Raw genomic sequence first — 57,671 nt, forward strand, 5'->3', positions numbered from 1 at the left:
GGGGGGGGGGGGGGGGGGGGTGGGTGGGGGGGCCCCCCACCGCTGCGTCGCCCTCCGCTCGTCAACGGCCGGCCGGGCCACCCGGCGGCGACGGCGTCTCACCGGTCGACGTAGCTGAGATCGCCTACGGTCCATGCGCTGACGTCCTTGATGGCGACTCGGTACATGCCGCCCGTCTCCGGGATGCCGAGGCTTCCCTGCAGGATCCGGGCGAGATGAAAGTGCAGATGCGTGGGCGCCTCGCCGCGACCGGGCCGGTTCCCTCGCGGGCCGCGGGTGAAGACGTCCGAGAACGGGCCGAGACGGTCCGAGCCCTTCAGGACCTCCGCCACCCGCTCCCTCCACACGGCCTCGGGTGCCAGCCGGCCGGTGATGACGGCGCCGCCGACGACCACGGTCAGCGACATCTGATTGCTTCGCTCGGACTCCACCGCGGCGGAGATGGCGACGAGCAGCTCATCAGGGTTCGACATGAGCAGAGCTTATGCGGCCCACCCGTACCCGGACCGCCCGCAGGGCTGAAGCGGTGTGCGCGGGCGGCAGGAGGCGGCTTCCGGCACTCGGCGAGGTCCGATCACGGCCACTCGGTGAGGGCCGATCACGGCAGGCTTCTTCCTCCACCGGAAGAGTGAAACCTACTTTTGCCAGAGTAGACTTTCGCACGTTCCGTGGGTACGCTCTTCCCGTAGACACGGTCGAAGGAGACCCGCCAGACACGAACTGGCGGGTGGCTGAATACGAAGTACGCAGGTCAGTGCGGCTGTCGAGCCTCGAAGCCACAGTGTTCCCAGAACGGTGACGGGACTGACAGCCGCACTGGGCGGCTCGCACGTCGAGGAGCTGCCACCAGCGGTACCTGTTCATGCAGTGCTTGGACCCGAGAGGAACGGAGGAGCAGACGCCATCAGGATCGCCCGGCCCGAGAAGCACGCGGCCGGGTAACCGCAAGACCCCGGAATGGATGGTGGTCCCCGGTCACGCAGTTGCGATCCCCCGCTCCGGCCTGCCGGGCCGGGTAGCGGAAACAGAAGGTCGGCACAGCAGTACGGCCGACAGATGGTGTTGAATTCCCTTCGGGGCCCTGGTGCCGTACGGCACCGGGGCCCCTCGACGCGTTGCACAGCGAGGTGACATGACATCGGACAACCCTCTGAATGATCGTCTGGACGACGACGACTACCCCGCGTACACGATGGGCAGGGCAGCCGAAATGCTCGGCACCACTCCGGCCTTCCTCCGGGCCATCGGTGAGGCTCGTCTGATCACTCCGCTCCGCTCGGAGGGAGGACATCGCCGGTACTCCCGCTACCAGCTGCGGGTCGCCGCGCGCGCCCGCGAACTCGTCGACAAGGGGACCCCGATCGAGGCCGCGTGCCGCATCGTCATCCTGGAGGACCAGCTTGAGGAAGCGCAGCGCATCAACGCCGAGTACCGCCGCGCCGCCAGCGAATCGGCGGGCGGTTCCGGCTCCGCCTGAACACGCAGGCGCGGGCCGTACCCGGAACCCCCGTCCCGCGGCCGAAGGAGAGCACGGCCCGGAAAGCCGCCGGTCCGCTGCTGCCACATAGACGCCGCCCTCGCCCAGCGAGGCGCCCTCGGGGTCAGCCCGACCGGGCATCTTGTCGAAGTGGGCGATCAGCTCATCCCGTTGTCCCGCTCGATCTGCCCCTGGTGCGTAAACAGATCCACAGCGGCCTGCAGTGGCTTGCGCATGGTGCGGCTCGCATCGTCGCGGTGGCCCGGGCCTGAAGCCATCGATTCTCGTCGCCCGCTCCCTGAAGAGGGCTCAAGTCAAAGACGTGGGTCTGGATCAACGCTGCCGTCGTCCAGCGTGCGCACAGCTACCCCGGACCGGGCCGAAAGGAGGTGCCCTTCCTGAAGCGGGCGGCGGCCTCGGCGAGGTCCACGATCGGGGCGGGGTAGTCCAGGCCCGCACGGGTGGTCGCGTCGAGGAGGGGGACGCCGTGGACCGCGGTGGCGTCGAGGTGGCTCAGCTCGGGGAGCCAGCGGCGTACGTACTCCCCGCGGGGGTCGTACCGGTGTGCCTGGACGAGTGGGTTGAGGAGCCGGTTCGGGCGGGTGTCCGTGCCGGTTCCGGCGGCCCATTGCCAGTTGAGCTGGTTGTTCGCCACATCGCCGTCGACAAGGAGGTCCAGGAAGTGGCGGGCCCCCACCCGCCAGTCCACGTACAGCGTCTTGGTGAGAAAGCTCGCCGCGAGCAGGCGGGCCCGGCCCGGCATCCAGCCCTCGTGGCGAAGCTGTCGCAGGGCGGCGTCGACGACGGGGTAGCCCGTGCGGCCGTCCTGCCAGGCTTCGAACTCCTTCGTGGCGCGGCGCCGGCGGTCGTGCCGGGGCCGGTAGTCGTGGTCGGCGGCGTCGGGGCGGGCCGCCAGGACCTGGTGGTGGAAGTCCCGCCAGGCGAGCTGGCGGACGAAGGCGTGTGCACCGGGGTCGTCCTGGGCGCGGGCCCGGTGCAGCAGTTCGGTGGGTGAGAGGCAGCCGAAGTGCAGGTAGGGGGAGAGCCGGGAGGTCGCGTCGGCGGCCAGGTCGTCGTGCCGGTCGGCGTATGCGGACAGCGGGCCCGCCAGCCATGACCGCAGCCTGCGGCGGGCCTCGGATTCCCCGCCGGCGGGCAGGCCGGGCGACGTGGAGCCGGGTGCGAGCGACTGTGCGCGAGGAAGGCCGGCCGAGCGCACGTCCGGCAGCCGTACGGCGTCCGGGGCCGGCAGGACGCCGCGCACCGGGAAGCGCTCCCATCGGCGGAAGTACGGGGTGAAGACGGCGAAGTGGCCCTTGCCCTCCGGTGTCAGTGCCCCCGGCGGTACGACCGTCAACGAGGCGTCGTGAACGCGTAGTTCGCGTCGGTCGCCGGCCAGCTCGGCACGCAGCCGGTCCTCACGCCGCGCCGCGTACCGGCTCACCCCGCCCGCGATGTGCACCACGGCCGCCCCGGTCTCCGCCGCCACCCGGCAGGTCTCCTCGACCACGTCGCCGACGCGCACCACCAGCCTGCCGCCCCGGCCCCGCAGGGCCGCGTCGAGGTCGGCCAGGCTGCCGGCGAGGAACGCCACGCGGTTGGGTCCGGCGAAGCCGGTGCGGCGGATGCCGCTGTCGACGACGAAGAGCGGGACGACACGTTCCGCGTCCCGCAGGGCGGCCTGGAGGACCGGGTTGTCGTGCACCCGCAGGTCGGCGGTGAACAGGGCGACCGAGACGCGCACAGCTCCTTGAGCCCCCTCAGTGCGTACGGGCCGGTTCAGCGCCGGCGGATTCCGCCACGGCGGCGACGGTGCGGGCCATGCGGCCGAAGACCGCGGCGTGGAAGGGGGCCAGGCCCCACCAGTAGGCGTATCCGGCCAGGCCGTGCGGATGGAACAGGGCCCGCTGCCGGTACACCGTGCGCCCCTGTGGATCCCTGTCGACGGCCATCTCCAGCCAGGCCAGGCCCGGCAACCGCGTCTTCGCGCGCAACCGGAGCAACCGGCCCGGCTCGATCTCCTCCACTCGCCACAAGTCCAGGCTGTCGCCGGCCCGCAGCCGGGTCGCGTCCCGGCGGCCCCGGCGCGGGCCGACACCGCCCACCAGGGTGACCAGCCCGCCACGCGGGGGCCGGGCCCGCGGCGAGGAGTACCAACCGTTCTCGCCGCCGATGGCCTCCACCGCCCGCCACAGCACCTGCGGCGACGCCGCGACCGTGCGCTCGCGGTGATCCGTGTAGAGACTCCCGCCCGCCCAGTCGGGGTCGGTGGGCAGCGGGTCGCTGGGGGCGCGGGGAGCCGAGGCGGAGGACCACCTGGTGGCGACGTCCGCGTCCTGTACGCGCCGCAGGGCCAGCCGGATCGCCTGGTCGAGGGTGACCGGTCCCTTCGCGGGGTCCGGCACGTGGCGGACGATGTCCCGCTCGGCGCAGACCACCTCGTGTTTCAGCGACTCGACCAGCGGGCGCGCGAGAGCGCCCGGCACCGGGGTGACCAGACCGACCCAGAGGCTGGACAGTCGGGGGGTGAGCAGCGGAACGGGCACGATGACGCGTTTCGGCAGACCGGCGACGACGGCGTAGCGCCGCATCATCTCCTCGTACGTGACGATGTCCGGTCCGCCGATGTCGAAGGCGCGGCTCACGTCGTACGGCAGCCTCGCGCATCCCACGAGGTAGCGCAGCACGTCGCGGACGGCGATCGGCTGGATACGGGTGCGTACCCAGCTGGGGGTGACCATCACGGGCAGCCGCTCGGTCAGATGTCGCAGCATCTCGAACGAGGCCGAACCCGAACCGATGATCACGGCTGCCCGCAGTACGGCGGTCGGCACGCCCGAGGCCAGGAGGATGCGGCCCACCTCGGCGCGGGACCGCAGATGGGGTGAGAGCGCGTGGTCGGGTACTCCCGAAGGGCTCAGACCGCCGAGGTAGACGATCCGGCGGATTCCGGCGGCGCGCGCCTGCTCACCGAAGATCCTGGCCGCGCGCCGGTCGGTCTCCTCGAAGTCCCGGCCGGTGCCCAGCGCGTGCACCAGGTAGTACGCGACGTCCATGCCCTCCATGGCCGCGCGCACGGAGCCCTCGTCCGTCACGTCCCCGCGCACGATCTGTGCCCGCCCGGCCCACGGATGGTCCCGCAGCCTGCCGGGTGAGCGGGCCAGGCAGCGCACGCGATGCCCGGCGGCCAGCAGCTCCGGCACCAGCCTGCCGCCCAGGTAACCGGTGGCGCCGGTGACCAGACAGCGCAGCGGCCTGTCGTCGTCGGTCATGCCGGTCGCGCACATGCCTGTCGAGTGCGCCTTGTCCGGCGACGGCCGGCGCACCGGGGCACGGGAAACGTCATGGCTGTCAGGTCCTCCCGGGGCGTGCGGTGCGATGTGCTCTGCCGCTGCTCCCCTGATGCCATGCTTGGGGCCGGGGACGAGCGCCGCAACCTCGCCGCTCCGCTCTCCGGCACAAGCCGGTCACCACCTCCCCGGTCATGGACAGGGCAACTGCTACGATCCGGCCACTTGCCTGGGGGGATGTCTGAACGTCGTATGTGCCGCGTGCCCATGGTGTGCGGTCCGGTCGGCGTACGCACGAGCTCTCCCGGCCTTCGCCCACCGTTCCCGGAGAGGTCCTGCATGGGGAGACGTGCGCTCGTACGTGGCGCCACCGCCGCCGTTGCCTTCGCTCTGGCCCTCGGCCTCGGCTCGCTGACGGTCGGCAGCGCGCACGGTGAGACGGCCACCGCCGAGGTGACCGTGCCGGCCACCCCGGCCCTGCTGCCGCAGACGAGTCTGCTGAGCGCGGGCCCCTCGGGGTTCCTCCGCTACGAGAGCGGGCGCGGCCAGTTGTGGACGACGTACGACGGCGTCGACACGGTCGTCGACGCGTCCGCGACGGCCGGGACCGAGGTCACCAGTACCGGCGCGGGCTCGGACGTCGTCGCCCGCCACGACGGCTCCGCGAGGACCGTGACCCTGCGGGACATGTCGTCCGGCAAGGTCAGCACGGTGGCGCTCCCGGACGGGCAGCGGTACTTCAGCACCCTCGGGTCGACGGTCGTCACGACCGCGGGAACCCCGGGCACCGACTCCGTGTGGCATCTGCTGGACGTCCGGGACGACGGGTCCGTCGCCGACCGCACGGTGGAGGGCGTCCCCTCCGGCGTCCGGCTGTGGTCGCCCTCGTCGCAGGGTGACGCGCACGGACAGGTCGTGCGGTACTCCAAGGGCGACGACGACTTCACCGGCTGGCTCGATGTCGAGCAGGGGCGCCTGACGACGCTGCCGTACGCCGTGCAGGCGTGGCACTACCTTGTCGCGCTCAGCCCCACCCACCTGGTGTGGTGGCACGACGGCACGGTGCACATCGCCTCCCGCAAGGACCTGACCGCCGCCCCGCGGACCATGCCGCTCGCCGACGTCGGGCAGGTGCTGGGCCTGGTCGGTGACAGCGTCATCGTGTCGCGGTACGACTCCTCCCTGGGCCGCTACGACACCAACCTCCCGGTCTGGCGGGTCGACGCCGTGCCCCTCGACGGCTCCGCGCCGCGGACGCTGCTGGCCAGGACGTCCCGGCAGGCCGTGCCGACCCCGGACGGCGGGCTCCTGGTGCCGGGCGGCGCCGGCACCGGCCAATGGGGTGTCTCGCTCGTCGAGCCGGCCGAGGGCGGCGGGGTCACCGTGCGCAGGGTCGCGGACGCCTATCCCCGGCCGACCGTTCACAGTGTCTCCCAACTGACCCTCACCCAGGGGCGGTTGACCACCGTGGAGCAGGACCCAGAGGGGGAGTGGACGTATCTCCACACCCGTGAGACCGGCGCGGCCGGCATCCCCGCGGTGGGGGCACGCACCACCCGGGGCCGCATCGCGCCGGAGAACTACGCACCGGGCCGCCCGCGCCTCCTGGACACCGGTGACGGCCGGACGGTCATCTCGGGTTACGGCACGAGCACCGCCCAGCAGCCCTACCTCCTCGGGCCCACCCAGTCGCTGCCCGGCACCCGGATCGACAGCTCCCGCGTCTACCAGTCCGCGACCGCGGCCAGTGGCCGTTTCGCCGCCCTGACCAGGCCGTGGGCCGGCGACGGAACGGCGGAGACCCGGGTCGTCGACCTCGACTCCGGGCGTACGGTGTTCACGACGACGGAGGGCGTGCGGGCACTGTGGGGCACCACCCTGTGGGTGGCGTCCGGCAACGACACCGTGGTCCCCGTCGACCTGCTGACCGGGCGGCGGGGCGAACCGGTGTGGTTCGGACGCGGCTGTCTGCTGAACGACTTCCAGGCGGTCGGCCGGTGGCTGCTGTGGAACTGCGTGCTCGGCTCCGAGGGCCTGGGCGTCTACGACACCGTCACCAAGCGGAACCTGACCCTCGTCTCCGGCTCCGACTGGGAACAGGCGCAGCTCGGCGACGGCTTCGTCGCGACGGCCGAGGCCGGGCAGCTGAAGGTGATCGACGTCCGCAGCGGAACGCCCGTGTCGCACACCGCCGGTACGTTCGAGGGGAACGCCTGGGACGTCGACCCGTACACCGGCGTGATCGCCCAGCTCCGCTCCGACAACACCGTCCGGCTGACCCCGAGCGGCGTCCCCGTCTCCGCGCTCGTCCAGCGGGACGCGACCGTCGCCGCCTCGGTGGACGTCAAGGGCGGCGCCGCGCAGTGGAGCCCGAAGTGGTGGCTGAACAAGTCCGCGGCCTCCTGGAAGCTGGTGATCGCCGGCAAGGCCGGTACGACCGTGCGCACGCTCTCCGGCGGGCTGGCACGCGGTGTGGTGGCCGCGGCGTGGAACGGCAAGGACGGCTCCGGCCGGCTGGTGCCCAACGGCGCCTACACCTGGACGCTGACCGTCACCCCCGCGGACGGGCGGGGCGCCGCGCTGACGAAGACGGGCACGGTCAAGGTCACCGGGGCCGCCGCGGCCCGCCGCGACTTCGTCGGCTCTGACGGCTTCGGCGAGCTGGTGACGCTGAACGGCTCGGGCGGGCTGACGTACCAGTACGGGACGGGGAAGGGGACGTTCACCGGGAAGCGCACGGGCTCCGGATGGCCGACGACGGTGAAGGCGGTGCCCTTCGGCGACCTGAGCGGTGACCGGTGCAACGACGTGCTCGTCCGGTTCAGCAGCGGCGCGCTGCGCGCCTACCGGCCCGCGTGCGGGGCGGCGCTGACGCCGTCCACCGCGTACACCTCGCTGGGTACGGGCTGGAACCAGTACGACGTGCTGACCTCGCCCGGGGACATCAGCGGTGACGGCCGGGCCGATCTGATCGCCCGCCAGTCCTCGACCGGTGACGTCTACCTCTACAAGGCGACGAGCACGGGCAGGTTCTCGGCCAGGGTGAAGATCGCGTCCAAGTGGACGGGTTACAAGAAGATCGTGGGCGCCGGTGACCTCAACGGCGACGGCTACGGCGACCTGCTCGCGCAGGACAAGTCGAACGAGCTGTGGCGCTACGACGGCACCGCGACCGGCACGTTCAAGAGCCGGGTGAAGGTCTTCAACGACTGGGGATCGTCGTACAACGTGATCGTGGGCGTGGGCGACATCACCGGTGACGGCCGGGCCGACATCGTCTCCCGTGACACCTCCGGTGTCCTGTGGCGCAACAACGGCAACGGCAAGGGCTCCTTCGGCGGCCGTACGAAGATCGGCACCGGCTGGCAGGGGTACAAGGCGCTGTTCTGAGCCGGCCTTCACCGCCGCCCGCGGGCCCGGACGACATGCCTCGTCCGGGCCCGTTCCATGCCGTGTGCCCGGACCTCGCGCGCGGCGGACCGCCGGAGACCGGGCGCACCCGCGCCGAACCCGTACGCGGGCACAGGGGTTGCCGTGGGCCGCCGGGGTGACGGACGATCTGGCGGATCGCCGGCGGGACCGGCACCATCACCTGGCGCCCGAGCCGCACCGGTTCCTGCGATCTCCAGGTGTACGCACTCGGCCACTACGGCTCCGGCAGCAGCATCGACTCCGCCGTCCAGCACTTCACGGTCTCCTGAACCTCCCCTCCGCACTCCGCCCCGCGGCAAGGGAACGGAGCGGGGGCGGTGCTTGCGGTGACGCCGTTTCCCAACGGGGCGTCGTTGTCGGCCGGTTGGGGTGGGCCGGGGTTCCGGGCCGGGGCATGGGGCACGGCGTGGGCGGTGGGGTGGCTGGGATAGCGTCCGTACTCACTCCGTACAGGTGAGAGGGATGCCGTGAAGGTTCTGACGGGCGGGCTGGGGGCCCGCCGGTGGATCGTGTGGGGGGCCATCGCGTTCGGGGCGCTGTTCTTGGGCATCGGGCTGGTCCTGACGGGGATGTCGGTGTCGTTCCTGGCGTCCGCGGAGCACGCCCGGGGCACGGTGGTGGGCCTGGACTGGCGGTACGAGCAGCGGAGCGACAGCGGCGGCGTGTCGCGCACCAGGCGGGTGCGCGAGGAGCCCGTGGCGTACCCGGTGGTCGAGTTCATGTCGGCGGACGGCATACGCAGGACGTTCCGGAGCGACACGGGTGCGAACCCGCCTGCGTACGAGGAGGGTGACGGGGTCGAGGTGCTGTACCGCGCGGATTCCCCCGAGGACGCGCGGATCAGCGGGTTCGCCTCACTGTGGCTGCTGCCCCTGGTCTTCGGCGGGATCGGACTGGTGATCGCGGGTATCGGAACGGGCGTCGCGGTGGCGACACGGGGCCGTTCCCGGACCGTGTACGCCCACCGTGTCCAGCGGCATTTCCCGAGCGCCGTGGACCGGGCCGGCACCGGCACCCCCTGACGGTTCGCTTCCCTCACCAGAGCGGCCCCTTGGGGGACTTGGGTAACTCGCTCGGGGCGGGGCCGTGCTTCTGGCCGTTGTTGGGCTGCGGAGCACGTTGTTTCCCTACGCTGGGTTTGCGGTACGAGTCGGTCCGCGGCCGAGGAGTTGAGGATGAGCGCGGAGATCGTTCAGTTCATGGGGCAGGCGGGCCCGTATCTGACGGCGGCCCTCGGTGCCTATGGCACGGGGGTGTTGACGCGGACCGAGGACGCCGCGGTCGAGGCGACGGCGAACGTGGGGCGGCGCATACTGCGAGCGGTGTGGCGGCGCCGGGACGAGCAGGGGCGCGCCGAGCTGGAGACGGCCGTACAGGACGCCGCCGAGGACGCCGAGGACGCCGACGCGGCTGCCGCGCTGCGCCAGCAGATCAAGCGAACGGTACGCGAGGACGCCGAACTGCTGCGCGAACTCGCCGCGTTGTTGCCCGCCGGCGGTCCGGTGACGGTGACGGCGTCCGGTGAGCGGTCCATCGCGGCCCAGACGATCGGTACCGCGGTCACCGGTGACAACACCACGCTCGGGCCGTGAGCGGTCCCCATCCGCCGCCGGGCGGACCGCGGGCGTCCGGCCCGCGATCGGTCGCGGCCGGCGGCGGCATCGAGGTGGCGATCAGCGGTGACGGCGCCCGCGTGGTGATGCTTCCGCCACAGGCGGTGCGCTGGGCCCAGGAGGTGAACGCGCCGCCCGGGGCGGCGAATCTGCCCGGATCGGCGTCCGGGGTGTTCATGGGCCGCGGCCGGGAACTGGCGCGGCTGCGGGAGCTGTTGACCCGGGAGGGCGAGGCCGCGGTGACCCCGTCCTCGTCCGGGACCCGGGCGATCCACGGGCTCGGCGGGATCGGGAAGAGCTCCCTCGCGCTGCGCTACGCCCACGAGTACCGGAGCGAGTACACGCTCGTGTGGTGGATCACCGCCGAGTCCGCCGAACAGATCACCACGGGTCTGGCCGCCCTGGCGCTGCGGCTGTGTCCGCAGTGGGCGGCGGCGGTGGGCGTGCCGGAACGGGCGGCGTGGGCGATCCTCTGGCTGCAATGGCATCCGGGCTGGCTGCTCGTCTTCGACAACGTGGAGGACCCGAAGGACCTGCGGCATTGCCTCGGGTCGCTGCCCGACGGCCATCATCTGGCGACCAGCCGCAAAGCGACGGGCTGGCACGACATCGCCCCGACCATGGCCCTGGGCCTGCTCGCCCCGGACGCCTCAGCGGACCTGCTGTGCGCCCTCGCCCTCGGGCCGGGGCGGTCACCGACCGCGGACCAGCGCCGCCAGGCCGTGGACCTGGCCGCGGAACTCGGCCATCTGCCCCTGGCGTTGGAGCAGGCGGGCGCCTATCTGCACCAGACCGGCATCGAACTGGGCGTGTACCGGCGGTTGTTGGGGCGGGTCGTCGACCGGGCGGCGGACGGCACGGATCCGGAACGTACGATCGCCCGCGTCTGGAACCACACGCTCAGCGCCGTCGAAGGCCGTGACCCGCTGGCCGTCCGGCTGCTCCGTACGACGGCGTGGCTGGCGCCCGACGACATCCCCCGGACGCTTCTCGCTCCGGTGGCCCCCGATCCGGTCGCGCTGGGCGACGCGCTGGGCGTCCTGCACGCCTACAACATGATCGCCTTCACCGCCGACCGCCAAGGTCTCACCGTGCACCGCCTGGTGCAGACCGTGCTCCGCCTGCGGGCCACCGCCGAATCCCGCACCGCCGTCGAATCCCGCACCGCCGTCGAGGGCCGGCAGGAGGCCGAGCAGGGTCTGTGCCACGCCATGCCCGACGCGGATGTCGTGGGGCCGGAGCGGGACGCGCGCCTGGAACGCCTCCTCCCCCACGTCTTCGCCCTGGCCGCGTCCGCACCGCCCGGCCGCCCGGTCTCACCCCGGTTGGCCGACCTGTACGAGGATGCGGCCCACCACCTTGACCGACAGGGCCGCAACGCCGACTCCGTCCCCCTGCGCACCGCCGTCGTCGCGCATCGCGAGCGGGTGCTGGGCGACACCCACCCCGACACGCTGACCGGACGCAACAACCTCGCCGGCGCCTACCAGGACGCGGGGGATCTCGGGCGGGCCATCCCGCTGTTCGAGACCACGCTCGCCCAGCGCGAGCGGGTACTGGGCGACGATGACCCCGCAACCCTGCGCAGCCGCAACAACCTGGCCCTCGCCTACAGCGAGGCAGGCCATTCGGAGCGTGCCGTCCCGCTGTTCGAGGCCGCACTCGCGCAGCGCGAACGGCTGCTGGGCGCCACCCACCCGGCCACCCTGACCAGCCGGAACAATCTGGCGCTCGCCTTCATGAGGGTGGGCGACCTGGCGCGCGCCGTGCCGCTGTTCGAGACCACGCTCGCCCAGCGCGCACAGGTGCTGGGCGGTGATCACCCTGCCACCCTGACCAGCCGCCACAACCTCGCCCGCGCCTACCGGGCGGCGGGCGACCTGGCGCGCGCCATCGCACTGTCGGAGACCGCCCTCGCGCAGTCCGAACGGGTGCTGGGCGAGACCCACCGCACCACCCTGACCTTCCGTAACAACCTCGCCGGCGCCTACCTGGCGGCGGGCGAGCCGGAGCGCGCCGTTTCGCTGTACGAAGCCACCCTCGCCCAGCGCGAACGGCTGCTGGGCCCCGCCCACCCCGACACCCTGCGCACGCGCGCCAGTCTCGCCATCGCCTACGAGAACACGGGGGATCCGGCACGGGCCATGCCGCTGTACGAGTCCGCCGTCGCCGGCTTCGAGCGGGTACTGGGTGACACCCATCCCGACACGGTGACCGCCCGTGACAACCTCGCCGGTGCCCGCCGTCAGGCCCAGGCCGTGCGGCAGTCCGGTGCTGCATTGGCGTCACCGGCATCACCGGGTCGGCGGACTGCGCCTCCGGCCGCCGAGCCGAGCCTCCCGGATCGGTGTGACTATCACTCCAGGTGACTTCTCCTCTCCCTACCGTCACCATGGAGGACGATCGATGAACATCACTCTCAAGCGCCTGCTCGGCACCACCGCGGCGGTGACCACCGGAGCGGCGGCCCTGCTCGGCGCCGGCGCCGGTACCGCAGGCGCAGGCGGCGCAGGCGGCAGGGCGCACTGCGAACGCGCCGAACGGATCATGTGGAGCAGCGGGCCAAGCACCGACGTGATCGGCCACCGGTGCGACCTGCCGGACGAGAAGCGCCGCTGGTACACCATCGAGATCGACACGCTCGTGCAGACCCATCACGAGATGGACTACCTGAAGGGAAAGGTCGACCGGACGCAGACCCTGCACGGCAGAACCGTCAGATGCCTGGGCTATACCTCCGGTAACGGCACGGTGCACTGGTTCGGCTGCCCGCCTTCCTGACGCACCCGCCGGGGGTTCCCGTGCCGACGCCCCGCCCTCCCGGCCCGGCGGGTCGCCCCACGGCGGGGGCGGCGGGGGTCGGCCGCGCGGGCGCCCCCGCGGTGGTCGGCTGAACCGGCGTGGCCGGCCCGGCGCGGCTGTCCCTCCTGGGAGCTACGCGCAGATACCCGCCACAGGGTGACGAATTCGGGCCGCCCGATCCATAGATTCGGTGGTGGCAGCCGCGCTCCGGCCGGGAAACCCGGCGCGGGGCACGGTGCGGGATGCGGTGCCGCGCAGGTGTCGCACCGCCGCCGTCAGCCACGTCGTTTCTCGGTTCACTGTCTTTCGGGAGGGCTCAATGATGCGCGCAATCAGGGCGACCGCCATGGCGGCGCTGTGCTGTACGGTCGCCGGCGCGGGGATCGTCGCCTGCGCGGAGGTCGCCCGGACGCAATCGCAGCCGGCGTCCGCCACGACCGCGCGAGAAGCCCAAGGGGATCCGTTCACCGGGACGAAGAAGATCCGTGCCGCGGGCCACTCGGTGAACGTCTCCTGCTCCGGACGTCCGGCGGACGGCAGGCCGCTCGTCGTCCTGATGGCCGGCGGCGGCGACGGGCTGGACACCATGGCCGACCTGCAAAAGACCCTGGGCAAGAAGGACAGGGTCTGCTCCTACGACCGGCTCGGCGAAGGCGCCAGCGACCGGCCCGACGGCATCCAGACCCCCGCGAGCAGCGGAAAGGTCCTGACCGCGGTGCTCGACCGGATCGCCGGTGACGGTCCGGTCGTCCTGGCCGGCCACTCGCTCGGCGGGCTGATCGCCGCCCGGTACGCACCCGACCATCAGGACCGGGTCAAGGGGCTGGTGTTGCTGGACGCGACGATACCGGCCCTGACCGCCGACATTTCGAGGGTGATTCCCGAATCGGCGACCGGGCTGGCCGGGGAACTGCGGGCGCAGACCCTCGCGGTGAACAAGGGCGAGAATCCGGAGAAGTTCGTCATCACCGACGCGAAGGTGCGTTCCGCCGGGGACATACCCGTGGAGATCGTCAAGCACGACAGGCAGTACGACTCGGTTCCCGGATACGGGCCCGCGCTGGAACGGATGTGGTCCGACGGGCAGCGCCAGTGGCGTGCCCTGTCCCGCCACAGCAGGCTCAGCACCGCGGCGGGAAGCGGCCACTACATCCACGTCGACCGCCCCGATATAGCCGTCAAGGCCATCCAACACGTCACGACCCAGTCCACCACCCACCACCGCTAGCGCACCTCGCCCAACGTCAACGCATGGGACTTGACGGGCGGTTCGCCGGAAGCCGACGCCCACGTCAAGCCACCAGCACCAGCGGTTGCTGTAGCTCATCGAGGACCCCCAGGCGGCGGGCGCGGTGGGGCACGTGTCAGGGACTGGGGTGGGCGCGCCGGGTGGGTCAGGTGGCGAGGCCGTGGCGGTAGGCGTAGACGACTGCTTGGACTCGGTCGCGCAGGTCCAGTTTGGTGAGGATGCGGGAGACGAAGGTCTTCACGGTTTCCGGGCTGATCTGGAGGGTCCCGGCGATCTCGCTGTTGGACAGTCCGTCGGCGATCAGCCGGAGCACTTCGAGTTCGCGTGGGGTCAGGGGGCTGTCGTTCGTGCCGCCGCCCTCGGCGGGTCGGATCCGGGCGGCGTAGCGGCCCACGAGCTGGCGGGTGACGTCGGGGTCGAGCAGGGCCGCCCCGGTGGCGACGGTCCTGATGCCGTGCAGGAGTTGGGCGGGCGGCGCGTCCTTGAGGAGGAAGCCGCTGGCGCCGGCGCGCAGCGCCTCGTAGACGTACTCGTCCAGGTTGAACGTGGTGACCACGAGGACCTTCGCGGGGTGGGGGACGCCGGCGCCGGCCAGCAGGCGGGTGGCCTCGATGCCGTCGAGCACGGGCATGCGGATGTCCATGACGACGACGTCCGGGCGGAGCCGGCCGGCGAGGTCGACCGCGGTCCGTCCGTCGGCGCATTCCCCGGCGACCTCCAGGTCGGGCTGTGCGTCGATGATGGTCACCAGGCCGGTGCGGACGAGCATCTGGTCGTCGCAGACCAGGACGCGGATCGGGGCGGTCATGAGGGGTTCTGGGCGGGTATGCGGGCCCGTACCAGGAAGCCGCCGCCCGCCTCCGGGCCTGCGCTGAAGTCGCCGCCCAGGACGTCGACGCGTTCCCGCAGGCCGGCCAGGCCGCGTCCGCTGCCGCCCGGTGCGGCCGGCTGCGCGGCGGACGCGTCCGTGCTGACCTCCACGGTGATCTCCTTCTCGGTGTGCCGGACCCGTACGGCGGTGTGGCTGCCGTACGCGTACTTGAGGGCGTTGGTGAGTGCTTCCTGGACCACCCGGTAGGCCACGAGGTCGGCGCTGCCGGTCACCTGGGCGGGGGTCCCGTCCTCGGTGAAGTCCACCGGCTGTCCCGCCTCGCGGGTCTGGTCCACCAGGGTGCGCAGCCGGCCCGCCGACGGGGTTCGGGCCCCGGTGCCGTGGTCGGGGTTGAGGAGGTCGAGCAGGTGGCGCAGGTCGGTGATGGCGCGTCGGCCGGTGTCGGTGACGGCGGTCAGGGTCTGGTCGAGGCGGTCGGGTGCGGCGGTCAGATAGCGTGCCGCCTCGGCCTGTACCACCATCGCGGTCACATGGTGGGTGACCACGTCGTGCAACTCGCGGGCGATACGGGCGCGTTCGGCGGTCCGGGTGTCCTGCGCGACGCGGCGGCGGCGTTCGGCCTCCGCGGCCCGCGCCGAGCGCAGCCGGCCCCCGATGCCCCAGGCGAGGGCCAGCGCCAGATAGAAAATGACGAACTCGCCCACCGGTTCGCCCGAACCGAGCCGGTACAGCGCGACGGCCAGCGGCACGTATGCCGCCGAGAAGCCGAGCGCGGTGGCGCGCCGGTGCCGTTCCAGGAGGGAGCCCACGCCCAGCAGTGCGAGGGGCAGCGCGGTGCCCGCGAGCGAGTGGTAGCCGCGCAGTTGATCCACGGCGAAGCCCGCGGACACCAGCGTCAGACAGGCCACCGGCCACCGCCGGGACACCGCCAGGGGCAGGCATTCCGCGGCGATGGCCAGGACGGCGAGCACATCGAGGGGGCGGGGTGGCAGGCCGCCGAGCTGGGTGCCGTGGCTGTGGAACGCCGGCACCAGTGACGCGGCGAACAGCAGCGGGCCGAACAGCGGATACCAGGCCGTGATGTCGAACCCGCCGCGCGGCCGGGCGGGTCGCCTGAGGCTGATCACCGGGCGAGTGTAGCGGTGGCGGCGGCCCGGTCGGTGCGGCGGCGGGGCACCAGGTGGCCGCGGCGGCGGGCCAGCCACAGGAACGCGATCGTGATCAGTACGCCGAACACCACGGTGTACAGGCTGCCTTCCGGGCCGAAGTCGCCGCCGCTGATCAGCTTCGGACCGGAGGTGGCGGCGTCGAGCAGTCCCTGCGGAGTGCCGTTGCCGGAGACCTCGGTGCTGAAGATGCCGCCGACGGCGAAGTTCCAGCCGAAGTGCAGGCCGATCGGCACCCACAGGCTGCGGGTGGCGATGTACGCGGCCCCGAGCATGCCGCCGGCCTCGATCGCGACGGCGACGGCACCCCACAGGTCGGCGTGCGGGTTGAGCAGGTGCGACAGGCCGAACAGCGCACCGGTCAGGGTCAGCGCGAGCCAGGTTCCGGTGCGTTCCTCGATGATGCGGAACAGGACGCCGCGGTAGAGCAGTTCCTCCGTCACCGCGGCGGCGGCCATGAAGCCGAACAGGCCGACGGCACCGGCCGGCGAACCGAGGCCGTCCACGCGGTAGTGGCCGAGGAAGGCGAGGTTCGCGAGGACGGCCCCGCACAGCAGCACCCCGATCACCGCTCCCCGGGCGATCGCGGCCCCGGCACCGGCGCGGGCCGCCTCCGTGACCGGGCGGTGCTCGGTGCGCCGTACCACCCAGCGGTAGACGGGCACCGCGACCACCGCGGTCAGGACGCCGACGACCAGCGTGAGCCACGGGCTCTTCTCCTGCGCCACGGTGACGCCCTGCCCGCCGATGAACGAGACCGCCGCGACGGCCACGAGCTGCCAGACCAGCCTCATTGAACACTCCTTCGCCCAGTCCGCGGCCCGTGCGCCGCGGCTGCCCCGAACGCTAGGGATCGGGCGGCCCGAGATCGTCACCGCACAGTGGACACTCGCACGTAGCTCGCACGGGGGACAGCCGGGGGCGGTCCGGGCCGCTCGCGGCTCAGTGCTCCGCTCAGGGCTGCGGCTCGGCGGAACGGCTGCGGTTCAGGGCCGGCGGCACAGTGGAGGAGGCTGGTTAGGGTGCTCGTGTGAGTGGTGAGTTGGTTTTGCTGGCCGGGGTGCTCTGGCGGGGGCGGGAGATCACCGCGCCACGGCTGCGCGGGCTGCTGGCGCTGCTCGCGCGTGATCTGCGCACCGGGTGCAGCACCGGCCGGCTCGTGGAGGGGCTGTGGCCGGACGAGTTGCCGGAGCGGCCCGGCAAGGCCGTACAGGTCCTGGTGTCGCGGCTGCGCGCGCAGCTGGGTGCCGACCTGGTCGTGAGCACCCCGACGGGCTACCGGCTCGCGCTGGAGGAGACGCAGGTCGACAGCTCGGCACTGCTGCGGTACGAGGCGGCGAGCGCCGAGCGGGCGCGGACCGGGGACCACGAGGGCGCCCTGCGGCAGGCCGAGGCGGGCCTTGCGCTGTGGGACGGGAACACCGGCGCCGCGGCGGCCGAGGAGCTGCGCGACCCGGTGGCCGCCCTGCGCGCCGACCGGATCCCGGCGCGCCGTGCGCTGGTCCGCTGCCGGGCGCTGGCGCTGGCCCGGCTCGACCGCCCGCAGGAGGCGACGGCGCCGCTGACCGAGCTGGCCCGGGAGCGGCCCCGGGACGAGGAAGTGCTCGCGGAGCTGCTGCGCTGCGAGGCGGTCACCGCTGGCCGGGCCGCGGCCCTGACCCGGTACGACGCCTACCGGCGCCGGCTGCGCGAGGAACTGGGCACCGATCCGGGGCCCGCCCTGCGGTCCCTCTACCAGCGGCTGCTGCACGCGGACGCGCCGCCCGTCCGGCACGGCGTGCCGCACGAACCCAATCCGCTGCTCGGCCGGGACGCCGACCTCGCCGCGGTGGCCGAACTGCTGCGCCGGGCGCGGGTCGTCACCGTCGTGGGGCCGGGCGGACTCGGCAAGACCCGGCTCGGCCACGCGGTCGGCCGGGCGGCCGAGCAGCCCGTGGTGCACTTCGTCGCGCTGGCCGGTGTCACCGCCGACGACGACGTGGCCACCGAGGTGGCCTCGGCCGTCGGCGCCGGGGAGGGCCGCCAGTTCGGCGGCGGCAACGACCCGGTGGCCAGCATCACCGCCGCGCTGGGCACCGGACCCGTACTGCTGGTGCTGGACAACTGCGAGCACGTGGTGCGCGGCGCCGCCGCGCTCGTGCAGGCGCTGGTGTCGCGGTCGCGGGAGCTGCGGATCCTCGCCACCAGCAGGGCCCCGCTCGGACTGACCTCGGAGTCCGTGTACGCGCTGCCCGAGCTGTCCCTGGAGACGTCGGTCGCGCTCTTCGAGCAGCGGGCGCGGGCGGCCAGGCCCGGGGTGGAGCTGCCCGCCGACCGGGTCACCGAGGTCTGCCGTCAGCTGGACGGGCTGCCGCTGGCCGTGGAACTCGCCGCGGCCCGGGTGCGGGTGCTGTCCGTGGCCGACATCGCGCACCGGCTGCGGGACCGGTTCGCGCTGCTGCGCGGCGGCGCCCGCGACGCCCCCGAGCGGCATCGCACGCTCGGGGCCGTGGTCGAGTGGAGCTGGAACCTGCTGGAACCCGACGGCAGGGCGGCGCTGCGCGCGCTGTCCGTGTTCCCCGGCGGCTTCACCGAGGACGCGGCGGAGCGGCTGCTCGACGGGACCGGGGACACCCTGGCCCTGCTGGAGCAGCTGGCCGACCAGTCCCTGATCAAGGTGGGTGACGGCCCGTCCGGGGTGCGTTTCCACATGCTGGAGACGCTGCGGGAGTTCAGTGCCGGGCGGCGGGCCGAGGCGGGCGAGGAGGAGACGGTCACCGACCGGTTCCTCGGCTGGGCCCGGGACTTCGGCCGGGCCCGCCATGATGTGCTGTTCGGCGACGACCCGCTGACCTCGTGGGTCCGTATCAGGGCCGAACAGGACAATCTGGTGCTGGCGCTGCGGTACGCGCTGGCCCGGTCCGACGGGCCCACCACCGCGGCCCTGACCGCCGTGCTGGCCTCCCTGTGGGCCACCGACACCAACTTCACCCGGCTCACCGCGCTGGCCGCCGAGACCGGCGGGCCACTGTCCCGTTTCCGGCCGGGACCCGAGGACGTCGAGGTGGCCCGCAGCGCGGCGGCGGCATGCACGGCGAGCCTGTTCATGGGCCACGGTCCGCACGCCGTACGGCAGTTGGTCACCCTGCGCCGGCTGCCGCCCGCCTCGCCGGACACGGTGCTGCGCGCCCTGTCGGTCGTGCTGTGCGCCGTCCCGGACATGCGCCCGCCGCGGTATGCGCGGCTGCGGGAGCTGTGCGACCGCGACGAGCCGCTGCTCGCGGGCGTCGCGGCGTTCGTCGCCAGCTATCTGTGGGACTCCGAGCACGAGCCGGAGCGCGCGCTGGCGTACGCCCGCCGGATGGCCGAGGCGCTGGGGCCGGTCGGCAACCCGACGCTGCGGGTGGTGTGCCACGGGCGGATCAGCGAACTGTGTCTCCAGGCCGAGCGGGGCGCGGAGGCGTACGAGCATCTGCGGGCCGCGCTCGACGCGCTCGGCGAGTTGGGCGACTGGTCGGACTCGATCGGCGTCCGCTGGTCGCTGGTGCTGGCCTGTCTGCAACGCGGTGAGGTCGACGAGGCCGAGTACTGGCTGGGCCTCGCGGCCCTGGACCGGCAGCCGGAGGCCGCCCGGATCTTCGCCCCCGATCTGCCGGCCCGGGCCGAGATCGCGCTGGCCCGGGGGCTGACCGAGGTCGGGCTCGGGCTGTGGCGGCAGGCGGTGCGGCGGATACGGGAGGACAGCCTGTCGCACGCCGGTGACCCGTTCGTGGACCCGTGGGCGCTTGAGGTGCAGGCCGCCGCGCTGGCCGCGCACGCCCGGCACGGCCGGCTGGAACCGGTGGCCGGGCTGGCCGAGCGGCTGCGGGAGCGGCTGCTCGGGATGCTGTCCGGCTCCCCGGTCGACCGGTCCCCGGTGGATGTCCCGGTGTACGGGACGGTGCTGCTGGCGCTCGGCCTGGCCGGGCTGGCCGCGGGCGACCCGGCGGCCGTACGGCTGGTGGCGCTGGCCGAACGGATGCCGGTGGTGCGGGAGTTCCCCACGCTGTCCACGGCACGGTCCCGGCGGGCGGCCGAGGACACCGACGCGGCGGCGTACGCCGAGGCACGGTCGGCGTACGCCGCCCTGGGACGCCAGGAGTTGCGGGCCGCGGCGCTGCGCGAACTCAACGCCGCGGCTCGCGAGTGAACCGCGCCCTGGACCACAGGTAGCCGAGCAGGCACGGGCCGGCCGCGGGCGACGGGGGCCGTCCCGCTGGCGGCGCCGACCGAACGCCGAAAACACCGACGCGGCGGCCTACACCGAAGCACGGTCCGCGTACGCCGCCCTGGGACGCCAGGAGCTGCGGGCCGCGGCGCTGCGCGAACTCAACGCCGCGGCTCGCGAGTGAACCGCGCCCTGGACCACAGGTAGCCGAGCAGGGCGAGGCCCAGGCTCCAGACGACAGCCAGCACCGCGTTCCGGGTGCCGATCTCACTGCCCAGCAGCAGGCCGCGCAGGGTCTCGATGGCGGGCGAGAACGGCTGGTACTCGGCGAACCAGCGAAACCAGCCCGGCATGGCGTCCACCGGCACGAACGCGCTGGACAGGAGCGGCAGCACCATCAGCGGCAGGCCGATGTTGCTGGCGCCCTCGGGGTTGGGGGAGGCCAGGCCGATGCCGACCGCGACCCAGATCAGCGCGAGGCTGACCAGCGTCAGCAGGCCGGCCGCCGCGAGCCATTCCACCGGCCCCGCGTCGGGCCTGAAGCCGATGGCCAGCCCGACGCCCAGGACCAGCGCCAGGGCGAGCAGCGTCTGGATCACGCTGCCGATCACATGGCCGGTCAGCACGGAGGCACGGGAGATCGCCATGGTGCGGAAGCGGGCCATGATGCCCTCGGTCATGTCGGAGGCCACGGACACCGCGGTGCCGAGCGCGGTGCCGCCGACGGTCATCAGCAGGATGCCCGGGACCAGGTAGGCGACGTAGTCACCGCGGTCGGCCGGTCCGCCGGTGATGCCGGCGCTCATCACGTCGCCGAAGACGTACACGAACAGCAGCAGCAGGACGACCGGGGTGAGGACGACGTTCAGGGTGAGGGAGGGGTAGCGGCGGGCGTGCAGCAGATTGCGCCGCAGCATGGTCAGGTTGTCGCGTACGGCGTGGCCGGCGGCGGTCATCGGACGGTCTCCTTGTCAACGGGGGCGACGGGAAAGGCGCCGGTCGGGGCGGTGGCGGCGGCAGCGGTCGTGGTGGTGGCGCCGGTCAGGGCGAAGAAGACGTCGTCCAGGTCCGGGGTGTGCACGGACAGTTCGTCGGCCTCGACGCCGGCGGCGTCGAGCCAGTCGAGGATGGCGCGCAGCTCGCGCTGGCTGCCGTCGCTGGGAATCTGCAACGCGAGCGAGTCGTCGTCGCGTGCGCTCTCCCGCAGTGCGGTCGCCGCCCGTTCGTAGACCTGCGGGTCGGCGAAGCGCAGCCGTACGTGGCCGCCGGGGACGAGCCGCTTCAGTTCGTCGGCGCTGCCCTCGGCGACGAGCCTGCCGCCGTTGAGCACGGCGATACGGTCGGCGAGCTGGTCGGCCTCCTCCAGGTACTGGGTGGTCAGGAACACGGTGGTGCCGCCCGCGACCAGGTCGCGGATGATCTGCCACATGGTGTGGCGGGAGCGCGGGTCGAGGCCGGTGGTCGGCTCGTCGAGGAAGATGATCCGCGGGCCCCCGACCAGGGTCATGGCGATGTCGAGGCGGCGTTTCATGCCGCCGGAGTAGGTGGATGCCGGTTTCTTCGCGGCCTCCACCAGGTCGAAGCGTTCCAGCAGTTCCGCGGTCACCCGTCGGCCCTCGGTGCGCGGCAGATGGTGCAGGTCGGCCATGAGGAGCATGTTCTCCTCGCCGGTGATCAGACCGTCCACGGCGGAGAACTGGCCGGTGACGCCGATGGCGGCGCGTACCGCCTGGGCCTCGGCGGTGAGGTCGTGGCCGGCGATCCTTGCGCGTCCGGCGTCGGCGGAGATCAGCGTGGAGAGGATGTTGACGGCGGTGGTCTTGCCCGCGCCGTTCGGTCCGAGGAGCGAGAAGACGGTGCCGGTGGGCACGTGGATGTCGATGCCGTCGAGGACGGTCTTGTCCCCCTTACCCCCCTTGCCTCCCTTGCCTCCCTTGTTCCCCTTGTTCCCGTACGCCTTGCGCAACCCGGAGACTTCGATGGCGAGTTCGTGATGCGTCGTCATGCCGCACACCCTGCGGCCCTGCGCCTTCAGCCCGGCCTCAACCCGGTTTCACCCACCCCCGCCCCCGCCCCGATGGGCGAAACACGTGCGGTTCGACAGCGCGCCCCGAAGGGGCGCGGGGAACTGCGCGACCAGCCACGACGGCGCCGCAGACGACCGACGGCACAGCACCGCACATCCAGCGAATCGCTTAGACCTGGGGTGGGTTCAGGCGGTCGCGTTCGTCGGGGGTGAGGTCGGGGCGGGAGCGCAGCGCGTCGCGGACGGTCGTGGCCTTGTCCGTCGTGGCGTGCTCGGTCAGCCAGGCGAGGGCGAGGGCGACCGCCCGCCGTGTCTCTGCCGCGGACAGGTCGCGGCGGGCCAGCAGCGGGCCCAGCACGAACCGGGCCCGTGCCGCCGACGCGTGCTCGCCGAGCCAGGCGAAGGAGAAGGAGACCGTTCGCGCGGCGTCGGCGGGACCGAGCCCGGCGTCCGACAGGAGCGGTTTGAGGACGATCGGCGCGCCGGCGACGGTGGCGTGCTCCGCCAGCCAGGTCAGGGCCAGCGCGCGGACCGCGGGGGCGTTCCCGGCGGGCAGGTCGGCGCGGGCGAGCAGCGGGCCGAGCACGAACCGGGCCCGTGGGGCGGGCGCGTGGTCGGCGAGCCAGCGCTGTGCGGCGACGGCCGCCCGCCGGGCGTGGTCGGGCGTGAGGTCGGTGCGTTCGAGCAGCGGTCGCAGCACATGCGCGGCGCTCGGCGCGAGGGGATACCGGTCGAGCCAGTCGAGCGCGGCGGACGCGGCCCGCCGTACGTCGTCGGCCGGCCGGTCGGCCCGGGCCAGCAGTGGTTTGAGTACGTAGCCGGCCCCGAAGGCGGTGGCGTGCCCGTCCAGCCAGGCGAGCGCCACGGCGGCCGACCGCCGGACCTGGTCCTCGCTCGCTTCGGTCCTGCCGAGCAGCGGGTCCAGCACGAAGCGGGCCTCGCTGAGGGACGCGTGCTCGTCGAGCCAGGCGAAGGCCGCGGCCAGCGCGCGCCGGGCGTCCTCGGCGCCGAGGTCGGTGCGGGCGAGCACCCGCCCGAGCACATAGGCGGCGTCGACGGTGAGCGTGTGCCGGTCCAGCCAGGTGAGCGCGGCGAACGCGGACCGCCGGGCGTGCTCGTCGGTCAGGTCGGCGCGGGCGAGCAGCGGTTTGAGTACGTAGCCGGCGGCGAGGTCGAGGGCGCCGCGGTCGAGCCAGGCCAGGGCGGCGGCGGCCGACCGCTGGGCGTCGGCGGGCCGCAGGTCGGCGCGGACGAGCAGGGAGTTGAGGACGAACCGGCCCTTCGGGGTGGTGGCGTGGTGGTCCAGCCACACCAGGGCGGCGGCGGCCGACCGTCGGATGTCCGCTTCGGGCAGGTCCGCGCGGGCCAGCAGCGGCACGAGGACATAGCCGGCGCCGGGTGTGGCGGCGTGGAGGCCGAGCCATGCCGTGGCCTTGGCGACGGCCCGCCGGGCGCCCTCCGGGCCGAGATCGGAGCGGGCCAGCAGCGGGTCGAGGACGAACCGCGCCTCCGGCAGGGCCGCGTGCTCGTCCAGCCAGCGGTACGCGGCGGCCCTCGCCCGCGGTGCCTCGTCGGCGCCTGAGCGCTCCGCTGGACATGCCGCGCTGTGCCGTCGGTCGTCTGCGGCACCATCGTGGCTGGTCGCGCAGTTCCCCGCGCCCCTTCGGGGCACTGTCGAACCGCCGCGGACTTCACTGGGCCTGGTCAGGTCGGGGCGGGCGAGCAGGGTGTTCAGGACGAACTGGGCGCTTTGGGCGGTGGCGTGGTCGTCGAGCCAGGTCAGGGCCGCGGTGACGGCCCGCCGTGCGGCGTCGTACGGCAGGTCGGCGCGGGCCAGCAGCGGTTTGAGTACGTAGCCGGCGCCCGGCCCGGCGAGATGGCTGTCGAGCCAGAGCAGCGCCGCGGCCACGGCCCGCCGGGCGTCCTCGGCGGTGAGATCGCTCCGGGCGAGCAGCGCGTTGAGCACGGACTGCGCCCGCAGGGTGCCGGCGTGGTGGTCGAGCCATCTCAGCACGGTCGACGCGAACCGCTGGGTGTCGTCCGTGCCGAGGTCGGTGCGCGAGTCCAGGGCGTCGAAGACATGGCGGGCCTCCGGCGCGGTGAAGTGGTCGCCGAGCCAGGCGAGGGCGGCGGGCAGCAGTTCCTGTGCCTCGCCCGGCGGGACGTCGGGGTGGGCGATCAGCCGGCCGAAGACGTATCCGGCGTCGGGTGTGGCGGTGTGCCGCTCCAGCCAGACGCGGGCCGCGGCGAGCGCCCGCCGGGCCTGGCCGGGGGTCAGGTCGCCCCGGGCCAGGATGACGTTGAGGACGTACCCGGCGCCCAGCGTGGTCTCGTAGTGGGTGAGCCAGGCCACCGCGGTGCGGATCGCCCGCTGGGCGTCGGCCGTGGTGAGGTCGGACCGGGCGAGCAGCGGTCTGAGGACATAGCCGGCGTCGCTGATCATGCGCTGGTCGAGCCAGGCCAGGGCGGCCGTCACCGCCTGCCGGGCCTCTTCGGGGGTGAGGTCGGGGCGGGAGAGCAGCGGGGCGAGGACGTGCCCGGAGTCGTCGGCGGCGTGCCGGTCGAGCCAGGCCAGGGCGGCGAGCACCAGCCGGCGCACGTCGGCCTCGGCGAGGCCGGGCAGGGTGAGCAGGCGGCCGAGGAGGTACTTGGCCCGCTCGGCGGTGGTGTGCTGGTCGAGCCAGGCGAGGGTGGCGCGGGTGACCCGCCGGGCGTCGGCGGCGGTGAGATCGGTGCGCGGGACGAGGCGGCTGAGGACGAACTCGGCGTCGGCCGCGGTGGCGTGCCGCTCCAGCCAGACCAGCGCGGCGGCCAGCACCCGCGTGGCGTCCTCGGCGGCCAGGCCGGAACGCTGGACGAGGCGGCTGAGGACCGACTCGGCGTCGGCCGCGGTGGCGTGCCGCTCCAGCCAGACCAGCGCGGTGGCCAGCACCCGGGCGGCGTCTGCGGCGGCCAGGTCGGTGCGGGCGAGCAGCGGGCCGAGCACGAACCGGGCCTCCGCGGTGCCGGCGTGCTGGTCAAGCCAGCGCAGGGCCGCGGCCGGTGCCCGCCGGGCGGCGCCTACGTCCATGTCGGTGCGGGCGAGCAGCGGGCCGAGCACGAACGTGGCCCGGTCGGTGACGCCGTGCAGGTCAAGCCAGGTGAGCGCGGCCCGCACGGCCCGGCCCGCGTCGACGGGACCGAGGTCGGCGCGGGAGAGCAGCGGCCGCAGGATGTGCCCGGCGTCGGGCGCGGTCGCGTGGTGGTCGAGCCAGGCCAGCGCGACCGACAGCATCCGCCCGGCGTCCGCGGCGTTCAGGTCGGCGCGCGGCAGGAGGGTGCTGAGCACATAGCCGGCGCTGTGCGTCGCGGTGTAGCGGTCGAGCCACACGAACGCGGCGGCGAGGACCCGTCGGGCGTCGTCGGCGGTGAGATCGGCGCGGGCGAGCAGTGGTCTGATGACATAGCCGGCGCCGGCGTGCGTGGTGTGCCGGTCGAGCCAGTCCAGCGCGATGGTGACGGCCTGCCGCACGGCCTCGGTCGGCACGTCGGTACGGGAGAGCAGCGGGCCCGCGACATAGTTGGCCTCGCTGGTCAGGCCGTGGGTCTTCAGCCATGCCAGCGCGGTGGGTACGAGCAGCAGGGCGCCGTCGCCGGGCAGATGGCGCAGTCCGCGGTGCAGCACGTGCCGGGCGTCGTGGCCGGCGCCGTGGTCGGCGAGCCACGGGCTGACGACCTGCCCCCAGGTGTGCAGGGCGGAGGCGGACCAGGGCGGTCCGGAGCAGATGGCGCCGAGCGCGTAGCCGCCGACGTCCGAGTCGTGCCGCATCAGCCGGCCGATGTCGGTGGCGTGTGCGGTGAACCATGCGTCGAGCACGGCCGCGCTCGCGGCGGCCCGGTCGGCGAGAACCAGGTCGTTCACGAGCCGGCCGATGGTGACGGCGAAGCGGCCCACGGTGCGGGCGCCGGTGAGGCAGCCGGCGAGCAGGGCGTGGGTGCCGGGGACGTCCGGCGCGGAGTCGGGCTCGGGCAGGATGACCGACTCGACGAGCTGGTCGGCGACGATGTCGTGGGCGACCGACAGCACCCCGTCCTCGTCCTCAAGCCAGCCCAGCGACACCAGCGTCGCCACCACGTCGGCGGCGGCGGGCACCTCGCCGGTGGCGTCGGCGACCGCCGCGTGCGCGGCCGCCACGACCTCCGCGTGTTCCTGCGGGCAGGCCGCTGCGGCGGCCGCAGCGGCCACCAGGCCGTGCGAGGCGCGGGCGGGGGTGTAGATGTTCGGGCGGCCGGGCACGGCGAGTTCGTCCTCGCTGAGCCGGCTGTGCAGCCAGGCGGGCAGTTCGCCGCCGGCCCGCAGGCCCGCCGTCTCCGGCATGGACAGCATCCCGGCGTTGACGCGGCGCTCGATCTCGCGGGCGATCAGCAGGGCGACGATGGGACGGTTGCCGCTGACCGCGAGCATCCGGTCCTGGCCCAGCTGCCGGATGGCCGTGGGGGCGAGCGTGCGCAGCACATTGTCGGTGACCTGCCGCTGGAACGCTTCGTCCTGGCGCAGCTTCACCTCGTCGAACAGCTCGTGCACCAGCGCGCGATCGGCCTTCAGCAGCCAGCCGGGCCGTGCGGAGGCGAGCAGCGCCAGGGGGACGCCGCGGCGGCGGGCCTCGGGCAGCAGATGGTGGCGCAGGGCCAGCAGGTCGAGGCTGGTCTCGTTGAGGTCGACCACCAGCAGGACCGGGGTCAGCTCCGCGAAGACCTGGTCGGCTATCTGCTCGATGACCGACTGGTTCTCCTTCTCCTTCTCCTTGTGGGGCAGGACGTGCAGCACGCGCCAGCCCTGTGCCAGCGCGAGCCGGCCCACCTCAAGGCCGGTGCGGCTCTTGCCGGTGCCGGCCGTGCCCACCAGGAGCACGCCCCGGTCCTCGGACATCACCAGCCGGGTCAGCAGCTTCTTCGGGGACGCCTCGTTGTCGCTGCCCGGTGAGACGAACGGCAGCCGCTCCGGAGTGAGGTTCTTCTCGAAGTCGCTGAAGCCCTCGACGAGTTCGCTCTGGGAGATCACCGCCCGCAGCCGGCGCACGGGTTCTCGGGCGGGCGGGTCGAGCGGCACCGCGCTGGGCCGTACGAAGTTGTCGGCGAGTACGGCGACGAACTCCGGGTCGCGCAGCGCCTCGGCCACCGGCTGGGCCTCCGCGCTGTTCGTCCCCGCGGCGCGCAGCCGGTGGGACTGCACCCCGATCAGAAACCTGTCGTGGGCGAACAGGGCCGTGCCGGACATGCCCTGCCAGGCGTCCTGGCCGTCGGGGCCCCGTTCGTGGGGGAAACGTGAGGTGATGGCGAGGTCGAGCAGCCCGGACTTCATGTTGGAACCGAGCTGGACGCGTCCCGTGACCTCATGGGTGTCCCGCCGGTCGAAGCCCTCGAACCGCTGCGAGGCGGCCCGCTGGGCGAAGGCGGGAAAACCGATGCCGGTGAACGGCACACCGCCCACCGCGTCCGGGAGGCTGCCGAAGACGACCTGCGGTACGGCGCCGAGGCCCGCGGGCGGCTCGGCGAGGCGCAGCAGCGCCATGTCCTGCCCGCTGCCCCGCCACACCACGGTGGCCGGCAGCTCCTCCTTGTCCCGGCCGAGCATCACCGTGCACGCCGGGTCCGTGGCCCGGCCGAGCAGGTGTTCCACGGTGAGGACCAGCCGGGCGCTGATCAGATAGCCCGAGCCGTACTCGATGGTGCCGTCCCGTCTGACGACGACCTGCGCGACCCTGCGTTTGTCGAGCGAGCTCATCCAGGGGTCAGCCGGTGGGGAAGAGGCTCGACACGTCGTCGCCGGTGAGGACCTGCTCGCCGGTGTCCGTCTCGGCGGCCAGGCTGAGCTTGACCGTGTGGGTCTGCGCCGACTTGGCGCCGCCCTTGCCGCCGAGGGACACCACCCAGAACCGCACGCCGGCGTCGGCCTCGACGGTCTTCTCCACCGCGACCTGGAGTTCCAGGTCGATGGAGTTGATCCGGAACCGCACGTCCTGGCCGGCCGCCGCCAGCCGGGCACGGTCGATCTCCGACCGAAGTGACGTGAGCAGCTCGGCCAGTTCGATGTCCATACGGTCCCCCGGAACGACGTGGAATCAGTCTGCCGCCTGTGGCGTGCGTGCAGTCTGTCAGACAACAAGGTAACGACAACCCGAACCGACCACATCCCCATGGGGGCCCTGCGGCGGGCCAACGCCTGAAACGGCGCCCCTGCCGCGGGACTTCGGCTGAGGGCGGCCATGTCCGGCGGCGCCCGCCGGGCCGACGGCAGGCGCGGAGAGCGCGACGGAGAGCCGAACAAGCCACATCCGCAGGGGCCTACGGCCCACCGACGGCCGAAGCAGCCTTCCCGGGGCGGCACTTCGACCGCGGACGGCCCTGCCGGCGTGCGCCCGCCGGGCGCGGCGGGGGTGACCGGTGGGCCGGGGGTGACCGGGGGTGGGAGGCGAACCGACCACACCCACACCGGCCCCCGGCCGAACGACGGACGAAGCGGCCCCCGCACCGACCTCCCGCACCAACCCCCCGCCCGAACCACCGGCAAAGCAGCCCCGCACCGGCCTCCCGGCCGAACCACCGACAAAAGCAGGCCCCCGCACCGACGTCCCGGCTGGCCGCGGGTGAAGTCGGCTGTGCGGAGGGGGACTTCGGCGAGGGCGGCGTGTTCGGCCTAGTCCGGCCCTCAGGTCAGCAGGGCCCTGGTCCAGGTGGAGGTGGGGCCGAAGGTGAGGAGGCCGGTTGCTGCTCCTGCCAGTTCGTCGGTGGCCGGGGACAGGCGGGCGGCGAGGGTGGTGCGCAGGGCGGGGTCGTCGAGGTGCAGGGCGGCCGCCGCCGCCAGGCAGCACAGCGCCTCGTACGTCAGGTCGGCCGGCGGCTCCGGCAGGGCCCGTAGCGCCGCGTGGGCCTCCTCGGTGCGGCCCGCCCGCAGCAGGGCGAGCGGCCGGACCCACGGGCGGTAGGGGCCCCAGTCCTCGGCGAGGTCGACGTCGGCGTCGCCCGGGCGGCAGCCCGGACGCAGGGTCAGGGACAGCCGGGTCAGCGGGACCAGGCCCGCCGTGAGGCCCGGCATGCCGCAGTCGGCGAGCGCGGCGTACAGGGACCGGTAGGCGCGCTCGGCCCGCGCCGGGGTCCCGGTGGCGGCGGCGCGCAGGGCCGCGTACCCGGCGGTGAACACGGCCACCAGCGGCAGTTCGTGCCGCTGGGACAGCCGGTCGGCGGCGGCGGCGTGGGCGTCGGCCGCGGCGAAGTCGGCGAGGGCAGCCCGGGCCTGCACCCGGATCAGATGCCCGAGCACCTGGTAGGTGACCAGGCCGTGCCGGGTGGCGAGCGCGACGAGTTCCGCGCCGGTCGCGTCCCGGACCGGGGCGAGGCCCGCGCGGGTGCAGGACTGCATGAAGACGCCGTTGAGTGCGAACGCCAGCAGGGCCGGGTCGTCGAGGCGGCGGGCGGTCCGCTCGGCCTCGCGGGCGGCGGCCGGGCCGCGCGGCGAGCGGGTGCCGCGCATCTCCACGGCGACGGTGGCGAGGAGCCGGCAGCGGGTCGCCTCGTACGACTCGTCGTGCGGCAGCGCCGCCAGGGTGCGTTCGGCCGCGGCGACGATGCGGGACGCCGCCTGCGGATCGTCGGCGCGGGTCCACAGCGCGGGCACGTCGAAGGCGCCGATGACCCGGGCGGTCAGCTCCGCGTCGCCGGTCTCCTCCGCCGCGGTCACGGCCGCGAGCCGGTGCTCGCGGGACTCGGCGAGCCCGCCGCCACCGGTGACCGCGAGATTCCTGAGCAGGCCGACGGTCGACTCCAGCCGGGCCCGGGCGCCGGCGGCCACCGTCCGGTCGTACGCCTCGGTGGCCCGCGCCCACAACCGGGCCGCCGTCGGCGGCTCGGCCGGGCCGTCCAGGCGCGGGTCCTGGGCGAGGATGTCCGCTTCCAGGCGGCGCAGCCGCGGGCCGGGGTCGAGGCCGAGCACGTCGGCGAGGCTGGTGCGGGCGCGGCGCAGCACGGCGAGCGCGTCCGCCTGCCGGCCCGTGCGGTACAGGGCCAGCGCCAGCAGCCGCCAGGCGTGCTCGCGCCAGGGGTGACCGGCCGTGTGCGCGTCGAGGTCGGGCACCGCCTCGGCGGGCCGGCCCAGCGCGAGCAGCGTCTCGGCCCGCCGCTCCACCGCGTGCAGCCGCAGTTCGGTCAGCCGGGCCCGCTCGCCCCGGCACCAGTCCTGGCCGGCGAAGTCGGCGTAGGCGGGTCCGCGCCACAGCGCGAGCGCCGCGCCGAGCCGTTCCAGGGCCGGCTCGGGCGGCAGCGCGGCGGCGTCGGCGACGGCGTCCTCGAACCGCCGGGCGTCGACGGAGCCGGGCGCGGCGCGCAGCGCGTACCCGGGTCCCTCGGTGACGAGGAGCCGGGCGGGCGCCCGCGGCGGACGCTCCGGCTCCAGGGCGCGCCGCAGGTCGCCGACGAAGGTCCGCAGGGCGCCGACGGCGTTCGGCGGCGGTTCCTCCCACAGGTCGGCGACCAGCCGGTCGACGGGCACGACCCGGCGGCGGGCCAGGATCAGCCGGGCCAGCACCGCACGGTGACGCGGGCCTTTCAGGGCGACCGCGGCACCCTCGCGCTCGGCCGCGACCGCGCCGAGCACCCGGAACACCACCGGCTCCATACGTCAGCCTCCCTGTGTCCGCCGGCGCCCCATAGGGGCGCGAGGAACCGCGTGCCCAGCCACAACGCACCCGCACCGCTCATCGCGACGCGGACCAGGCGGCGCCCCGAGGGGCGCGGGGAACCGCGCGCTCGACCACGACGCACCCGCACCCACGCGCCCTCCCGTGCCGCCGACCGCCGCCGTGTGCCGCGCCGTACTGATCGGATGCTGATTCACGGGCGGCAGCCTCGGGGCCATGGATGCACACGACACCACGATCCCCGGTTTCGCAACGCACCGCGTCCCCGTCGCCGACGGCGTCGCCCTGCACGCGGCCGTCGGCGGCAGCGGCACCCCGGTGGTGCTGCTGCACGGCTTCCCGCAGACCCACCTGATGTGGCGGCACGTGGCCGCCGGCCTCGCCGCCGACCACACCGTGATCTGCCCGGACCTGCGCGGTTACGGCGCGAGCGACAAGCCCGCCGAGAGCCCCGACGGGACGACGTACGCCAAGCGCACCATGGCCGCCGACGTCGTCGCGCTGGCCCGTGCCCTGGGGCATGAGCGGTTCGCCCTGGCCGGGCACGACCGCGGTGCGCTGGTCGCCTTCCGGGCCGGCCTCGACCATCCGGGGGCGGTCGAGCGGCTGGCCCTGCTGGACGTCCTGCCGACCCTCGACATGTGGGAGGTCCTGCACGGCAGTTCGGCGGCCGTCGCCTTCCACCTGTATCTGATGGCGCAGCCGCCGGGCCTGCCCGAGCAGCTGATCGCGGGCGCGCCGGACGCCTTCTTCGGACACTTCCTCGACGTGTGGACCCGCGATCCCGGGGCGATCCCCGCCGAGGTGCGCGCGGTCTATCTGGCGGCGGCGCGGGCGGCCGTACCGTCCGTGGTCGCCGACTACCGGGCCTCCGCGGGCATCGACGTGGCGCACGACCGCGCCGACCGGGAGGCGGGCGCCGTGCTCCGGATGCCCGTCACGGTGCTCCAGCGGGACTGGGGTGCCGCCCTCGGCTATGACGCGGCGGCCCTGTGGCGGGCCTGGGCCCCGGACCTGGACCACCGCACCGTGGCGTGCGGGCACTTCATGGCCGAGGAGGACCCGGCGGCGGTCACCGCGGCGCTGCGCGACCTCCTGAAGCGCTGACCGCGCGCCCGTGGGCGCCTTCCGGGCGACACGCGAACGGTCCCGCGGAGCACGGGGAACGCGCTCCGCGGGACCGGGTACGACCGGAGTGCCACGGCTGCTTGATCTACGACCGAGTGCCACGGCTGCTTGATCGCGGCCACTGGATGACCGCTGGTCCGTCACGGCTGCTCGATGACAGCCACTCGATGACGGCTACTTGATGTAGACGAGGCCGTCCGTGGTGATGGTCGGGCGGCCGCTGGTGCCGACCACGACGATCTTGACGGTGTGCTTGGCGCTGCTGGACCAGGTCTTGGTCCAGATGGCCTGTCGGTACAGCGTGCTGGACGACTTCAGGTCGACCGTCGCGGTCTTGGCGCCGTCGACGTACACGTACGCCTGCCCGGAGCCGGAGGCGCGGGAGACCACCCAGGCGGCGGAGCGGCCGGTGAAGGTCCAGGTGAGGCTCGCGTTCTTGGCGGAGCTGGAGTACGACTTGCCGCCGAGGTAGCTGGAGCTGGAGCGGGTGGACCAGGTGCCGGTCTTGGTGGCGGAGCTCTCCTGGAGGATCACGGGGGTGTAGGAGGGCGAGGAGGTGCGGTAGTTGCCGGCCCAGTCGTAGGCCCGCATGGACCAGGTGGTGGCGGAGCCGGACGTGGCGGTGCGGGGGGAGCTGGTGGTGGTCGGGCCGAAGGTGACGGCCGTCGGGGACAGCAGCTTGACCTGCCGCAGGGCGGTCTCGTCGGCCGCCTTCCAGCCGAGCGTGACCGGGACGGCGGTGGTGTTGACGGTGCCGGTGCGCAGGGACGGCTTCGGCGAGCTGGTGAACGTGGGTGCGGTGGTGTCCGCCACGACCTTCACCGAGGCGCTGGTGGCCGTCCTGCCGGACTGGTGCACGGCCCGCACGGCCACCGTGTGGCTGCCCACGGCCAGGGTGGTGCCGGCGGACGTGGCGGAGCCGGCGAGGGTGGCGACGGTCTTGCCGTCGACCAGCAGCTGGTACTGGGAGATGAGCGAGGCCGGCGTGGTGGCCGACCACTTCACGGTGACGGCGCCCTTGGTGTAGTACGTCGAGCCGTTCTGGGTGGCGCCGGAGACCGAGGAGACCTTCAGGCCCTGCACCGGACCGGCCGCCAGGGTGCGGATCGTCGGCAGCTGCGCGTAGAGCGCGTTGCCGGGGCACTCGGTGTTGTAGCCGTCACGGTGCGCGGAGATCCGCGGGAAGGTGTACTTGGTGCCCGCGGTGAAGCTGGTGCCGAAGTAGTTCTTCTGGGTCGCGCCCGCGGTCAGCTGCACGGTCCCGGCGGGATCGGCGCCGTACTGCCCGAGCTTCCAGGCCGCGACCCGGGCGATCGAGGTCAGCGTGGCGTCCGAGGCGCTGACGGTGGTGTTGGTGCCGAGCACCGCGATGCCCGCGGACTCCCGGTTCCAGCCGTAGGTGTGGGCGCCGAGCACCGGCCGGTCGACACCGCCCTTGCGGCCCTCGAAGACGGTGCCGCACTTGTCGACCAGGAAGTTGTAGCCGATGTCGTTCCAGCCGTTGGTCTTCACGTGGTACGTGTAGATGCCCCGCACGATCGCCGCCGAGTCGGCGCACGAGTAGTCGTTGGCGCTGTCCGTGTGGTGCACGAACACGGACTTGACGTCCGCGTTGTACTCCGACGGGTCGGGGCTGATGGACTCGTCGGCGCCCCAGCCGGCCCGCGAGACCATCGGCGGCTGCGGCACGGTGGACGGCGGCGCCGGAGGAAGGCTCGCGGACGCGCTCGCCGACGCCGACGCGGAGGCCGACGCCGACGCGCTCGCGGACGCGGAGTCCGAGGGGGACGCGCTCGTCGTCGGGGACGCGGAGTCGGTCGAGGTGGCGTCGGTCGAGGTGGCGTCGGTGCTCTCCGCGACGGCGAAGGCGGCCGGGTCGGCGTCGCCGCCGGACTTCGTCTCGGCGTCGGTCACCACGCCCGGGTCGACCAGGTTGACCTGGAGTCCCGGGGGCAGCGCGCGGGTCGAGCCGTCCTTGCGGACGACCTGGGCCTGGACGCCGTCGGAGGGACCGACCCACAGCGGCTCGGAGGCGCCGCGCGCCTCGGCCTCGGGGGCCTCCGGCGGGTCCGCGTTCACCTCCAGGTCATGCCAGGCGCCCCACTCGCCGGTGGCCAGGCTGCGGGTGCGCACCTGCGCGGTCCCGTCCAGCCGCTGGGCGGCGCCCTTCCAGGAGACACCGAGCATCGAGAACTGCTGGGTGCTGGTCCGGGCCAGTTCCCGCTTGTTGCTCGCGGCGCCCTTCAGGGCGAGCGCGTAGACCTTCGCGGGGCGCTTGGCGCGGGCCGAAGATCCGTGTCCGTCGGCGGGGCTGGCGACGGCGTAGGTCACCACGCCTCCGCCGCCCAGGACGACCGCCCCCAGCGTCAGCCACGCCCGGCGCTTCAGGCTCAACGGTCTGTACGCATGCGACGTACGACGACTCACGACGTAATCCACCCCTAAAGAGGCCGCTGAGGGTCACACCGGACCCGCGGTAGATGTCACGGGAAGCACACCAGACACATAGGTGCACTGTTGTCTTCAGCGCGCCAGGCGCACCGAACGTCACACGGACCTCAAGGTGACGGCGACGCACGCGCCGGCCGCGGGCGGGCCACGGCTGTGAGGCGACACCGCGCATTCACCTCACACCTCGGGTCCACCCGCCGATCGCCCCGCGAGCGAGCGCGCCGCACGGCGAACCGGACGCACGGCGCCGCCTGTTCGCCACGACGCCGCCCACATGTGGCCGTCGTCACGCGGTCGTCGCCGTGGCGCCGGGCTCACGCGCCCGACGGCACGGCGCCGCCCGCATGTGGTCATCGTCACGGTGTCGCCCCCATGTGGCCGTGCTCGCGGCGCCGCTCACATGTGGTCATCGTCACGTGGTCGTCGTCAGGGTGTCGCCCCCCGTGTGGTCGTCCTCACGCGGTCCTCGTCAGGGGGTCGGATGGGGTGTCGGTTGGGGGTGAAGGAGGCGGGTGAGCAGGTCGTCCAGGGTGACCAGGCCGGTGAGGCGGCCGGCGCCGTCGCGGACCACGGCGAGCGAGGCCCGGTGTCTGCGCAGTTGCTCGATCGCCTCGCTCACCGTGTCCCGTTCGGTCAACTCCGGTACAGGCCGCGCCAGTTCACGGGCGGTGACGCCACGCCCCCGGGATCGCGCGATCAGCGCGTCGCGGGCGTGCACGGAGCCGACGACCCGGTCGCCGTCACGGACCAGCAGCCGGTTGCGGTCGTGTGCCGCGGCGGTGGCGAGGACGGTGTCCGCGTCCGCGTCCGCCGGCACGGCGGTGATCCGGTCGGCCGGCACCTGGAGCGCGGCGACCGGGTTCAGCGGTTCGGTCAGCGAGGTGGTGAGCAGCTGTGAGTCGCCCTTGCTGATCAGGCCGAGCCGCTCGGACTCCGCGACGAGATGGGTGAGCTGTTCGCGGTTGTGGACCGCCGCCAGCTCGTCGCGCGGGGTGACCCGGCACAGCGCGACCAGCGCGTTGCTCATCCGGTTGAGCACCCGGATCAGCGGCCGTACGGCCCGCACCACCGCACGGAAGGCCGGGGAGAGCAGCATGGCGGACCGCTCGGGGTGGGCGATGGCCCACGACTTGGGGGCCATCTCGCCGACCACCATGTGCAGGAAGACCACCACGATCATGGCGACGGCGAAGGAGACGCCGTAGCTGACTCCGCTCGGCAGGCCCACCCGGTGCAGCAGGGGGTCCAGTTCGTGCGAGATCGCGGGCTTGGACACCGAGCCCAGGCCCAGGGTGCACACGGTGATGCCGAGCTGGGCGCCCGCCAGCATCAGCGACAGCTCGCGCATGCCGGCCAGCGCCGCCTTCGCGCCGCGCCGCCCGTCGGCCGCGGCCTTCTCCATGCGGTGCCGTTTGGCGGCCACCAGCGCGAACTCGGCGGCCACGAAGAATCCGCTGCCGATCAGCAGCAGCACGGTGACGAAGAGCGCCATCGGGAAACTCATGCCTGCCCCTCCTCGTGCGCGGCCCCGGTGCCGGCGCCGGCGGTGGGCGCCCGTTCCAGGCGGACCCGTTCGGGGACGTGCCGGTCGAGTCCGCGGACCTCCAGGACGGCCCGCCCGCCGTCGGCGAGGGGGACGGTGACCCGGTCGCCCACGGCGGGGAAGCGGCCGAGCCGGTCGACGATCAGGCCGGCCACCGTGTCGTAGTCCTCCTCCTCGGGCAGTTCGATCCCGGTCGCCTCGGCGATCTCGTCCAGTCGGCGCCCGGCGTCCACCAGCCAGCCGGTGCCGTCGGCCACGGCCGGCTCGGTCACGGTGTCGCTCTCGTCGGCGATGTCGCCGACCAGTTCCTCGGCGATGTCCTCGTAGGTGACGACGCCGGCCACACCGCCGTGCTCGTCCAGGACGACCGCGAACTCGTCGTCCTGCTCGCGCATGCGGCGCACGGCGTCCGGCAGCGGCAGCGTGTCGGGCAGCAGCAGGGGCCGCCGGGCCAGCGCGCCCGCGGTCGTGGCGGCGAGGCGCCCGGCGGGCAGGGACGTCAGCTCCCGTACGCCGAGCACTCCGGCGACGTCGTCCGGGTGGTCGCCGAGCACGGGGTAGTTGGAGTGCCCGTGCGCGGCGATCAGGTCGACCGCCTCGGCCGCGGTGGCGTCCTTGCGGACGAAGACGGCGTCCGCCCGCGGCACCATCACCTCGTCCAGGGTGCGCTCGGAGAACTCCAGGGCGTGGTCGAGCAGTTCGGCGGTGTCCTTGGGCAGTTCGCCCCGCTGGTGTGACTCGCCGATCAGATGGCCCAGCTCCTCCAGGGTGGCGCCGTGGTGCAGTTCCTCGACCGGCTCGATGCCGGCCTTGCGCAGCAGCCTGTTCGCGGCGCCGTCGAAGACGTGCACGACGGGCCCGACGACCTTCAGGTACGCCAGTGTGGACCCGGCGAGCGCCTTGGCCAGCCGCTCCGGTACGGCGATCGCGAGGTTCTTCGGGGCGAGTTCGCCGAGCACCATCTGGACGACCGTGGCCCCGGCGAAGGCGAGCACGACGGAGACTCCGCTCACCGCCGCGCCGGGCAGGCCGAGCCCGGACAGCGCCGGCCGGAGCAGCGCGGACACCGACGGTTCGGCGATGAAGCCGACCACCAGTCCGGTGACGGTGATGCCGAGCTGGGCGCCGGACAGCATGAACGACAGCCGCTCCAGCACCTTCAGGGCGCGGGCGGCCTTCTTGTCGCCGGCCTGTGCCTGGCGGGCGAGGGCGAGCCGGTCGGCGGAGACGTAGGCGAATTCCTGGGCCACGAAATAGCCGGTGGCGGCGGTCAGTACGAACACGGCGAGCAGGCCGAGCGACGCGCTCGCGGCACTCATCGAACACCACCCCGCCCCGTGCCGTGCCCGGAAACGTTCTGGCGGGATGGTCGGGGACTGTGCCCCGGGGGGTCCGTCGGTCTGGCGGACAAGGCTGGTGCTCCTCCTGAAAGGGGGGTGGAACCGGTGCAACGAAGGCGACCACCGCCAGGTTCCCGCGCCCGCGCCGCCGACCCACCCACGACCGGGCGGACCGCGGGCAGGCCGAACGAGGCCGAGGGGCGGACGTCGCCACGTCGGACGTCGTCCGGGCCGGGCCTCACCGCGTCGGGCATCGCCCGGGCCGGACATCACCGCGTCGGGCATCGCCCGGGCCGGACATCACCGCGTCGGGCATCGCCCGGGTTGGAGGTCGCCCGGGTCAGACGTCGCCGCGGTGGGGCGTCGTCCCGGGGCGGGCGTCGTCGGGTCAGACGTTGACGCCGTAGTCGGCGGCGATGCCGCGCAGGCCGGAGGCGTAACCCTGGCCGACCGCGCGGAACTTCCACTCGGCGCCGTGCCGGTACAGCTCGCCGAAGACCATCGCCGTCTCGGTCGAGGCGTCCTCCGACAGGTCGTACCGGGCGATCTCCTGGCCGCCTGCCTGGTTCACCACCCGGATGAACGCGTTGCGCACCTGGCCGAAGCTCTGTCCGCGCAGCTCCGCCTCGTGGATGGAGACGGGGAAGACGATCTTGTCGATGTCGGCGGGTACGGCCGCGAGGTTCACCTTGATGCTCTCGTCGTCGCCCTCGCCCTCACCGGTCAGGTTGTCACCGGTGTGCTCCACCGAGCCGTCCGGGCTCCTGAGGTTGTTGTAGAAGACGAAGTGCGCGTCGGAGGCGACCTTGCCGGACGCGTTCAGCAGCAGCGCGGAGGCGTCCAGGTCGTAGTCCGCGCCGGTCGTGGTGCGCACGTCCCAGCCGAGGCCGACCAGTACGGCGGTCAGGCCCGGCGCCTCCTTGCTCAGCGATACGTTGCCGCCCTTGGCGAGGGAGATTCCCACGGCTCGTCCTTCCGGTGTGATCCGTCGATACCGTCACTCCTCCCAACGCGCTCCCCGCCCGCACGGTTCCCATCCTTGCGCAACAACGAAAGTATCGGGGGTGACGGCAAGACGGGGGCGGTCCTAGGAAGCCGGGGGCTGCCGGGGCGTCGGGGTGTCCAGGGTGTGCAGCAGGGTCAGCGAGCGGTCGAGGAGCAGACGTGTGGCCTCGGCGTCGTACGACGGGAGCGTGGGGTCGGCGAAATAGTGCTGGTCGCCCGGGTAGAGGAACAGCTCGGCCCGGTCCGCCGACGCGACCAGCGCCCGCGCCGCGTCGAGGTCGCCCTCACCGGCGAAGAACGGGTCGGACTCCTTGCCGTGCACCTGGACCGGTACGCCCTCGGGCCAGCCGGTGCCGAACTCCGCGGCCGGCACGCACGCGTAGTACAGCAGCGCCCCGCGCGCCCCCGGCCGGGTCTGCGCCAGCATCTGCGCGGGCAGCACGCCCAGCGAGAACCCGGCGTAGACCAGCTCGGCGGGCAGGTCCTCGACCGCGCGGGCGCCGCGCTCGATCACCTCACCGAACCCGATCCGCCGGACGTGGGCCATCCCCTCCTCCAGGGTGTCGAACGTACGGCCCTCGAAGAGGTCCGGGGTCCGCACCGTGTGCCCGGCCCGCCGCAGCTCGTCGGCGAAGCCGGTGACCCCCGGGGTGCGCCCGAGTGCGTGATGGAACAGGACGACCTCGGCCATCCCTGCCTCCTGCTGTGCGTCGGCGACTGCGATCGGCCCGAACCTACTCGCCGGCACCGACAACGCCCCGTCACCTCGGCAGCCGCGCCACCCCACCGCGGCAATGTGATGCACACCACACGTCAGGCCGCACTTTTTACCCGGCGCGGATGATCGGCCGTCACGGTCGCCTCGTACCTCGTGGTACGAGTCGTTCGCCCCAGGAGGCACCATGCGCATGTCCCGCAGCACGATCGGCACCGTCTTCGTGGCCGGCGCACTGGGCATGACCCTCACCGCCCTCGCCTATCCCGCGATGCTCGGCGTGCAGAAGACGTCGAGCAGCCCCTCCCGGATCATCGCCAACACCCGCTACGGGCCGCTCACCGAGGCCGACCGCGACTTCGTCGTCAAGGTCCGCTCCGCCGGGCTGTGGGAGTACCCGCTGGGCGAGATCGCGCTGAAGAAGGGGTCCACCCCGCAGATGAAGGAGGCCGGCAAGCATCTGATCGTGGGGCACGCGGGGCTGGACGAACTGTGCCGCAAGATCGCCCCGGAACTCGGCATCACCCTGCCCAACCAGGCCACGCCGCAACAGCAGCAGTTCGTGGAGACCTCGGCCGCGCAGTCCGGCAGGCAGTTCGACACGACCGCCGCCAACATCATGCGGGTCACCCACGGGCAGATCTTCCCGGCGATCGCCAATATCCGCGCCAATACGCAGAACACCCTCGTGCGGGAGCTGGCCGACCTCGCCAACGACACCGTTCTCGACCACATCACCGTGCTGGAGAAGACCGGAGTGATCAACTTCGATCAGGTCAACTTCCAGCAGACCACGCCGCCCAAGCTCCCCAAGGACCAGCTCACCCCGCCGCCGCCCCAGGCCGGCGCCCCGGTGGTCGCCCTGACCCCCCGCCCCGACCTGAACATCAACACCAAGTCCCCCACCCCAAGCCCCTCATCAGGCTGACCCCCTCCCCGGCAGGGGCCCGCACCGCAGTCGCCGACCGGTGCGCGTCGCGCCCCGACCAGCGCGCCGGACCTGCTCGTACGCATGGCAGTGGGCGAGGCTGTCCTTGGCCGTAGCCGGGCGGTCCGGGCGGATGCGGGCCGCTGCGGACCCGGTGGCCGCCGGGTCCGCGGGAGCGGGGCTCACGGGAGCGGGGCTCACGGGAGCGAGGCCCGTGGGCGCCGGGGCTCGTGGCGGGCCGGGGGGCGGACGGTGTCGGTGGGGAGCCCGGCCGTTCGTGGGTCTCCGTCGTCGGGCGCGGGGTGCTGCGGCCGGGCTCGCCGTGGTGCGCAGGGGACCCGGCCGAGGCGATCGCCGCGACGGTGAGGCCGCCCCCGCAGGGGCGGTGCGCGCGGCCAAGTGGGCGGGGGTGCGCGGGGCGATCCCGGACGCGGATGCCGCCCCGGCGTCGAGCAACGGCGTCCGGCCCGTCGCCCGGACCTTCGGCCACCGCGGCACGCACCTACTCTTGGAGGACGGCGGTCTTGGCGCGCACCGGCCGGTGACGCGGTGCGCAGCCCTGTGCCGGTAGCCGCCGCGGCGGCCCGCGCCGTCAGGGACCGCGGAAGCGTCACCCCTACCCCCACCGTGATCATGCCCGCGGCGCCGCCGGCAGGCGGAACGCGGCAGCGGGGACCCTGGTCAGGCGCCGGTGTCGTTCAGGCACTCCGCCGGAGGCCCAAGCTCCGGCGTACGTCTCCTTCCCCCGCGTCTTTCCCCGCCTCTTTCTTCTTTCTTCGCGTACGCCTTTCTTCTTTCTTCGCGTACGCCGCGCCGCCCCGGCCGCCCGTCGGTAGGCAGTCGTACGTGTGGGGCGGTCGGAGGGAACGCGGCGGCGTTCGGTGCCGTCCTCCGGGTGGGGACGCGACGGGCGAGGAGAAGGGGGCGGCGTGTCCACTCGGCAACCGGACAGCGGCGGACCGACGGGCGGGAGCGACGGCACTCCGTCCGTCCCGGACACGGTGTGGCAGCGGTTCCTCGACGACTCCGAACGGGCCATCCGCAGATCGGCGCCCAGGGAGCCGTCCGCACGCGAGCGGGCCGCGGCGGCACCGGAGCCCGACGCGGTCGGCGAGCTGTGGCAGCCGCGGGAACTGTCGTACGGCCCGGCCTGGCGGGACCTGGACGGCCCCGCCAGGCGCCGCCGGGTGGGCCGCGTCCTCGGCACGATCGCCGGGGCAGCGCTGGCCCTGTCCGCCCTCTCGTCGCTGCCCGCGGGCACGGGCGGTACCCCGGCGGGCCCCGACGAGGCGACCTCCCAGCGGTCCGAGGACGTCCCCGAGCCGCTGCCCACGGCGACCGCCCCGCCGGCCGTCCCGACGCCGCCCGGGCCGACGCCGACGGACCACTCCGGGTAGGACCTGCCATCGCGCCGTCACAGGAGGACACTGAAAGGCGAGGGGTGGCCCGTCGGTGCCGCAAGGGGGTGTCGACCATGGCAAGGACACAGCTCCGCCGGGTACGTGCCTGGCGCTGGCGCCGCAATCCGCTCAGGCGCCGCAGTGACCTGATCGAAGCCTGGCTCGTGCTCGCGGCGTGGGTGATCGCCCTGGTGGGCAGCGCGCTCGCCGGCGTGGCGGCGGCGTCCACGGTGGGCAGGGACCTGGCCCAGCAGCGAACGGAGCGGCACCCGGTCGCGGCCTTCGTCACCCAGGACGCACCGGCCGGGCCGTCCGCGCAGACCCTGGACGGCGGTCATGTCTGGGCCCCCGTGCGCTGGCAGTCCCCGGACGGTTCGACACACCTCGCCCGGACGGAGGTACCGCCCGGCGCACCGCAGGGCACCCGGGTCACGGTGTGGACGGACGCGCACGGCAAGCTGACGTCGAAGCCGCTGTCCGGCGGTGACGCGACGTTCCAGTCGGCCTGGACCGGAGTCCTGGTGGCGGTGGCCACGGCCGGCGGTGTGGCAGGGTGCGCCCAGTTCGCCCGCGCCCGGCTTGAGCACCGCCGCATGGAGCAGTGGGCGAAGGAGTGGGAGCGCGTGGACACCCGCTGGGGCGGCAAAACAGGCTGACCCCGCACCCCGCACCCCGCACCCACACCCGCCTGCGCACACAGCTGCCAAGGGCCGCCCCGCCGCCGCGAACCACCTCAACCACCTCAACCGCCCACGCCCCCGCAAACACCCCCGCGGCGCGGCCCGCCCCCACCGGGTGCGGGGAATCTGCGCAGGAGCGGCACACGGGCTGCACACAGACTTTCGAAAGGCTCGTTACCGTTGCTGGCCGCTCGCCCGGTGTGCGAGCGCGACCAGGCCGTGCCCCGACGGGCCCACGGCGCCAGCGATCCAGGAAGCCCGCGCATGGACTACTGCTCCTCGTGTCGTCGATACCTCAACGGCGCCCTGGTGTGTCCCGGGTGCGGCGCCTACGCCCCCGACATCGCACCGCACACCACCGCACTCCCCGCCTCCGCCCCGCCGGCCCTGCCGGTCCTCGCGGCCGACGCCCCGGCCGCGAGGCCGCCCGCGACGTGGGACTCCTGGTACGGCACGGCCCCGCCGGACGAACCCGGCACCGCGCCCGACGCCACGGACGCCTCTGACGCCGCGCTCCCGGCCGACGACGTCGGCAGTCCGGCGCCCACGGGCGAGGGACGCGCCGCGCGCCGCCGGCAGCGGGCCCGGTGGAAGAAGAGCCAGCGCCGGGCCGTGGTGGCGACGGCCGTCGCGCTCGTCGGAGGCGGCCTCACCGTCGTCTCGATGGACCGTCATTCGGCCGCCCGGCCGCAGGCGGCGGCGGCTCCGGACAACCGCAGCATGGGCCTCGCGGACGAGCTGCCGGAGCAGCCCCCCACGGCGCCGCCGACCGCCGACCGGACCTCGACCGGCGCTCCGCGCTCGCAGGACCCGGGGACCGGCGGCGTCCCTCGGCAGCGCACCGTGGCGGCCACCGCGCCGCGTGCGACGCCGTCGGGCACCCACCCCGACGCCGCCCGCGCGCCCCGCCCGGTCGTCACCTCCGTACCGGCGGAGCCGAGCGCCACGCCGTCCGCCGCGGCGTCGGACCCGGCCCGTACCAGTACGGCGGCGCGGCAGCCGAGCGCCCCCGAGACCGCCACCACCCCCGCGCCGGCCCAGGACACCCCGCAGACCAGCAGCCCGGAGCCTGCGGCGCCGGCCGCGCAGCCGCCGCGGCTGTGCGTGCTGGTGCTGTGCCTGGGCTGACGCCGTATCACGCGCCCGCCGGCGTTCCGTCCCCGCACACCCCCTCATCCGCCAGAAGGGATACGTACAGGAGGGATACATACAGAAGGGGTCGCACAAAAGGGGCATATGGGGACTTAAGTCGCTGTAACCACCCGGCGCTGCCATAGTGCGGCCATGAAGATCACGAAGGCGTCGTCCCTCGTCCTCACCGGTGCCGTCGGGATCGCCGGTGCCGCACTCCTCGTCGGCACCCTCCCCCACGACGGCCGCCGCGCCCCCGCCCGTTCCGGTGCGCACGCGCCGGTCACGGTCCCGTCCCCCGGCGCCCCGGGCATCGGCGACCCGCTCGTGCCGCTCGACGGCAACGGCGGCTACACGGTGCGCCGTTACACCCTGGACTTCGACTGGCGGGCGCCCCGTACGCCGTTCGCCGCCGGTGCCACCATCAGCGCCACCGCCACCCAGGCGCTGTCCCGCTTCGACCTCGACTTCGCGGGCAACGCGCTGCACACGGTCACCGTGGACGGCGCCCCCGCGCGGGCGGTGCGCGAGGGCGACGAACTCGTCGTCACCCCGGCCCGGCCGATCCCGGACGGCGCCGCCTTCACCGTGCACGTCTCCTACACCGCCGACCCGACGCAGCAGCGCCACCGCGACGACGCGATCGGGGACTACGGCTGGATGCCGACGGCCGACGGCACCGTGCTCTGTCTCCAGCCCGACGGCGCCAAACTGGTCTTCCCGGTCAATGACCACCCGAGCCTGCGCGCCCCGGTCACCTTCCGCGTCACCACCCCGCCCGAGCTGACCGCGGTGGCGGGCGGCCGGCTGGTCGAGCGGGTGCGCAAGGCCGACGGCCGGACCCGCTGGACCTACGACTCCGAGCAGCCGGTCGCCGCACAGCTGGTGCAGCTGGCCATCGGCAGGTTCACGTTCGCCGAGGGCCGGGGCCCGCGCGGGCTGCCCGTGCGGGACGCGGTGCCGCAGCACCTCGTCGGCGACACCGCCGCGTACCGCGCGCTCACCCCGCAGCATCTGGAGTGGCTGGAACAGCGGCTCGGCCCGTACCCCTTCCGGCGCTACGGCGTTCTGGTCGGCGACGCCGACCTGCCGGTGGCGCTGGAGACACAGTCGCTGTCCGTCCTGCCGAGCGCCACCCTGCTGGGCGACCGGGTCGCCGCCGAACGGGATCTGGTGCACGAGCTGGCCCACCAGTGGACCGGCGACAGCGTCGCCCTGCGGCGCTGGTCCGACCTGTGGCTGAGCGAGGGTCACGCACGTTTCTACGAGCGCCTGTACAGCGACGCGCACGGCGGCCCCGGCCTGGAGGACGCGATGCGCTCGGCGTACGAGCAGCACGACCGGTGGCGGCACGACGACGGGGCGCCCGCCGAGCCCACCGGGCCCTCGCTGTTCCGTCAGATCCGCTACGACGGCTCGGCGCTGGTGCTCTACGCCCTGCGCGAGGAGGTCGGCGAGCGGACCTTCGAGCGGATCGAACGCACCTGGGTGACGCGCTATCAGGGCCGGGCCGCCGGCACCGGCGACTTCATCGCGCTCGCCTCCGAGGTCGCGGGCCGGGACCTGAAACCGTTTCTGACCCCGTGGCTGTACGGCGCGCACACCCCGCCGATGCCCGGACACCCCGACTGGCAGGTGAGTCCGGTCGAGGACTGAACGGGGCCGTCGCCACGCCGGACACGCTGCCGCCGACCGGGTGGCCTGTGCCGTGCGGCTGGTCCACGCCGGTGACTCTCGGCGCGCGCCTGCGCGCCGCTCAGGGAAACGTATGAGAGGTGGCGTGCGGGGCAACTCCCTTGTCCTGGTTGCGCTTGTCCATGTTGCGACGAGCCCGTTGGAGTCACCTGCAATGAAGAAACGTGTCGCCTCCCGTGTCCTCATCGCCCTGCGCGGCCGCCGGCTGACGGTCTGTGTGGCCGCGTCGTCGGTGCTCGCGCTCCCCCTGCTGGTCATCCCGCCCAGTGGCGGCGACACGCCGGACGACCGGAGCCTGCAGCATGACTTCCAGGCCGCCGCGAAGGAGTACCACGTGCCGCAGAGCGTGCTCCTCGGCGTCTCCTATCTGCAGTCACGCTGGGACACGCACTCCGGTGCCCCGAGCGTCGCCGGCGGGTACGGGCCGATGCACCTGGTGGACGGGGCCCGGATGCCGCCCACCGCCTCCTCGGGCCCGCCACGGACCGAGGACCGCAATCTCGCCGGGCCGCCGCCGCGGGCACCGCTCCCGATGAGCCGCCCGTCCCTGCAACCGGCCGAACTGCGCCGCGCCGCCCGGCTGATCGGCGCCCCGCCGGAACGGGTGCGCACGGACCCCGGCGCCAACGTGCGCGGCGGCGCCGCGGTGCTGGCGGCGACCCAGCGGGAGCTCGGCAAGCCGCTCAGCGACAACCCGGCCGACTGGTGGGAGGCGGTGGCCCGGTTCCCGGGCTCCACCGACGCCGCCACGGCGACGACCTTCGCGAACGACGTCTTCACGCTGATCCGCAAGGGCGCGCAGCGCACCACCGAGGAGGGGCAGCACGTCACCCTGGCCGCGCAGCCGAGCGTGCGCCCGCGCCCGCAGCCGGCGCCGAAGGACCCGGGCAGGCCCGAGCAGGTCGAGTGCCCGCAGGAGGTGACCTGCTCCTGGCTGAGCGCGCCGTACGTCCAGTTCGACGACGAGTACGGCAACCACGACCTGGCCGACCGGCCCCGCGACGAGAAGATCGAGTACATCGTCATCCACGACACCGAGGCGTCCCTGGACTCCATGCTCAAGACCATCCAGGACCCGACGGAGGCGTCCTGGCACTACTCGGTGCGCTCCAGCGACGGCCACATCACCCAGCACATCAGGACCAAGGACGAGGCGTGGCACTCGGGCAGCCAGTTTGTGAACGCCCGGTCGATCGGCATCGAGCATGAAGGTTTCCTCACCCAGCCCGACGCCTGGTACACGGAGGAGATGTACCGGTCGTCGGCCCGGCTCGTGCGCTATCTCGCGCAGAAGTACGGCATTCCGCTGGACCGGCAGCACATCTTCGGCCACGACAACGTGCCCGCACCGACCGGCGACACCATTCCCGACATGCACGACGACCCGGGCCCCTACTGGGACTGGCGGCACTATTTCGACCTGCTCGGCGCGCCGCTGAAGGCCACGGCCGGTGCGGACAGCGCGATGGTGACCATCCTGCCGGACTACGCCACGCACCGGCCGGCGTACACGGGCTGCACCGGGGACGGCCTGCCGTGCGCGCCGCACGGCTCCTCCGCCGTACGTCTGCACACCGAGCCGCGCGAGAGCGCCCCGCTGATCCAGGACCGGGGCCGGCGCCCGGACGGGGAGAGGTCCACCACGGACGTCAACGACCTGGGCTCACGGGTCTCCGCCGGCCAGACGTACGCGGTCGCCGGACGCCAGGGCGAGTGGACGGCGATCTGGTACCTGGGCCGCAAGGCGTGGTTCAAGAACCCGAAGAGCAGCCCGACGGCCGTCGGCGCGGCGGGCAAGATGGTGACACCGAAGGACGGCCTGACCGAGATCCCGGTGTACGGGCGTGCCCTGCCGGAGGGGGACGCCTACCCGGCGGACATCGAGGAGGCGACCGAGGCGCCGCTGCCGTACACCATCAGCGCAGGCCAGCGCTATGTCACCGGGGCCCGTCTGACCGGCTCCTACACCGACCGGTCCACCTTCGTCTATTCACCGAGCCCGGTGGTCAAGGGCAGTGAGGAGTACTACGAGATCCAGTTCGGCCACCGCCTCGCCTACGTCCGCGCCAGTGACGTCGACGTCATCAACGCGCCAGGCACACCCCCCACCCACCCCACCCAACCCCAGCCCAAGTAACCCCCGCCCCGGCGCCGAAGCACACCCCGGACCGAAGGGTCAGCGCGGGGTGGTGCGGTCGGGGCGGAACGCCCAGGCCATCTTCGGTTCCATGACGAAGCGGAACACGCGTTGCACCGGTGGTGTGCACAGCAGGGTCACCCCGGCCGCGGCGAGCAGCGTCACCGCCACCGCGCCGGCCGGCCGGTAGATCCACTCGGGGTCGTACCAGCCCGCGGGCTTGGACCACTGCAGGACGAAGCCGTGCAGGAGATAGCCGTACAGGGTGCCCGCGCCCAGCGCGGTGCACCACAGCCTGCGCCCGGGAATCCAGGCCAGGAAGCAGGCGACCAGGGTCACCGAGCAGCCGAAGGTGGCGAGCGTCATCACCGGCCCGTACCAGGAGGGCGCGGCCAGTTGCTCGGCGCTCGTGCGGTGGAAGAACCAGGCGTAGTTCATCCGCGGCACCGCCCAGTACGCCACGGCCGGCGCGACGGCGAACACCGGCACGGCCGCGATCCGCGCGGCGCGGCGCCGCACCAGCCGGAAGTGCTCGGGCCGCAGGCACAGGCCGAGCACGAAGTACGGCAGGAACTGCAGGACGCGCTGGAGGTCGAGGTCCTTGCCGATGGACGGCGTCAGGGTGGCGAGCATCGCGATGCCGAGGGCGACCGGCAGCGGCCACCGCACGAGCTTCCAGATGGGTGTGGTCAGCCGCCAGATGAACAGGGCGGCCAGGAACCAGGTCAGATACAGCGGGTCGAGCAGGCTGATCGGCCGGTCCGGGGCGTCGTCCGTCCACCGCGTGAAGTAGGTGTACGCGACCTCGAAGACCACGTAGGGCACGGCGACCCCGGTGATCAGCCGCTTGAGCCGGGCCGGACTCGCGTCGAAGTTCCGGGAGAAGTAGCCGGAGATGACGATGAACGCCGGCATGTGGAAGGCGTAGACCAGCATGTAGAGGGCGGTGACGGCGCGGCTGTCCGAGCGCAGCGGCTCCCAGGCGTGTGCCACGGCGACCAGCACGATGGCCGCGTACTTCGCGTTGTCGAAGAACGCGTCACGCCGGCCGCCGGGATCCGGCGGCGCGGCCGGTTCCGGACGGGGGCCGCCCGAGGGCGGCGTGTCGGTGACGGTACCTTCCCGTCGGAAACCGGAGGCCCCGGAGATACCGGACAGAGCGGAACACCCCTTCGCATCGGTCACGCGGGGAACGGCTGCGGTCCCCGTCCGGCACCGTAGTCACCCGTCGTCGCACTCGTAAACCCGGCCGTGACGGGGGTCACAACTCCTGGAAACTTGCGCAACCTCTAAACTGTCGCCGTGGATGCGAGCGATGTGACGGTCCAGGAGAGTGCGGTGCTCGACGGAGGGCCCGCGGACGGGCTGCGGATGAGGGTCTTCGGCCGGCCACGGGTGATCCAGGTGACCTTCCCCTGCGACGTGGATGCTCCAGCTCGGCCGGGGGTTCGCGCTGAGGCGGTTTTCGTGTACCGGCGGGACTTTCGGGTGAAGGAGGAGCCGTTGCGGTACGGGTACGACATCGCCAGCCCTTAGCTTTGCTTGAGCGGAGGGTGCGTTGCGGGCGGGTGGGGGTGCCTTGTGGTTCGGGTGCGGGTTCGTTGTGGCTGGGCGCGCAGTTCCCCGCGCCCCTACGGGGCGCATGCCCAACCCCTTGCTTCAGCGGCGCTCGGGGGTGAAGTCGTCGTCTGTCTTCATTGCCTTCGCCTCGCTCTTGAGGATGCGCATCGACTTGCCCAGCGCACGGGCGGCGTCGGGCAGTTTCTTCGAACCGAACAGCAAGATGATCACGACCGCCACGATCAGCAGGTGCCACGGTTCCAGTCCGTTGCGGAGCATCCGGCCCTCCCCTTTTCCTCGCGGGGCAGTGGCACGGACCCGGGCGGCGTACCATCTGCCATCGTTGCTACATTGCGCAACTGTACAACCATGGGGTGGGGCGGGGCGTCCCCTGTGTATGAGTCTGTACGAGTCGGACGGATGAGGGCGCGCGGATGACCACCACCAGAGACGTCGACACACCCTCGTCTCACCGGCGCCGGGACGCACCGTCCCGGCGCGGCGCCCCGCACGGCCGGCGCGCGACCCGTGGCCGCAGACGCAGTCCGTGGCGCACCGCACTGCTGGTCACCCTCGCCCTGGTGGTGCTCGGCACGGCCGGCCTCGGCTGGATCTACCTCAAGCTGAACGGCGACATCACCACCTTCGACGCGGGCGGCCTGTCCAGGAACCGCCCGGACGCCGCCGCGTCCAAGGGCCAGAACGTCCTGGTCATCGGCTCCGACGCGCGCACCGACGGCAACGCCGCGCTCGGCGGCGGCAGCAAGGACGACATAGGCCGCTCGGACACCGCGTTCCTGCTCCACGTCTACGCCGACCACCAGCATGCGATAGCCGTGTCCATCCCGCGCGACACCCTGGTGACCATCCCGCCGTGCAGACTGCCCGACGGCAGCTGGACGAAGACGCAGACCGACGTGATGTTCAACGCGGCGTACTCCGTCGGGCAGACCCGGCAGGGCAACCCGGCCTGCACCCAGAACACGGTGGAACAGCTCAGCGGGATGCGCGTCGACCACACCGTCGTCGTCGACTTCAAGGGTTTCGCCGCGCTCACCGACGTCGTCGGCGGGGTGAAGGTGTGCCTGCCCAACGACATCTACCAGAACGACCTCAACCCCAACCGCCCCACCCGCGGCGGCCTCGTCTTCCGCAAGGGCGAGCAGACCGTCGCCGGGCAGCGGGCCCTGGACTACGTCCGTATCCGGCACGGCATCGGCGACGGCTCCGACATCGGCCGCATCAAGCGCCAGCAGGCGTTCGTCTCCAGCCTCCTCAAGCAGATCAAGAGCGAGGGCCTGACCCCGAGCAAGCTGCTGCCGCTGGCCACCGCCGCCACCAAGTCGATGACCGTCGACCCCGGACTCGGCACGGCGAACAAGCTCATCTCGTTCGCGATGTCCCTGAAGGACATAGACCTGCACAACACCAAGTTCGTCACCATCCCCTGGCGCTACGAGGGCTCACGGGTCGCGGTCGTCGAGCCGGACGCCTCCGACCTGTGGGCCGCGCTCAGGGCCGACCGCACCATCGACGGCAAGGACGCCAGTGGCAAGCGGAAGCCGAAGGCCACCGACGCGGCCTCGCCCGGCCCCACCGAGACCGGCCCCACCGAGACCGCCTCGGGCGAGGGCGTCTCGGGCGAGGGCGTGTCCCTCGCCGTCTACAACGGCACCACCAGCAGGGGCCTCGCCTCCGAGGCGGCGCAACTGCTCACCCGGCACGGCTTCACCGTGACCGGCATCGGCAACGCGAGCAGCCGGCAGTACGCAGGCACGGTCGTCCAGTACGGGCCCGGCCTGCGCACCCAGGCCGAGACGGCCGCCAAGCTCTTTCCCGGCGCGCGGCTGGAGGCGATCGGCGGGGCTGCCCTCAACGTGGTCGTGGGCGCCTCCTACGCCGACTCGGCCGCGGCCTCGCCGACCCCGACCGCCGTGCCCGGTTCGGTCGCGGACGACGCCCGCTCGGCCGACGACGACCTGTGCTCCAACCTCTCCTACGGCGCGGGCGGCTGACCCACGCGCTCCCGCTCCCGCGGCCGGCCGGCCCTTCCCCGGCCGGCCTCGGGCGCCCGCTCAGGAAGCCCTTCCTTCAGGAAGTCGCTGCGCAGGGGTGAGCGTTCGTAGCGGCCCCGCGCCCAGACCAGCGCGGTGGCGTACAGGGCGAGGACGACCCCGAGGAGCAGGTAGTACGCGCCCGGGAGCGTGGTCAGGCCGAGCGCCGGGCCGAGCGGCGACGGGGGCAGGGCCATCCCGATGGCGGCCAGTCCGGTCGCCGCCCAGCCGACCGGGCCGAGCGCGCGCTCCGCGACCAGCCGGCGGCCGGTGCGCAGCAGCACCATCACCAGGGCCTGGGTGAGCAGGTTCTCGGTGAACCAGCCGGAGTGGAAGATCGCTTCGTCGTCGCCGGTGCCCGGCCCGTGCAGGGACACGGCGAGGACGGCGAACGTGGCCAGGTCGGCGAACGCGTTGAGGAGGCCGAAACCGGTGATGAAACGCAGGACCTCGCGCGGGCTGAGCACCGTGGGGCGGCGCAGCACCGACGGGTGCGGGCGGTCGTAGGCGAAGGCGAGCTGGACGGTGTCGAAGCACAGGTTCTGCACCAGGACCTGCGCCGGGAGCATCGGCAGGAACGGCATCAGCAGGCCCGCCGCGAGCATGGCGATGACGTTGCCGAGGTTGGAGGACAAGGTGATCCGCAGATATCCGGCGACGTTGCCGCCGCTGTGCCGGCCGGCGTCGATGGCGTGCCCGATCGCGGTGAGGTCCTTCTCGGCGAGGACGACGTCGGCGCTCTCCCGGGTCACGTCAGCGGCGTCGCGCGGGGCGATGCCGACGTCCGCGGCGCGCAGCGCGGGCAGATCGTTGACGCCGTCCCCGAGGAAGCCCACGGTGTGCCCGCCGGCCCGCAGCGCGGCCCCGACGCGCGCCTTGTGCTCGGGGGTGCAGCGGGCGAATACGGTCGTACGCCGCGCCAATGCGGCGAGTTCGGCGTCGGTGAGGCCGTCGATCCGGTCGGCGGTCAGCACGGCGTCCGGGCCGAGCGGGATGCCGAGGTCGCGGCAGGCGCGGGCCGCGGTGCCCGGGTGGTCGCCGGTGAGCACCTTGACGGCGACGCCCTTCCCGGCGAACGCTGCGAGCGCGTCGGCGGCGGTCGGCGCGAGGGCGTCGTGGAAGGTGACCAGGCCGCGGAAGGTCAGCCCGCGTTCGTCGGCCGGGGTGTGGTCGCGGGCGCGCGCGGGGCGTTCGGCGGTGGCGACCGCGAGCACCCGCAGCCCCTCGTGCGCCGTGCGGTCGGCGAGGTCCACCAGCCGCGCGCGTTCCTCGTCGGCCAGCGCGCAGCGCTCCAGGACGGCTTCCACGGCGCCCTTGACGACGAGCGTGTGGGTGCCGAGGCGGTGCGGGGTGCGCACGACCGCGGTGGACAGCCGGCGCACGGGGTCGAACGGCAGGGCGGCCACCCCCTCGTACGCCAGGAGGCCGGCCTCGTCGGCCGCGTCCAGGACCGCCTCGTCCAGGGCGTCCGGTGCGGGCAGGTCGGCCAGGTGCAGGGTCCACCAGGCGTTGACGGCAGCCCAGTGCAGTACGTCCGCGTCGGCGCGGCCGTCCGCGTCGAGGGCCCGCTCCACGACGGGCCGGTCCTGGGTGAGGGTGCCGGTCTTGTCCAGGCACAGCGTGTCGACGGCGCCCAGGTTGTGCAGCGCCGGGAGCCGCTTGACGATCACGCCGTGGTGACGGGCCAGCAGGGCCGCGCCCCGGGTCAGACAGGTGGTGACGACGACCGGCAGCATCTCCGGGGTGAGCCCGACGGCCACGGCGACGGCGAACGGCAGGGTCTCAAGGCCGCGTCCGCGCAGGGCGGCGCCCGCCATCAGCACCAGCGGAGGGGTGAGCAGCATGAAACGGATGAGGATCCACGAGATGCCGTTCACCGACTGTTCGAAGGCGCTCGGCTCGCGCGGCCGGGCCACCTGCCCCTCGGCCGCGGCCAGCCGGGTGTGCGCCCCAGTGGCGACGACGACGGCGGTGGCGCTGCCGGAGACGACGCTGCTGCCCTGGAAGCACAGCTGCGGCTGGTCGAACCCCGTCGCGCCGTCCGGGTGACGGGCGTCGGCGGCGCTCTTCGCGACGGGCGCCGACTCTCCGGTGAGCGCGCCCTGGTGCACGGTCAGCCCGCCGGCCCGCAGCAGCCGGACGTCCGCGGGGACCAGGTCACCGGCGCCGAGCCGCACGATGTCCCCGGGGACCAGCTCCGCCACCGGGATCTCCCGGGCGGCCGGCGCCGTCGCCCCGTCGGCGCGGCGCAGCACGGTGGAGGTGGTGGCGACCAGATCGCGCAGCCCGGCCATGGACCGGTCAGCCCGGTGCTCACCGGAGGCGCGCAGCACACAGCTGACGGCGACCAGCAGCAGGATCACACAGGCGGTGCCCCAGGCGAACACGGCGGCGGAGACCAGGCCGAGGCACAGCAGCACCGCGGTGAACGGGTCCCGGACGCCGCGGACGAGGAGCCGCAGCCAGGAGGCGTCCTGCCGGTCCGGGAGGGTGTTCTCCCCGGCGTGGACCAGCCGCTGCGCGGCCTCGTCCTCCGTCAGCCCGCGCGGCCCGGTGTCCAGTTCCCGCAGCACCTGAAGGGCCGTGGCCGAGCCGCTCGCGCCCCGAAGGGCGCGGGGCTGTGTCACCCTGCGGCTCCGCCGCGCGGGCGCGCCCAGCCACAACGCGCCCGCAGTCGAACGAGGGCCCGTCCCGGCCGGTCCGGCGAAGCGCTTACCCACCGGTTCCGTGCGCCCGGCGGGGCGGTGCGGACGGGAACTCGGCGCGGGCGGCCAGTTGTCCGACCATGAGCCGGACGACCGTGACGACGTCGGGATCGTCGACGTAGTAGACCTGCCGTCGGCCCTCGCGGCGGGAGCGGACGAGTCCCGCCAGCTTCAGCTTCGACAGATGCTGGCTGACCGCGGGCAGGGCCCCGCCGACCCGGTCGGCGAGATGGGTGACGTCGCTCTCGCCCTGGGACAGCGCCCACATGATGTGCAGCCGTGCCGTCGAGGCGAGCAGCCCGAACGCGGCGGCAGCCTCCGCCAGCACCTCGGCGGACGGGTCCTGAAACCCCCCGGCAAACCGCCCCACAGCTCCCTCTCCCGTCCACCCAGCTCAAGCCACAACCCAACGCCGCCCCAGTGTAGGCGCTACACCACCCCCCAAAGCGGACGCGGGCTGTACCAACATGCGGCTCCCCCGCGCGGGCCCGACCAGCCCCAACGCAAGCCACACCCAACAACGCCCCACCCCAGCCACCCCATAAACACACCCGAAACGCAACCCACCCAAAGGGGCGCGGGGAACTGCGCGACAAGCCCCCACACACCCGCACCCAACCGACAACCCATCCCACCCGATCCCACAACACACCCGCACCAAACAGACAACCCATCCCGCCCGAGCCACAACACACCCGCACCAAACCGACGCCCCACCCCGCCCAACCCAGCGGAGCGCTACGCGCGGGTGCGCCCCGGTTCCGGAAGCTCCGCCTGCGCGGCGCGAATGTGCAGCACGTCCCCGATGAACAGGTCGTACACCAGCACCCCGACCACCCCGCCGACCAGCGGCCCGACGATCGGGATCCACCAGTACGCGCTGAAGGAGCCGGGCAGCGACCCGGGCAGCGCGAGTTGGTTCCATCCGGCCAACCAGGTGAACAGGCGCGGCCCGAAGTCACGCGCGGGGTTGATGGCGTACCCCGCGTTCGGCCCGTAGGAGATGCCGACGGCGACGACCGCGAACCCGATCAGCAGCGGCCCGAGGTTCGCCCGCACGGCCGTGTTGCGCAGGTCGATGAGGGCGACGATGAACAGGACCAGGAACGCGGTGCCGACGATCTGGTCGACCAGCGGCCCCCAGATCCCGCCGTGGAAGTACGGCGCCGGAAAGGTGCCGAAGATGGAGAACGTGGTCAGCGTGTGCCCGTTGGTCTTCGGCCCCGACACCGTCCGGTCGAACGTGTTGATCGCGTCGTGGTAGACGCCGTACACCAGCGCCGCCCCGACGAAGCCGCCGGCCACCTGGGCCAGCCAGTACGGCGCGACCTTGGCCCAGGCGAACTTGCGGCGCACCGCGAACGCCAGCGTCACCGCCGGGTTGATGTGGGCGCCGCTGACGCCGCCGGCCACGTACACGCCGAAGACGACGGCCAGGCCCCAGCCCCAGGTGATCAGCAGCCAGTCCCCGGCGCTGATGAAGAAGGTCGTGGGCCCCGACGTGCGGCCCGACCCGGGAAGACCCGCGACCGCCACCGCGACGGAGCCGCAGCCGAACGCGACGAGGACGAGCGTCCCCAGGAACTCCGCCAGGCATTCCCCCAGAAGCCCTCCGCGCTGCCTGAGCGTGGAGGGTTTCACCAGGGGAGGGATTTCCACAGCCATCGGTACCCCCTTGCAGGGAACATTGCGGTCAGTAACACCATCGTTGCGCAGAATTCGCATTCCGCCACCGCGACGACTACCCAACGAAGGGGATCACTTACACACAGTGATTAATCGCAAGGGGTGTCCTTACGTACGGTGACCGCCCCCGGGCCCCGTCACGACGGGTCGCCGGGCACCGCGGCCAGCAGGCTGTGCAGGATCGGCCCGGCCGAGCCGCCGCCGGTGACCCCCTCCTCGACGACGCAGGCCACGGCGACGTCGCCGCGATGGGCGACCAGCCATCCGTTGTTGTCCGCGCCGCCGGGGTCGTCGGACACCTCGGCCGTGCCGGTCTTCGCGCCGATGTCGCCCGGCAGGTCGGCCAGCACCCGCGCCGTCCCGTCGGTGACGGTCGCGCGCAGCATCTCCCGCAGCTGCCCGACCACCTTCCGGGGCAGCGGCTTCGTGCTGGTCGTGTCCTCGGTCCGGCCGGTGATCGTCGGCTGGTGGAAGGTGCCGGAGACCGCGGTCGCGGTGACCGACGCCATGATCAGCGGGTTGGCCTGGATCCGGCCCTGCCCGATCATCGAGGCGGCCTTCTCGGTCTCGTCCCGGGGCACCGGTACCGACCCGTCGTACGTCGGGATGCCGACGTGCCACTCCTGCCCGACACCGAAGTAGGTGCGCGCCACGTCGCCCGGTTCCGAGTCGGCGAGCTTGCCGCGCAGGCTGATGAAGGCGGTGTTGCAGGACTCGGTGAAGTCCTTCAGGAAGGTGGCGCCCCGGTGCTCGGAGGTCTCCACGTTGTGGAACTCCTTGCCGACCGTGAGGTATTTGGGGCAGTCCACGACGTCACCGGGCGCGACGGCGTCCTTCAGCAGCAGGGCGGTGCTGGTGACGATCTTCCAGGTGGAGCCGGGGGCATAGGTGCCGGAGACGGCCCGGTTGAAGCCCGACGAGGGGGAGTTGGCGAGGGCCAGGATCTCGCCGTCGTCGATGCGCAGGGCGACGAGTGAGGCGTTCCTGCCGTCCGCGCCCTCGGCGACGGCCCGCTCCGCGGCGGACTGCCAGGTGGCGTCGAGCGTGGTGGCGACCGGCCCGCCGGCCCCGTCGGCGGGCTTCTTCCCGAAGGCGGCCTCCGTGCGCTCCACCTCGCCGGTCGCCCGGTCGACGAGCTGCACCGCGCCGCGCGGCCCGGACCCGGCCCCGCCGAGCTGTCCGAGGACCGGGGCCAGGGAGGGGAACGCGTCGCCGGACAGCGCCCTGCCGTCCCGGTCGGTGACGTCCGGGGCGCCCTGCGCGCGGGCCACGGCACCGGCTGAACCCAGGGCGGGTTCACACCTGTTCAGCCGCCGTGCGTTCGCCCTGGACCGCCGTGACGGCCCGGACGACGAACACCGCGGCCACGGCCGCGCCCACGATCGCCGCGTCGGACAGCAGCAGCTGCCACACGTCCGTGTAGGCGCGTTCGATGAGCCCGTCCCGGGATTCCTGGTAGAGCAGGCCGACCCCGCTCAGCATGCCGATCAGCCACAGCGCCCACCACACGTTCAGCACGAACGGCAGCCGCTTGTCCGGCGCGCCCGCCCGGTGGACGTCCGCGACCAGCCCGCGCGGCACCCAGAGGTTGACGACGGGCACGATCCAGCCCAAGTAGACCCAGAATCCACGGTACTTGGGCGGCCGGCCGGACAGCGAACGCGCGTTGTCGCGCACCCGCCACAGCCAGGCGAGGAACGCGGCGGCGCAGAACACGAAGATGACGTCGCCCACGGCGCCGACGATGTGGTACGCGTCCTCCAGTGAGGTCAGCGGCCGATGGTTGCCGTCGCCCTGGTCCGGCGGGCCCGAGGCCGGCTCGCCCGCCGCCGCGAGTCTGATCTCCCAGACGGCGCGGGCCAGCCAGGCGGCGCCGGCGAGGAGCAGCAGGGCCGTCGCGAGCAGGGCCGAGGGCCGGGCCGACGGCAGGGCGGGACGCTGGGCTGTCTCTTCGTTCACCGGGGCATCCTCGCGCACGAACTCCCCCATCCGCCACAACAGCCCACGGCGCCCTGCCGGTTACCCGCCGGACCGGTACGCGGCCGACGCCCGGATCACGAAGACGCCGACGCCGATCAGGATGCCCGGCCGGAGCGGCGCATACGGCGGGAACGGGCACTCGACGGCCACGCCCGACGAGCCCAGGGCGGGGCCGATGGCCCGCGCCGGATCACACCGCGTCCCCCCTACAGCGATCCCGCGATCCCGCCACCCCGCCACCCCACGCCCTGCGGCTGACGCGTGCGGTGGGTCGTCGCTGGTGCGGCGCCCGGCCGGTTGACTCCCCAGGGCGGGCGCCTGACCCGGGTCTGCCCGGCGGGCCGGGTTTTGCCAAGGGGAGAGGATCGGGGAGGGGGCCCGGGCCGTACTGGTCGGTGGTCACAGGGGCCGTCCCTGTGGGCGGGACCGTCGGGCGATGGGAGGCGTGGTGCGGGTTTCGCGGAATGCTGCGGGGACTGTCTTCGTGGGGGGTGCCCTGAGTCTGACCCTCGTGGCGCTCGCCTATCCGAGCCTGCTCGGGGTGTCCACGGTGTCGAGTTCGCCCTCACGCGTCATCGCGCAGACGCAGTGGGGGCCGCTGACCGAGGCGGACCGGGACTTCGTGGTCAAGGTGCGGGCGGCGGGGCTGTGGGAGTACCCGGTCGGGCAGATGGCGCTCAAGAAGAGCACCTCGAAGGCCGTGCGCACCGCGGGAGCGCACCTCGTGGCCGGGCACGCCGCGCTGGACGCCACCTGCCGGAAGATCGCCCCCCAGCTGGACATCACGA

Annotated in this window: 38 protein-coding genes and 2 pseudogenes (1 of these 40 running past the window's edge); 17 read left to right on the forward strand and 23 right to left on the reverse strand. The window is 73.4% G+C overall.

Annotated features, from left to right (window positions below):
• Positions 1–98: 98 nt before the first annotated feature.
• The gene (locus AC27LF_RS38000) at positions 99–473 is read right to left on the reverse strand and encodes a hypothetical protein (RefSeq protein WP_479662040.1); all 375 of its coding nucleotides are present in this window, start codon (positions 471–473) and stop codon (positions 99–101) included.
• Positions 474–1,132: 659 nt separating this feature from the next.
• Between AC27LF_RS38000 and AC27LF_RS38005 the strand changes: the two genes are divergently transcribed.
• Positions 1,133–1,477 carry a helix-turn-helix domain-containing protein gene (locus AC27LF_RS38005; RefSeq protein ID WP_479662039.1) on the forward strand — a complete coding sequence of 115 codons (345 nt, stop codon included), beginning with the start codon at positions 1,133–1,135 and terminating at the stop codon, positions 1,475–1,477.
• Between the two features lie 364 nt (positions 1,478–1,841).
• On the opposite strand, the gene AC27LF_RS38010 is transcribed toward AC27LF_RS38005, so the two are convergent.
• Both AC27LF_RS38010 and AC27LF_RS38015 read right to left on the reverse strand, forming a co-directional pair.
• Positions 1,842–3,221 (reverse strand): cryptochrome/photolyase family protein, encoded by a 1,380-nt coding sequence (locus AC27LF_RS38010; protein WP_479662038.1) that lies wholly within the window; start codon positions 3,219–3,221, stop codon positions 1,842–1,844.
• Positions 3,222–3,237: 16 nt separating this feature from the next.
• Positions 3,238–4,749, reverse strand: a complete 1,512-nt coding sequence (locus AC27LF_RS38015; RefSeq protein WP_479662037.1) for an SDR family oxidoreductase — start codon at positions 4,747–4,749, stop codon at positions 3,238–3,240.
• 357 nt (positions 4,750–5,106) lie between these two features.
• Between AC27LF_RS38015 and AC27LF_RS38020 the strand changes: the two genes are divergently transcribed.
• The 6 genes from AC27LF_RS38020 (at position 5,107) to AC27LF_RS38045 (ending at position 13,842) form a co-directional block, all read left to right on the forward strand.
• On the forward strand, positions 5,107–8,157 hold the full coding sequence (locus AC27LF_RS38020; RefSeq protein WP_479662036.1) for an FG-GAP-like repeat-containing protein: 3,051 nt from the start codon (positions 5,107–5,109) through the stop codon (positions 8,155–8,157).
• Between the two features lie 509 nt (positions 8,158–8,666).
• Positions 8,667–9,221 carry a DUF3592 domain-containing protein gene (locus AC27LF_RS38025; RefSeq protein WP_479662035.1) on the forward strand — a complete coding sequence of 185 codons (555 nt, stop codon included), beginning with the start codon at positions 8,667–8,669 and terminating at the stop codon, positions 9,219–9,221.
• 153 nt (positions 9,222–9,374) lie between these two features.
• Positions 9,375–9,791 carry a hypothetical protein gene (locus tag AC27LF_RS38030; RefSeq protein WP_479662034.1) on the forward strand — a complete coding sequence of 139 codons (417 nt, stop codon included), beginning with the start codon at positions 9,375–9,377 and terminating at the stop codon, positions 9,789–9,791.
• A complete protein-coding gene (locus AC27LF_RS38035; protein WP_479662033.1) occupies positions 9,788–12,181 on the forward strand; it encodes a tetratricopeptide repeat protein in 2,394 nt (797 codons plus the stop codon). Before AC27LF_RS38030 ends, AC27LF_RS38035 begins: the two co-directional genes overlap by 4 nt.
• Before the next feature lie 37 nt (positions 12,182–12,218).
• Positions 12,219–12,593 carry a hypothetical protein gene (locus AC27LF_RS38040; RefSeq protein ID WP_479662032.1) on the forward strand — a complete coding sequence of 125 codons (375 nt, stop codon included), beginning with the start codon at positions 12,219–12,221 and terminating at the stop codon, positions 12,591–12,593.
• Positions 12,594–12,933: 340 nt separating this feature from the next.
• Entirely contained in the window at positions 12,934–13,842 is a 909-nt protein-coding gene (locus AC27LF_RS38045) for an alpha/beta fold hydrolase (protein WP_479662031.1), read from the forward strand.
• A gap of 166 nt (positions 13,843–14,008) precedes the next feature.
• Here the strand turns inward: AC27LF_RS38045 and AC27LF_RS38050 are convergent, their stop codons facing one another.
• Genes AC27LF_RS38050 through AC27LF_RS38060 form a run of 3 tightly spaced genes read right to left on the reverse strand, consistent with a single transcriptional unit; the run spans position 14,009 to position 16,655 of the window.
• The gene (locus AC27LF_RS38050; protein ID WP_479662030.1) at positions 14,009–14,671 is read right to left on the reverse strand and encodes a response regulator; all 663 of its coding nucleotides are present in this window, start codon (positions 14,669–14,671) and stop codon (positions 14,009–14,011) included.
• A complete protein-coding gene (locus AC27LF_RS38055; RefSeq protein ID WP_479662047.1) occupies positions 14,668–15,777 on the reverse strand; it encodes a sensor histidine kinase in 1,110 nt (369 codons plus the stop codon). The genes AC27LF_RS38050 and AC27LF_RS38055 overlap by 4 nt, the downstream gene beginning before the upstream one ends.
• Before the next feature lie 41 nt (positions 15,778–15,818).
• The gene (locus AC27LF_RS38060) at positions 15,819–16,655 is read right to left on the reverse strand and encodes a CPBP family intramembrane glutamic endopeptidase (RefSeq protein WP_479662029.1); all 837 of its coding nucleotides are present in this window, start codon (positions 16,653–16,655) and stop codon (positions 15,819–15,821) included.
• A gap of 236 nt (positions 16,656–16,891) precedes the next feature.
• On the opposite strand from AC27LF_RS38060, the gene AC27LF_RS38065 reads away from it, so the two are divergent.
• On the forward strand, positions 16,892–20,029 hold the full coding sequence (locus AC27LF_RS38065; protein WP_479662028.1) for an ATP-binding protein: 3,138 nt from the start codon (positions 16,892–16,894) through the stop codon (positions 20,027–20,029).
• Positions 20,030–20,208: 179 nt separating this feature from the next.
• On the opposite strand, the gene AC27LF_RS38070 is transcribed toward AC27LF_RS38065, so the two are convergent.
• The 5 genes from AC27LF_RS38070 to AC27LF_RS38090 all read right to left on the reverse strand — a co-directional run bounded on the left by AC27LF_RS38070 (position 20,209) and on the right by AC27LF_RS38090 (position 30,723).
• The gene (locus AC27LF_RS38070) at positions 20,209–21,003 is read right to left on the reverse strand and encodes an ABC transporter permease (RefSeq protein WP_479663797.1); all 795 of its coding nucleotides are present in this window, start codon (positions 21,001–21,003) and stop codon (positions 20,209–20,211) included.
• Positions 21,000–22,052, reverse strand: coding sequence for an ATP-binding cassette domain-containing protein (locus AC27LF_RS38075; RefSeq protein WP_479661544.1), 1,053 nt, complete (start codon positions 22,050–22,052; stop codon positions 21,000–21,002). The genes AC27LF_RS38070 and AC27LF_RS38075 overlap by 4 nt, the downstream gene beginning before the upstream one ends.
• A gap of 190 nt (positions 22,053–22,242) precedes the next feature.
• Positions 22,243–27,837: a trypsin-like peptidase domain-containing protein gene (locus AC27LF_RS38080; protein ID WP_479661545.1), complete on the reverse strand. Its 5,595-nt coding sequence runs from the start codon at positions 27,835–27,837 to the stop codon at positions 22,243–22,245.
• 7 nt (positions 27,838–27,844) lie between these two features.
• Complete coding sequence (locus AC27LF_RS38085; RefSeq protein ID WP_479661546.1) at positions 27,845–28,150, reverse strand: trypco2 family protein; 306 nt, start codon at positions 28,148–28,150, stop codon at positions 27,845–27,847.
• 611 nt (positions 28,151–28,761) lie between these two features.
• Entirely contained in the window at positions 28,762–30,723 is a 1,962-nt protein-coding gene (locus tag AC27LF_RS38090) for an AfsR/SARP family transcriptional regulator (RefSeq protein WP_479661547.1), read from the reverse strand.
• 238 nt (positions 30,724–30,961) lie between these two features.
• On the opposite strand from AC27LF_RS38090, the gene AC27LF_RS38095 reads away from it, so the two are divergent.
• Positions 30,962–31,852, forward strand: a complete 891-nt coding sequence (locus tag AC27LF_RS38095; RefSeq protein ID WP_479661548.1) for an alpha/beta fold hydrolase — start codon at positions 30,962–30,964, stop codon at positions 31,850–31,852.
• A 195-nt stretch (positions 31,853–32,047) separates the two neighbouring features.
• Here the strand turns inward: AC27LF_RS38095 and AC27LF_RS38100 are convergent, their stop codons facing one another.
• The 5 genes from AC27LF_RS38100 to AC27LF_RS38120 form a co-directional block, all read right to left on the reverse strand.
• Positions 32,048–34,261 carry an N-acetylmuramoyl-L-alanine amidase gene (locus tag AC27LF_RS38100; RefSeq protein ID WP_479661577.1) on the reverse strand — a complete coding sequence of 738 codons (2,214 nt, stop codon included), beginning with the start codon at positions 34,259–34,261 and terminating at the stop codon, positions 32,048–32,050.
• A gap of 532 nt (positions 34,262–34,793) precedes the next feature.
• The gene (locus AC27LF_RS38105) at positions 34,794–35,828 is read right to left on the reverse strand and encodes a hemolysin family protein (protein ID WP_479661549.1); all 1,035 of its coding nucleotides are present in this window, start codon (positions 35,826–35,828) and stop codon (positions 34,794–34,796) included.
• Complete coding sequence (locus AC27LF_RS38110) at positions 35,825–37,186, reverse strand: hemolysin family protein (protein WP_479661550.1); 1,362 nt, start codon at positions 37,184–37,186, stop codon at positions 35,825–35,827. The genes AC27LF_RS38105 and AC27LF_RS38110 overlap by 4 nt, the downstream gene beginning before the upstream one ends.
• A 409-nt stretch (positions 37,187–37,595) precedes the next feature.
• A complete protein-coding gene (locus tag AC27LF_RS38115) occupies positions 37,596–38,171 on the reverse strand; it encodes a TerD family protein (RefSeq protein ID WP_479661551.1) in 576 nt (191 codons plus the stop codon).
• Positions 38,172–38,294: 123 nt separating this feature from the next.
• Positions 38,295–38,903 carry a dienelactone hydrolase family protein gene (locus tag AC27LF_RS38120; protein WP_479661552.1) on the reverse strand — a complete coding sequence of 203 codons (609 nt, stop codon included), beginning with the start codon at positions 38,901–38,903 and terminating at the stop codon, positions 38,295–38,297.
• A gap of 211 nt (positions 38,904–39,114) precedes the next feature.
• On the opposite strand from AC27LF_RS38120, the gene AC27LF_RS38125 reads away from it, so the two are divergent.
• The 6 genes from AC27LF_RS38125 to AC27LF_RS38150 all read left to right on the forward strand — a co-directional run bounded on the left by AC27LF_RS38125 (position 39,115) and on the right by AC27LF_RS38150 (position 46,898).
• Positions 39,115–39,855 (forward strand): DUF4142 domain-containing protein, encoded by a 741-nt coding sequence (locus tag AC27LF_RS38125; RefSeq protein ID WP_479661553.1) that lies wholly within the window; start codon positions 39,115–39,117, stop codon positions 39,853–39,855.
• A gap of 929 nt (positions 39,856–40,784) precedes the next feature.
• On the forward strand, positions 40,785–41,252 hold the full coding sequence (locus AC27LF_RS38130; protein ID WP_479661554.1) for a hypothetical protein: 468 nt from the start codon (positions 40,785–40,787) through the stop codon (positions 41,250–41,252).
• Positions 41,253–41,329: 77 nt separating this feature from the next.
• Positions 41,330–41,911 (forward strand): Rv1733c family protein, encoded by a 582-nt coding sequence (locus AC27LF_RS38135; protein WP_479661555.1) that lies wholly within the window; start codon positions 41,330–41,332, stop codon positions 41,909–41,911.
• A gap of 288 nt (positions 41,912–42,199) precedes the next feature.
• Positions 42,200–43,063 carry an SCO2400 family protein gene (locus AC27LF_RS38140; protein ID WP_479661556.1) on the forward strand — a complete coding sequence of 288 codons (864 nt, stop codon included), beginning with the start codon at positions 42,200–42,202 and terminating at the stop codon, positions 43,061–43,063.
• Positions 43,064–43,219: 156 nt separating this feature from the next.
• Entirely contained in the window at positions 43,220–44,722 is a 1,503-nt protein-coding gene (locus AC27LF_RS38145; protein WP_479661557.1) for a M1 family metallopeptidase, read from the forward strand.
• Between the two features lie 193 nt (positions 44,723–44,915).
• Positions 44,916–46,898: an N-acetylmuramoyl-L-alanine amidase gene (locus AC27LF_RS38150; RefSeq protein ID WP_479661558.1), complete on the forward strand. Its 1,983-nt coding sequence runs from the start codon at positions 44,916–44,918 to the stop codon at positions 46,896–46,898.
• Between the two features lie 39 nt (positions 46,899–46,937).
• On the opposite strand, the gene AC27LF_RS38155 is transcribed toward AC27LF_RS38150, so the two are convergent.
• Both AC27LF_RS38155 and tatA read right to left on the reverse strand, forming a co-directional pair.
• Entirely contained in the window at positions 46,938–48,056 is a 1,119-nt protein-coding gene (locus AC27LF_RS38155) for an acyltransferase family protein (RefSeq protein ID WP_479661578.1), read from the reverse strand.
• Between the two features lie 525 nt (positions 48,057–48,581).
• A pseudogene (gene tatA, locus AC27LF_RS38160) lies at positions 48,582–48,737 on the reverse strand (Sec-independent protein translocase subunit TatA); the annotation flags it as partial.
• Positions 48,738–48,892: 155 nt separating this feature from the next.
• On the opposite strand from tatA, the gene AC27LF_RS38165 reads away from it, so the two are divergent.
• The gene (locus tag AC27LF_RS38165) at positions 48,893–50,473 is read left to right on the forward strand and encodes an LCP family protein (RefSeq protein WP_479661559.1); all 1,581 of its coding nucleotides are present in this window, start codon (positions 48,893–48,895) and stop codon (positions 50,471–50,473) included.
• Here the strand turns inward: AC27LF_RS38165 and mgtA are convergent.
• From mgtA to AC27LF_RS38190, 5 genes and pseudogenes are all read right to left on the reverse strand, one after another.
• The gene (gene mgtA / locus AC27LF_RS38170; RefSeq protein WP_479661560.1) at positions 50,455–53,139 is read right to left on the reverse strand and encodes a magnesium-translocating P-type ATPase; all 2,685 of its coding nucleotides are present in this window, start codon (positions 53,137–53,139) and stop codon (positions 50,455–50,457) included. The genes AC27LF_RS38165 and mgtA overlap by 19 nt on opposite strands.
• Positions 53,140–53,224: 85 nt before the next feature.
• Complete coding sequence (locus AC27LF_RS38175) at positions 53,225–53,587, reverse strand: ArsR/SmtB family transcription factor (RefSeq protein WP_479661561.1); 363 nt, start codon at positions 53,585–53,587, stop codon at positions 53,225–53,227.
• 368 nt (positions 53,588–53,955) lie between these two features.
• Positions 53,956–54,882, reverse strand: a complete 927-nt coding sequence (locus AC27LF_RS38180) for an MIP/aquaporin family protein (RefSeq protein ID WP_479661562.1) — start codon at positions 54,880–54,882, stop codon at positions 53,956–53,958.
• 158 nt (positions 54,883–55,040) lie between these two features.
• A pseudogene (locus AC27LF_RS38185) lies at positions 55,041–56,153 on the reverse strand (penicillin-binding transpeptidase domain-containing protein); the annotation flags it as partial.
• A 46-nt stretch (positions 56,154–56,199) separates the two neighbouring features.
• The gene (locus tag AC27LF_RS38190) at positions 56,200–56,862 is read right to left on the reverse strand and encodes a DUF4328 domain-containing protein (protein WP_479661563.1); all 663 of its coding nucleotides are present in this window, start codon (positions 56,860–56,862) and stop codon (positions 56,200–56,202) included.
• Between the two features lie 505 nt (positions 56,863–57,367).
• Between AC27LF_RS38190 and AC27LF_RS38195 the strand changes: the two genes are divergently transcribed.
• Positions 57,368–57,671, forward strand: the 5' portion of a protein-coding gene (locus tag AC27LF_RS38195) for a DUF4142 domain-containing protein (protein ID WP_479661564.1). 374 nt of this gene lie beyond the right edge of the window; 304 of the gene's 678 nt are visible here — the first part of the coding sequence; the start codon lies at positions 57,368–57,370; its stop codon lies off the right edge, out of view.

It is taken from the genome of Streptomyces diversicolor (genome assembly GCF_057537855.1).

Excerpts from the sequence above, each read along its gene's own strand:
- AC27LF_RS38000 (WP_479662040.1), bottom strand. The coding sequence starts at position 473 with ATGTCGAACCCTGATGAGCTGCTCGTCGCCATCTCCGCCGCGGTGGAG.
- AC27LF_RS38005 (WP_479662039.1), top strand. The coding sequence starts at position 1,133 with ATGACATCGGACAACCCTCTGAATGATCGTCTGGACGACGACGACTAC.
- AC27LF_RS38015 (WP_479662037.1), bottom strand. The coding sequence starts at position 4,749 with ATGACCGACGACGACAGGCCGCTGCGCTGTCTGGTCACCGGCGCCACC.
- AC27LF_RS38020 (WP_479662036.1), top strand. The coding sequence starts at position 5,107 with ATGGGGAGACGTGCGCTCGTACGTGGCGCCACCGCCGCCGTTGCCTTC.
- AC27LF_RS38030 (WP_479662034.1), top strand. The coding sequence starts at position 9,375 with ATGAGCGCGGAGATCGTTCAGTTCATGGGGCAGGCGGGCCCGTATCTG.
- AC27LF_RS38040 (WP_479662032.1), top strand. The coding sequence starts at position 12,219 with ATGAACATCACTCTCAAGCGCCTGCTCGGCACCACCGCGGCGGTGACC.
- AC27LF_RS38045 (WP_479662031.1), top strand. The coding sequence starts at position 12,934 with ATGATGCGCGCAATCAGGGCGACCGCCATGGCGGCGCTGTGCTGTACG.
- AC27LF_RS38050 (WP_479662030.1), bottom strand. The coding sequence starts at position 14,671 with ATGACCGCCCCGATCCGCGTCCTGGTCTGCGACGACCAGATGCTCGTC.
- AC27LF_RS38060 (WP_479662029.1), bottom strand. The coding sequence starts at position 16,655 with ATGAGGCTGGTCTGGCAGCTCGTGGCCGTCGCGGCGGTCTCGTTCATC.
- AC27LF_RS38070 (WP_479663797.1), bottom strand. The coding sequence starts at position 21,003 with ATGACCGCCGCCGGCCACGCCGTACGCGACAACCTGACCATGCTGCGG.
- AC27LF_RS38075 (WP_479661544.1), bottom strand. The coding sequence starts at position 22,052 with ATGACGACGCATCACGAACTCGCCATCGAAGTCTCCGGGTTGCGCAAG.
- AC27LF_RS38080 (WP_479661545.1), bottom strand. The coding sequence starts at position 27,837 with ATGAGCTCGCTCGACAAACGCAGGGTCGCGCAGGTCGTCGTCAGACGG.
- AC27LF_RS38085 (WP_479661546.1), bottom strand. The coding sequence starts at position 28,150 with ATGGACATCGAACTGGCCGAGCTGCTCACGTCACTTCGGTCGGAGATC.
- AC27LF_RS38090 (WP_479661547.1), bottom strand. The coding sequence starts at position 30,723 with ATGGAGCCGGTGGTGTTCCGGGTGCTCGGCGCGGTCGCGGCCGAGCGC.
- AC27LF_RS38095 (WP_479661548.1), top strand. The coding sequence starts at position 30,962 with ATGGATGCACACGACACCACGATCCCCGGTTTCGCAACGCACCGCGTC.
- AC27LF_RS38105 (WP_479661549.1), bottom strand. The coding sequence starts at position 35,828 with ATGAGTTTCCCGATGGCGCTCTTCGTCACCGTGCTGCTGCTGATCGGC.
- AC27LF_RS38110 (WP_479661550.1), bottom strand. The coding sequence starts at position 37,186 with ATGAGTGCCGCGAGCGCGTCGCTCGGCCTGCTCGCCGTGTTCGTACTG.
- AC27LF_RS38120 (WP_479661552.1), bottom strand. The coding sequence starts at position 38,903 with ATGGCCGAGGTCGTCCTGTTCCATCACGCACTCGGGCGCACCCCGGGG.
- AC27LF_RS38125 (WP_479661553.1), top strand. The coding sequence starts at position 39,115 with ATGCGCATGTCCCGCAGCACGATCGGCACCGTCTTCGTGGCCGGCGCA.
- AC27LF_RS38135 (WP_479661555.1), top strand. The coding sequence starts at position 41,330 with ATGGCAAGGACACAGCTCCGCCGGGTACGTGCCTGGCGCTGGCGCCGC.
- AC27LF_RS38140 (WP_479661556.1), top strand. The coding sequence starts at position 42,200 with ATGGACTACTGCTCCTCGTGTCGTCGATACCTCAACGGCGCCCTGGTG.
- AC27LF_RS38145 (WP_479661557.1), top strand. The coding sequence starts at position 43,220 with ATGAAGATCACGAAGGCGTCGTCCCTCGTCCTCACCGGTGCCGTCGGG.
- AC27LF_RS38150 (WP_479661558.1), top strand. The coding sequence starts at position 44,916 with ATGAAGAAACGTGTCGCCTCCCGTGTCCTCATCGCCCTGCGCGGCCGC.
- AC27LF_RS38165 (WP_479661559.1), top strand. The coding sequence starts at position 48,893 with ATGACCACCACCAGAGACGTCGACACACCCTCGTCTCACCGGCGCCGG.
- AC27LF_RS38180 (WP_479661562.1), bottom strand. The coding sequence starts at position 54,882 with ATGGCTGTGGAAATCCCTCCCCTGGTGAAACCCTCCACGCTCAGGCAG.